The organism is Cutibacterium sp. KB22876 (assembly GCF_059728865.1).
In genome coordinates, this window is record NZ_AP040858.1 from 1320739 (window position 1) to 1376744 (window position 56006).

At 63.9% G+C, this 56006-nt stretch carries 54 protein-coding genes, 1 other RNA gene, 1 pseudogene and 1 riboswitch (2 of these 57 only partly in view); of the genes and pseudogenes, 32 read left to right on the forward strand and 24 right to left on the reverse strand.

Translation table 11 applies throughout. The features are described 5' to 3' along the window. From mutA to AC6I1W_RS05940, 4 genes are all read left to right on the forward strand, one after another. Positions 1-625, forward strand: partial view of a methylmalonyl-CoA mutase small subunit gene (gene mutA, locus AC6I1W_RS05925; RefSeq protein WP_004811956.1) — the 3' end only. Its footprint begins 1286 nt before the window's first position; the window shows 625 of its 1911 coding nt (coding positions 1287-1911); the start codon falls outside the window, past its left edge; its stop codon occupies positions 623-625. After that, positions 622-2811 carry a methylmalonyl-CoA mutase gene (scpA, locus tag AC6I1W_RS05930; protein ID WP_015583100.1) on the forward strand — a complete coding sequence of 730 codons (2190 nt, stop codon included), beginning with the start codon at positions 622-624 and terminating at the stop codon, positions 2809-2811. Before mutA ends, scpA begins: the two co-directional genes overlap by 4 nt. A gap of 148 nt (positions 2812-2959) precedes the next feature. Beyond that, complete coding sequence (meaB, locus tag AC6I1W_RS05935) at positions 2960-4006, forward strand: methylmalonyl Co-A mutase-associated GTPase MeaB (protein ID WP_065674173.1); 1047 nt, start codon at positions 2960-2962, stop codon at positions 4004-4006. Positions 4007-4220: 214 nt separating this feature from the next. Further along, positions 4221-5702 carry a S8 family peptidase gene (locus AC6I1W_RS05940; protein WP_270235639.1) on the forward strand — a complete coding sequence of 494 codons (1482 nt, stop codon included), beginning with the start codon at positions 4221-4223 and terminating at the stop codon, positions 5700-5702. A gap of 74 nt (positions 5703-5776) precedes the next feature. On the opposite strand, the gene AC6I1W_RS05945 is transcribed toward AC6I1W_RS05940, so the two are convergent. The 10 genes and pseudogenes from AC6I1W_RS05945 to AC6I1W_RS05990 form a co-directional block, all read right to left on the reverse strand. Further along, on the reverse strand, positions 5777-5992 hold the full coding sequence (locus AC6I1W_RS05945) for an RNA-binding S4 domain-containing protein (protein WP_023033342.1): 216 nt from the start codon (positions 5990-5992) through the stop codon (positions 5777-5779). 45 nt (positions 5993-6037) lie between these two features. Then, complete coding sequence (locus tag AC6I1W_RS05950; RefSeq protein ID WP_065674171.1) at positions 6038-6799, reverse strand: amino acid ABC transporter ATP-binding protein; 762 nt, start codon at positions 6797-6799, stop codon at positions 6038-6040. A gap of 35 nt (positions 6800-6834) precedes the next feature. Beyond that, entirely contained in the window at positions 6835-7557 is a 723-nt protein-coding gene (locus AC6I1W_RS05955; protein WP_196768493.1) for an amino acid ABC transporter permease, read from the reverse strand. Positions 7558-7805: 248 nt separating this feature from the next. Then, positions 7806-8732 (reverse strand): ABC transporter substrate-binding protein, encoded by a 927-nt coding sequence (locus tag AC6I1W_RS05960; protein WP_065674148.1) that lies wholly within the window; start codon positions 8730-8732, stop codon positions 7806-7808. Between the two features lie 686 nt (positions 8733-9418). After that, positions 9419-10669, reverse strand: a pseudogene (locus tag AC6I1W_RS05965) (esterase-like activity of phytase family protein); the annotation flags it as partial. 129 nt (positions 10670-10798) lie between these two features. Beyond that, positions 10799-11653: a metal ABC transporter permease gene (locus AC6I1W_RS05970; RefSeq protein ID WP_270235641.1), complete on the reverse strand. Its 855-nt coding sequence runs from the start codon at positions 11651-11653 to the stop codon at positions 10799-10801. A 1-nt stretch (position 11654) separates the two neighbouring features. Beyond that, positions 11655-12509: a metal ABC transporter ATP-binding protein gene (locus AC6I1W_RS05975; protein WP_065674146.1), complete on the reverse strand. Its 855-nt coding sequence runs from the start codon at positions 12507-12509 to the stop codon at positions 11655-11657. Between the two features lie 5 nt (positions 12510-12514). Beyond that, on the reverse strand, positions 12515-13450 hold the full coding sequence (locus AC6I1W_RS05980; RefSeq protein ID WP_270235643.1) for a metal ABC transporter solute-binding protein, Zn/Mn family: 936 nt from the start codon (positions 13448-13450) through the stop codon (positions 12515-12517). A 98-nt stretch (positions 13451-13548) separates the two neighbouring features. Beyond that, on the reverse strand, positions 13549-14100 hold the full coding sequence (locus AC6I1W_RS05985; protein WP_065674144.1) for a cysteine hydrolase family protein: 552 nt from the start codon (positions 14098-14100) through the stop codon (positions 13549-13551). Next, a complete protein-coding gene (locus tag AC6I1W_RS05990) occupies positions 14097-15560 on the reverse strand; it encodes a purine-cytosine permease family protein (protein ID WP_065674143.1) in 1464 nt (487 codons plus the stop codon). Before AC6I1W_RS05990 ends, AC6I1W_RS05985 begins: the two co-directional genes overlap by 4 nt. 112 nt (positions 15561-15672) lie before the next feature. Between AC6I1W_RS05990 and AC6I1W_RS05995 the strand changes: the two genes are divergently transcribed. Further along, positions 15673-19131 carry a bifunctional proline dehydrogenase/L-glutamate gamma-semialdehyde dehydrogenase gene (locus tag AC6I1W_RS05995; RefSeq protein ID WP_270235647.1) on the forward strand — a complete coding sequence of 1153 codons (3459 nt, stop codon included), beginning with the start codon at positions 15673-15675 and terminating at the stop codon, positions 19129-19131. An 11-nt stretch (positions 19132-19142) separates the two neighbouring features. Here the strand turns inward: AC6I1W_RS05995 and AC6I1W_RS06000 are convergent, their stop codons facing one another. Then, on the reverse strand, positions 19143-20192 hold the full coding sequence (locus AC6I1W_RS06000) for an alcohol dehydrogenase catalytic domain-containing protein (RefSeq protein WP_270235650.1): 1050 nt from the start codon (positions 20190-20192) through the stop codon (positions 19143-19145). Positions 20193-20320: 128 nt separating this feature from the next. Here AC6I1W_RS06000 and AC6I1W_RS06005 point away from each other — a divergent pair, with 128 nt between their 5' ends. After that, entirely contained in the window at positions 20321-22015 is a 1695-nt protein-coding gene (locus tag AC6I1W_RS06005) for a dihydroxyacetone kinase family protein (RefSeq protein ID WP_270235652.1), read from the forward strand. 30 nt (positions 22016-22045) lie between these two features. Here the strand turns inward: AC6I1W_RS06005 and AC6I1W_RS06010 are convergent, their stop codons facing one another. Then, positions 22046-22549: a phosphoribosyltransferase gene (locus AC6I1W_RS06010; protein ID WP_063279569.1), complete on the reverse strand. Its 504-nt coding sequence runs from the start codon at positions 22547-22549 to the stop codon at positions 22046-22048. An 85-nt stretch (positions 22550-22634) separates the two neighbouring features. On the opposite strand from AC6I1W_RS06010, the gene AC6I1W_RS06015 reads away from it, so the two are divergent. Beyond that, entirely contained in the window at positions 22635-23093 is a 459-nt protein-coding gene (locus AC6I1W_RS06015) for a hypothetical protein (protein ID WP_221268873.1), read from the forward strand. A 13-nt stretch (positions 23094-23106) separates the two neighbouring features. Here the strand turns inward: AC6I1W_RS06015 and AC6I1W_RS06020 are convergent, their stop codons facing one another. After that, positions 23107-23604 (reverse strand): GNAT family N-acetyltransferase, encoded by a 498-nt coding sequence (locus AC6I1W_RS06020; protein WP_016667202.1) that lies wholly within the window; start codon positions 23602-23604, stop codon positions 23107-23109. Here AC6I1W_RS06020 and AC6I1W_RS06025 point away from each other — a divergent pair. The 5 genes from AC6I1W_RS06025 to dapC all read left to right on the forward strand — a co-directional run bounded on the left by AC6I1W_RS06025 (position 23603) and on the right by dapC (position 28451). Next, positions 23603-23728 carry a hypothetical protein gene (locus AC6I1W_RS06025; RefSeq protein WP_256998432.1) on the forward strand — a complete coding sequence of 42 codons (126 nt, stop codon included), beginning with the start codon at positions 23603-23605 and terminating at the stop codon, positions 23726-23728. The two genes, AC6I1W_RS06020 and AC6I1W_RS06025, sit on opposite strands and share 2 nt — an antisense overlap. Before the next feature lie 178 nt (positions 23729-23906). Then, entirely contained in the window at positions 23907-25451 is a 1545-nt protein-coding gene (locus AC6I1W_RS06030) for a Re/Si-specific NAD(P)(+) transhydrogenase subunit alpha (protein WP_063279575.1), read from the forward strand. A gap of 3 nt (positions 25452-25454) precedes the next feature. Further along, a complete protein-coding gene (locus AC6I1W_RS06035; RefSeq protein WP_063279571.1) occupies positions 25455-26876 on the forward strand; it encodes an NAD(P)(+) transhydrogenase (Re/Si-specific) subunit beta in 1422 nt (473 codons plus the stop codon). Between the two features lie 148 nt (positions 26877-27024). After that, a complete protein-coding gene (gene fdxA, locus AC6I1W_RS06040; protein ID WP_016667205.1) occupies positions 27025-27345 on the forward strand; it encodes a ferredoxin in 321 nt (106 codons plus the stop codon). Continuing rightward, positions 27342-28451 (forward strand): succinyldiaminopimelate transaminase, encoded by a 1110-nt coding sequence (dapC, locus tag AC6I1W_RS06045; RefSeq protein WP_284950404.1) that lies wholly within the window; start codon positions 27342-27344, stop codon positions 28449-28451. Before fdxA ends, dapC begins: the two co-directional genes overlap by 4 nt. 3 nt (positions 28452-28454) lie before the next feature. On the opposite strand, the gene AC6I1W_RS06050 is transcribed toward dapC, so the two are convergent. Further along, positions 28455-29402, reverse strand: a complete 948-nt coding sequence (locus tag AC6I1W_RS06050; protein WP_231128518.1) for a hypothetical protein — start codon at positions 29400-29402, stop codon at positions 28455-28457. A gap of 1 nt (position 29403) precedes the next feature. Further along, the gene (dapD, locus tag AC6I1W_RS06055; protein WP_063279572.1) at positions 29404-30366 is read right to left on the reverse strand and encodes a 2,3,4,5-tetrahydropyridine-2,6-dicarboxylate N-succinyltransferase; all 963 of its coding nucleotides are present in this window, start codon (positions 30364-30366) and stop codon (positions 29404-29406) included. Positions 30367-30451: 85 nt separating this feature from the next. Between dapD and AC6I1W_RS06060 the strand changes: the two genes are divergently transcribed. Genes AC6I1W_RS06060 through AC6I1W_RS06080 form a run of 5 tightly spaced genes read left to right on the forward strand, consistent with a single transcriptional unit; the run spans position 30452 to position 33981 of the window. Next, positions 30452-31552: an FtsX-like permease family protein gene (locus AC6I1W_RS06060; RefSeq protein WP_117189336.1), complete on the forward strand. Its 1101-nt coding sequence runs from the start codon at positions 30452-30454 to the stop codon at positions 31550-31552. Continuing rightward, positions 31549-32325 carry an ABC transporter ATP-binding protein gene (locus tag AC6I1W_RS06065; protein WP_284950405.1) on the forward strand — a complete coding sequence of 259 codons (777 nt, stop codon included), beginning with the start codon at positions 31549-31551 and terminating at the stop codon, positions 32323-32325. The genes AC6I1W_RS06060 and AC6I1W_RS06065 overlap by 4 nt, the downstream gene beginning before the upstream one ends. A 45-nt stretch (positions 32326-32370) precedes the next feature. Continuing rightward, on the forward strand, positions 32371-33468 hold the full coding sequence (dapE, locus tag AC6I1W_RS06070; protein WP_117189369.1) for a succinyl-diaminopimelate desuccinylase: 1098 nt from the start codon (positions 32371-32373) through the stop codon (positions 33466-33468). Next, a complete protein-coding gene (locus tag AC6I1W_RS06075; protein WP_021108724.1) occupies positions 33468-33773 on the forward strand; it encodes a DivIVA domain-containing protein in 306 nt (101 codons plus the stop codon). The genes dapE and AC6I1W_RS06075 overlap by 1 nt, the downstream gene beginning before the upstream one ends. A 40-nt stretch (positions 33774-33813) precedes the next feature. Continuing rightward, the gene (locus AC6I1W_RS06080) at positions 33814-33981 is read left to right on the forward strand and encodes a DUF3117 domain-containing protein (protein WP_004811928.1); all 168 of its coding nucleotides are present in this window, start codon (positions 33814-33816) and stop codon (positions 33979-33981) included. 69 nt (positions 33982-34050) lie between these two features. Here AC6I1W_RS06080 and glgA read toward each other — a convergent pair whose 3' ends face one another. Next, positions 34051-35238 carry a glycogen synthase gene (gene glgA, locus AC6I1W_RS06085; RefSeq protein ID WP_117189334.1) on the reverse strand — a complete coding sequence of 396 codons (1188 nt, stop codon included), beginning with the start codon at positions 35236-35238 and terminating at the stop codon, positions 34051-34053. Between the two features lie 142 nt (positions 35239-35380). Between glgA and glgC the strand changes: the two genes are divergently transcribed. After that, positions 35381-36607, forward strand: coding sequence for a glucose-1-phosphate adenylyltransferase (gene glgC, locus AC6I1W_RS06090; RefSeq protein WP_016667216.1), 1227 nt, complete (start codon positions 35381-35383; stop codon positions 36605-36607). A 73-nt stretch (positions 36608-36680) separates the two neighbouring features. On the opposite strand, the gene AC6I1W_RS06095 is transcribed toward glgC, so the two are convergent. Beyond that, positions 36681-37334: an O-methyltransferase gene (locus AC6I1W_RS06095; protein WP_004811925.1), complete on the reverse strand. Its 654-nt coding sequence runs from the start codon at positions 37332-37334 to the stop codon at positions 36681-36683. 69 nt (positions 37335-37403) lie between these two features. Between AC6I1W_RS06095 and dapA the strand changes: the two genes are divergently transcribed. After that, complete coding sequence (gene dapA, locus AC6I1W_RS06100; RefSeq protein ID WP_270235670.1) at positions 37404-38285, forward strand: 4-hydroxy-tetrahydrodipicolinate synthase; 882 nt, start codon at positions 37404-37406, stop codon at positions 38283-38285. A gap of 50 nt (positions 38286-38335) precedes the next feature. Next, positions 38336-38749: a sec-independent translocase gene (locus tag AC6I1W_RS06105; protein ID WP_016667219.1), complete on the forward strand. Its 414-nt coding sequence runs from the start codon at positions 38336-38338 to the stop codon at positions 38747-38749. A 77-nt stretch (positions 38750-38826) separates the two neighbouring features. Here the strand turns inward: AC6I1W_RS06105 and AC6I1W_RS06110 are convergent, their stop codons facing one another. From AC6I1W_RS06110 to AC6I1W_RS06120, 3 genes are all read right to left on the reverse strand, one after another. Then, positions 38827-39981 carry an Mrp/NBP35 family ATP-binding protein gene (locus tag AC6I1W_RS06110; protein ID WP_036975823.1) on the reverse strand — a complete coding sequence of 385 codons (1155 nt, stop codon included), beginning with the start codon at positions 39979-39981 and terminating at the stop codon, positions 38827-38829. 62 nt (positions 39982-40043) lie between these two features. Continuing rightward, positions 40044-40568, reverse strand: coding sequence for a DUF1003 domain-containing protein (locus AC6I1W_RS06115; protein ID WP_004811921.1), 525 nt, complete (start codon positions 40566-40568; stop codon positions 40044-40046). Beyond that, positions 40561-41826 carry a magnesium transporter MgtE N-terminal domain-containing protein gene (locus AC6I1W_RS06120; protein ID WP_416241587.1) on the reverse strand — a complete coding sequence of 422 codons (1266 nt, stop codon included), beginning with the start codon at positions 41824-41826 and terminating at the stop codon, positions 40561-40563. The genes AC6I1W_RS06115 and AC6I1W_RS06120 overlap by 8 nt, the downstream gene beginning before the upstream one ends. Positions 41827-41933: 107 nt before the next feature. Here AC6I1W_RS06120 and AC6I1W_RS06125 point away from each other — a divergent pair, with 107 nt between their 5' ends. Beyond that, positions 41934-42440 carry a YflT domain-containing protein gene (locus tag AC6I1W_RS06125; RefSeq protein WP_171048598.1) on the forward strand — a complete coding sequence of 169 codons (507 nt, stop codon included), beginning with the start codon at positions 41934-41936 and terminating at the stop codon, positions 42438-42440. Between the two features lie 109 nt (positions 42441-42549). Next, a complete protein-coding gene (locus tag AC6I1W_RS06130; protein ID WP_117189332.1) occupies positions 42550-43422 on the forward strand; it encodes a COX15/CtaA family protein in 873 nt (290 codons plus the stop codon). A 51-nt stretch (positions 43423-43473) separates the two neighbouring features. Here AC6I1W_RS06130 and AC6I1W_RS06135 read toward each other — a convergent pair whose 3' ends face one another. Both AC6I1W_RS06135 and AC6I1W_RS06140 read right to left on the reverse strand, forming a co-directional pair. Beyond that, positions 43474-44970 (reverse strand): aminopeptidase P family protein, encoded by a 1497-nt coding sequence (locus tag AC6I1W_RS06135; RefSeq protein WP_065674126.1) that lies wholly within the window; start codon positions 44968-44970, stop codon positions 43474-43476. Then, positions 44967-45164: an ASCH domain-containing protein gene (locus AC6I1W_RS06140; RefSeq protein WP_270235679.1), complete on the reverse strand. Its 198-nt coding sequence runs from the start codon at positions 45162-45164 to the stop codon at positions 44967-44969. The genes AC6I1W_RS06135 and AC6I1W_RS06140 overlap by 4 nt, the downstream gene beginning before the upstream one ends. 215 nt (positions 45165-45379) lie before the next feature. On the opposite strand from AC6I1W_RS06140, the gene AC6I1W_RS06145 reads away from it, so the two are divergent. From AC6I1W_RS06145 to AC6I1W_RS06175, 7 genes are all read left to right on the forward strand, one after another. Next, complete coding sequence (locus AC6I1W_RS06145) at positions 45380-46117, forward strand: zinc ribbon domain-containing protein (RefSeq protein WP_016667227.1); 738 nt, start codon at positions 45380-45382, stop codon at positions 46115-46117. Between the two features lie 59 nt (positions 46118-46176). Continuing rightward, an RNA gene (gene rnpB / locus AC6I1W_RS06150) (RNase P RNA component class A) lies at positions 46177-46558 on the forward strand. Positions 46559-46574: 16 nt separating this feature from the next. Then, on the forward strand, positions 46575-46775 hold the full coding sequence (locus AC6I1W_RS06155) for a hypothetical protein (RefSeq protein WP_004811914.1): 201 nt from the start codon (positions 46575-46577) through the stop codon (positions 46773-46775). A 34-nt stretch (positions 46776-46809) separates the two neighbouring features. Further along, positions 46810-46995: riboswitch (cobalamin riboswitch) on the forward strand. Positions 46996-47036: 41 nt separating this feature from the next. After that, on the forward strand, positions 47037-48050 hold the full coding sequence (locus tag AC6I1W_RS06160) for an ABC transporter substrate-binding protein (RefSeq protein ID WP_117189331.1): 1014 nt from the start codon (positions 47037-47039) through the stop codon (positions 48048-48050). Beyond that, positions 48047-49081, forward strand: a complete 1035-nt coding sequence (locus AC6I1W_RS06165) for a FecCD family ABC transporter permease (RefSeq protein WP_065674123.1) — start codon at positions 48047-48049, stop codon at positions 49079-49081. The genes AC6I1W_RS06160 and AC6I1W_RS06165 overlap by 4 nt, the downstream gene beginning before the upstream one ends. Beyond that, positions 49078-49872 carry an ABC transporter ATP-binding protein gene (locus AC6I1W_RS06170; protein ID WP_016667231.1) on the forward strand — a complete coding sequence of 265 codons (795 nt, stop codon included), beginning with the start codon at positions 49078-49080 and terminating at the stop codon, positions 49870-49872. The genes AC6I1W_RS06165 and AC6I1W_RS06170 overlap by 4 nt, the downstream gene beginning before the upstream one ends. Beyond that, positions 49869-50501, forward strand: coding sequence for a (2Fe-2S) ferredoxin domain-containing protein (locus tag AC6I1W_RS06175; protein ID WP_065674121.1), 633 nt, complete (start codon positions 49869-49871; stop codon positions 50499-50501). The genes AC6I1W_RS06170 and AC6I1W_RS06175 overlap by 4 nt, the downstream gene beginning before the upstream one ends. A gap of 22 nt (positions 50502-50523) precedes the next feature. Here AC6I1W_RS06175 and AC6I1W_RS06180 read toward each other — a convergent pair whose 3' ends face one another. Both AC6I1W_RS06180 and AC6I1W_RS06185 read right to left on the reverse strand, forming a co-directional pair. Then, positions 50524-50739, reverse strand: coding sequence for a YbdD/YjiX family protein (locus tag AC6I1W_RS06180; protein ID WP_021104499.1), 216 nt, complete (start codon positions 50737-50739; stop codon positions 50524-50526). Beyond that, entirely contained in the window at positions 50736-53009 is a 2274-nt protein-coding gene (locus AC6I1W_RS06185; protein ID WP_212750684.1) for a carbon starvation CstA family protein, read from the reverse strand. Before AC6I1W_RS06185 ends, AC6I1W_RS06180 begins: the two co-directional genes overlap by 4 nt. A gap of 429 nt (positions 53010-53438) precedes the next feature. Here AC6I1W_RS06185 and AC6I1W_RS06190 point away from each other — a divergent pair, with 429 nt between their 5' ends. The 3 genes from AC6I1W_RS06190 to AC6I1W_RS06200 form a co-directional block, all read left to right on the forward strand. Then, positions 53439-54458, forward strand: a complete 1020-nt coding sequence (locus tag AC6I1W_RS06190) for an ABC transporter permease (RefSeq protein WP_081302731.1) — start codon at positions 53439-53441, stop codon at positions 54456-54458. Beyond that, a complete protein-coding gene (locus AC6I1W_RS06195) occupies positions 54455-55441 on the forward strand; it encodes an ABC transporter permease (protein ID WP_065674119.1) in 987 nt (328 codons plus the stop codon). Before AC6I1W_RS06190 ends, AC6I1W_RS06195 begins: the two co-directional genes overlap by 4 nt. A 93-nt stretch (positions 55442-55534) precedes the next feature. Beyond that, on the forward strand, positions 55535-56006 hold the beginning of the coding sequence (locus AC6I1W_RS06200) for an ABC transporter substrate-binding protein (protein ID WP_221268885.1). The gene runs 1199 nt beyond the window's last position; 472 of the gene's 1671 nt are visible here — the first part of the coding sequence; its start codon is at positions 55535-55537; its stop codon lies beyond the right edge, outside the window.

Consider the following 56006-nt stretch of genomic DNA (forward strand, 5'->3'; position numbering starts at 1 on the left):
CGCCGTGACCGGCGACCACGTCCGCACCGAGCTCGACAAGCTGAATGCCGAGCGCGCCAAGCGTCTGGCGACCCGCAAGCAGCCGATCACGGCCGTCAGCGAGTTCCCGCTGCTCGACGCCAAGACGGTCGAGACCAAGCCGTACCCCGAAACTGCCGAGCGCAACGGGCTGGAGTGGCGCCGCGACGCCGAGATCTTCGAGGCCCTCGTTGATCGTTCCGCCACCTGCTCCGAGCGTCCGAAGGTTTTCCTGGCTTGCCTGGGAACCCGTCGTGACTTCGGTCCTCGCGAGGGATTCTCCGCCCCGGTGTGGCACATCGCCGGCATGGAGACCCCGGAGTGCGAGGGAGGCACCACTGAAGAGGTCGTCAAGGCCTTCAAGGAGTCCGGTGCCGAGGTCGCTGACCTGTGTTCGAACGCCAAGACCTACGCGGCCCAGGGCCTCGAGGTCGCCAAGGCCCTCAAGGAGGCTGGCGCCAAGCTGGTCTACCTGTCGGGTGCCTTCAAGGAATTTGGTGATGACGCTGCCGAGGCCGAGAAGGTCGTCGACGGGCGCATCTACCTCGGAATGGACGTCGTTGACGTCCTGACCACCACTCTGGACACGTTGGGAGTTGCCAAGTGACCACCCTGCCTCGTTTCGATTCCATCAACCTCGGAGACTCTCCGGTCCCCGCGGACGCACAGGAGCAGTTCGCCAAGTTGGCCGCCGCCGCTGGTGAGCAGGAGCCCTGGACCACTCCGGAGCAGATTCCGGTTGGCCACCTGTACTCCGAGGACGTCTACGCTGACATGGACTGGCTGGACACCTACGCCGGTCTGCCGCCCTTCACCCACGGCCCGTACGCCACCATGTACGCCTTCCGTCCGTGGACGATTCGTCAGTACGCCGGATTCTCCACCGCCAAGGAGTCCAACGCGTTCTACCGCCGTAACCTGGCTGCTGGTCAGAAGGGTCTGTCGGTCGCCTTCGACCTGCCGACCCACCGTGGTTACGACTCCGACAATCCGCGTGTTCCCGGTGACGTCGGCATGGCTGGTGTGGCTGTGGACTCCATCCTGGACATGCGTGAGCTCTTCGCGGGTATTCCGCTGGACCGCATGTCGGTGTCCATGACGATGAACGGCGCCGTGTTGCCGATTCTCGCCCTGTACGTTGTGACCGCCGAGGAGCAGGGCGCCAAGCCCGAGCAGCTCGCCGGAACGATCCAGAACGACATCCTCAAGGAGTTCATGGTTCGTAACACGTACATCTACCCGCCGCTGCCCTCGATGCGGATCATCTCCGACATCTTCGCCTTCACCAGCGCGAACATGCCGAAGTGGAACTCCATCTCCATCTCCGGCTACCACATGCAGGAGGCCGGCGCGACCGCCGACATCGAGATGGCCTACACCCTGGCCGACGGAGTCGACTACATCCGCGCTGGCGAGTCGGTGGGCCTGAAGGTCGACCAGTTCGCACCGCGTCTGTCCTTCTTCTGGGCCATTGGCACCAACTTCTTCATGGAGGTCGCCAAGATGCGCGCGGCTCGCATGCTGTGGGCCAAGCTCGTCAACCAGTTCGGGCCTAAGAACCCGAAGTCCATGAGCTTGCGTACCCACTCGCAGACCTCTGGCTGGTCGCTGACCGCTCAGGACGTGTACAACAACGTCATCCGTACCTGTGTGGAGGCCATGGGAGCCACCCAGGGACACACCCAGTCCCTGCACACCAACTCCCTCGACGAGGCCATCGCCCTGCCGACAGACTTCTCCGCTCGTATCGCTCGAAACACCCAGCTGTTTATCCAGCAGGAGTCGGGCACTTGCCGCGTCATCGATCCCTGGAGCGGTTCCGCCTACGTCGAGAAGCTCACCCTCGAGCTGGCTCGCAAGGCCTGGGCCCACATCCAGGAGGTCGAGAAGGCCGGCGGTATGGCCAAGGCCATCGAGAAGGGCATCCCGAAGATGCGTATCGAGGAGGCCGCTGCCCGTACCCAGGCCCGTATCGACTCCGGTCGTCAGCCCCTCATCGGCGTCAACAAGTACCGTCTCGATGAGGAAGAGGATCTCGAGGTCCTCAAGGTCGACAACACCCAGGTGCTCAAGGAACAGAAGGCCAAGCTCGAGCAGCTTCGCGCCAACCGTGACGAGGAGGCCTGCCAGGCTGCTCTGGAGAAGCTCACCTGGGCTGCTGCCAACCCGGACCCGAGCGATCCCGACCGCAACCTGCTCAAGCTGTGCATCGACGCCGGTCGCGCCAACGCCTCCGTCGGCGAGATGTCCGACGCAATGGAGAAGGTCTTCGGGCGCTACACCGCTCAGATCCGTACCATTGAGGGCGTGTACAGCAAGGCAGCCGGTAGCACCGAGTCGACCAAGAAGGTCCACGACCTCATCAAGAAGTTCGAGGAGAAGGAAGGCCGTCGTCCTCGCATCATGATCGCGAAGATGGGTCAGGATGGTCACGACCGTGGCCAGAAGGTCGTCGCGACCGCCTACGCGGACCTCGGCATGGACGTCGACGTCGGCCCGCTGTTCCAGACCCCTGAGGAGACCGCTCGACAGGCTGTCGAGGGCGACGTCCACGTCGTCGGTGTCTCCTCGTTGGCCGCCGGACACCTCACCCTGGTGCCGGCCCTGCGCAAGGAACTGGACAAGCTTGGCCGCTCCGACATCATGATCGTTGTTGGTGGCGTCATCCCGACCCAGGACTTCCAGGAGCTCAAGGATGACGGCGCAGCCGCCATCTACCCACCTGGCACCGTCATCCCGGACGCTGCCATCGAGCTGATGGAGAAGCTCCTCGCCGCTCACAGCGACGACTGAGACTGGATCGGTCCACGAGACTGAAGGATTGGCCCCTGGAACCCCGCGAGGTTCCAGGGGCCACCGTCATACGGACCTGAAAGCCACTGGGTATGAGCCCTCCGCCATGAACGTTGTCCGTGGGCGGTACGGTAGACGTACCCACCCGATGAAGGAAATGGTGATCATGCCGATCGACGTCCCCGAACTGGTTGAGCAAGTCCTGGCCGGGAGCCGCCAGCACATTGCCAAAGCGCTGACTCTGGTGGAGTCGAGCAAACCGGCACATCGCGAGAAGGCACGCGAGATGTTGCGCCTGCTGGCTCCTCACACTGGTGACGCCATCCGTGTCGGTATCTCGGGTGTTCCCGGCGCCGGTAAGTCGACCTTCATCAATGCCATGGGCACCAAGCTCATCGACGAGTTCAACTACAAGGTTGCCGTCCTGGCCGTCGACCCTTCCTCGACCCGCACCGGCGGTTCGATCCTCGGTGACCGCACCCGCATGGGGGATCTGTGCAACCGTGACGAGGCATTCGTGCGCCCGTCACCCTCCGGCGGTCACCTGGGTGGCGTCGCCCGGGCCACGCGTGAGGCCATGATCGTCATGGAGGCGGCTGGTTACAACGTGGTCCTCGTCGAGACCGTCGGTGTCGGACAGTCCGAGGTCGCCGTGGCAGGCATGGTCGACACTTTCCTCATGCTTTCCGTCGCGGGTACCGGCGACCAGCTGCAGGGCATCAAGAAGGGCATCCTGGAACTGGCGGACGTCGTTGCGGTCAACAAGGCCGATGGCGACAATGCCGGCAATGCGCGTGTCTCCGCTCGTGATCTCTCGATCGCCATGAAGCTCGTGTCCTCCGACGCCGACAAGCGCCGCGTCCCGGTCCTCACCTGCTCCTCGTACACCAAGGAAGGGCTCGACGACGTCTGGCAGGCGATCCTCGATCACCGCGCCTACCTCGAGAAGGACGGGTCCCTGCAAGCCCGTCGTGTCGAGCAGCAGCGTGAGTGGCTGTGGAACATGGTCCGCAACGAGATTCTCGAGTCACTGGACACTGATCCGTCCGTCCAGCAGGTTGCCGAGAAGATCGAGGCCGGGTTGGGCACGGAGGCCACCAACGCCTTGGAGGGGGCCGAGCAGATCCTGCGCGCCTTCGCTCATGCCGTCCCGGGGCTGCCGTGGGCTCAGGGAGAGATGACCAGCGGTTCCTGATCTGACGTCGTCCCAGAAACGACCGGCCGGGGGTGCTTCGCGCTCCCGGCCTTGTCATGCCTGGATGGCCGGCACATATGGAGCTGAAGCTAATCCGGTTTTGTTTCAGAAAGATTTCTCGACCGTCATGTGAGAAGTTTTGACGTCATGACCAGGAGGTGACCCCTTGTCACCTTAGGTTCATTCCACCTTCAACAAACCGAGAGGAATGGACATGGCATCACGTCGTACGTCGACCTTGCTGCTCTGTGCGATCACTGGCGCTTCCCTTGCCGCGACCGCCGTCCCCAGCAACGCCGCTCCCGGCTTCACCACCTCACCGCTGCGCACCTCCGCATCCACGCAGACCACCAGTGGATTCGTTGTCCATCTCAAGGACGACTCGACTTCCGCTCAGGGCATGTCCCGCGCAGCTCGTACCAGCTCCGCCATGCGGGCCAGCTCGACCTCCTTGCGTGGAGCCGTCGATCACGCCGCCAAGGCCCGTGGCGCCCACGTCACGGCATCCCTGGCTCGAGCCAACGACTCGATGTCGGTCCAGGTCTCCAAGGGGCTGGACGAGAAGGCTGCCAAGGCCTTCATGAGTGAGATCGAGCGCAACCCCGAGGTGGAATCCGTCGAACCGGTCATCCACATGTCGATCAACGAGAGGACCGGCAAGACGATCCGCCCTGCCGCGGTGTCGTCTGCCCCGAACGACCAGTACTGGGGTCGTCAGTGGGGACTCCACTCCGACAAGGGTATTGACGCCCCCGGAGCATGGTCGACCAGCACCGGTTCCGGCGTGACGGTGGCCGTCATCGACTCCGGCATCACCCAGCATCCTGACCTGGCTGGCAAGATCCTGCCGGGTTACGACTTCATCTCTGACGGTCGCATTGCGGGTGACGGAGACGGCCGAGACAACGATCCTTCCGACGAAGGCGACTGGACCCTCGCCGGTACCTGCACCCGCCGTGACGTCGATTCCTCCTGGCACGGCAGCCACGTGGCCGGTGTCATTGGAGCCGCGACGAACAACGGCATGGGCATCGCTGGTGCCGCTCCTGACGCCCAGATCCTGCCCGTCCGCGCCCTGGGCCACTGCGGTGGCACTGACGTCGACATCGCCGACGCCATAACCTGGGCCTCCGGCGGTTACGTTCCGGGAGTTCCTACCAACAGCCACCCCGCCCAGGTCATCAACATGAGCCTTGGTGGCCGTTCCAACTACTGCCCGACGAGCTACCAGCGAGCCATTGACAACGCCAGGTCTCGTGGTGCCACGATCGTTGTCGCCGCTGGTAACGAGTCGATGGATGCCAGCCGTTCGACCCCCGGTAACTGCCGTGGCGTCATCGTCGTCGGAGCGACCGGCCAGACCGGCGCTCAGTCTTACTTCTCGAACTACGGTTCGACCGTCGACGTCTCCGCTCCCGGCGGTGACGACCGCACCGGTGACCTGATCCTGTCGACGGTCAACAGTGGTAGGAGGACGCCGCAGTCCCCGGCCTACGGCTACATGGAGGGCACCTCTCAGGCCACCCCGCACGTGGCTGCGATCGCCGCCCTCATGCTGTCCACCAACCCGAACCTCACCCCGTCTCAGGTTGAGTCGATCCTCAAGCAGTCGGTGAAGCCGGCTCGCTGCTATTCAGGATGTGGGACCGGCATCGTCGATGCCCGCAAGGCTGTTCAGACAGCCAGATACGCCTGATCCTCAGCGTCCACTGAGAACAGAACGTGGCCCGGACCATGTGGTCCGGGCCACGTGTCGTGTTGGGGGCGTGATCACCAAGGGACGTCGGGTTCAGTGAGGTCGACGGTCTCGGTGACGGTCTGGCCGCCGCTGGTCACGGTCACCTCGTCGCCGGGGTGAAGCTGGCGTCCGCGTCGAGTCTCGACCTCGCCGTTGACGCTGACCTGCCCCGACGCGATGAGTTCGCGAGCCTGACCGCCAGTGTCGGCGAGGTTGGCGAACTTGAGGTACTGGCCGAGCCTGATCATCTGGTCGTCATGCACACCGTCAGTCTGTCACCCGGACCCGACACCTCACAGCACCGAGTCGATGAATCCCTGCAGCCGCTCCGACTTCGGGTGATTGATGACGTCATCGGGAGAACCGGCCTCGACGACGACGCCGTCGTCCATGAAGACGACGTGGTCGGCGACCTCGCGGGCAAATCCCATCTCGTGGGTGACGACGATCATCGTCATGCCCTCGCGGGCGAGGTCCTTGAGGACACTGAGCACCTCCCCGACGAGCTCGGGGTCAAGGGCTGAGGTTGGCTCGTCGAAGAGCATGAGTTCGGGTTTCATGGCCATCGCACGTGCGATGGCGACGCGCTGTTGCTGGCCGCCGGAAAGTTCGGCGGGGTAGTGGTCGGCGCGGTCAGCCATGCCGACCCGCTCCAACAAGGACATGGCCAGCGGCTTGACTTCTTCCTTGGACAAGCCCGACACCTTGATCGGCGCTTCCATGACGTTGCCCAGGGCGGTCATGTGAGGAAAGAGATTGAACCGTTGGAAGACCATGCCGACTCGTGCCCGCTGGGCGGCGATTTCCTTGTCGGAAAGCCGCTTGAGGCGTCCGTCCGGCAAGGGATCATGCTCGTAGCCCACGCGCTCGCCGCCGACCCAGACCTCTCCGGCCTCGAAGGTCTCCAGCTGGTTGATGCAGCGCAGCAGCGTGGATTTCCCGGAGCCGGAGGGACCGAGGAGGACACACACCTCACCCGGGGCGACGTCGAGGTCGATCCCCTTGAGGATGTGCAGGGGGCCGAACTCCTTGTGCAATCCCGTGATGCGCACCATCGGCTCGATGCGTGCAGACTCTGCTGCGGATGTGGTCACTGCTCGACCTCCAGGGCGATGTTCTTGTGCGTGGTGCCGGCTGCCTGGATGGCGGCCTGGCGTCGCAGTCGCTTCGACGAGGACTTCCCGTTGAAACCACGTCCAAAGTACTGCTCGAGGAAATGCTGCCCGATCATGAGGACACTCGTCATGACGAGGTACCAGAAGGCGGCGACGATGAGTAGCGGGATCGGCGCATAGATACGGTTCGCGATGGCGTTTGTGGCGTACTGCAGGTCGAGGGTGAAGGGCACCGCCAGTACCAGGGAGGTCGTCTTGAGCATGCCGATGGTCTCGTTGCCCAGCGGCGGAATGATCACCCTCATGGCCTGGGGAATGATCACCCGGCGCATGATGAGGGAGGGCTTCATGCCCAGTGCCTTGGCGGCCTCGGTCTGGCCGGCGTCGACGGATTCCAGCCCGGACCGGATGATCTCGGCCAGATAGGCACCCTCGTTGAGACCCAGGCCGATGATGGCGGCGGCCAGCGCGGTGACGACCTTCTCGGTCTCGACGCTGGCCAGCGTCGGTCCGCCGAAAGGCACCCCGATGGACAGGGTGGGGTAGAGCACGGCGAGCAGACCCCAGAACACCAACTGGGTGTACACCGGAACGCCACGGAAGACGAAGATGTAGGCCCAGGAGACGCCGCGCAACACAGGATTGCTCGACTGCCTCATGATGGCCATGAGGAGGGCTACCGCGGTTCCGAGGATCATTGCCGCAAAGGTCAGCAGGATCGTGTAGCCGATACCAGTGATGACTTTGACGTCACGCAGGTACAGCCACACCACCGACCACTGATAGTTCGGGTTCGTGACGAGCCCCTGGACGAAGATCAGTACCAAGAGGGCGACGATGACAGCAGCGATCCAGGTGCCCGGATGTGCGACGTCGCGGGCTCGGATGCGGTTGGGGATGTCGGCGTGGTGGTTGGCCACCGTGAATGCCTTTCAGTTGGGTGTGATCACGACTCGGGATTGACCTTGGAGGTCTCGATGAGACCGTCCTCGGTGCCCCACGAGGTCAGCAGCTTCTTCATGGTCCCGTCGTCGATGAGCTTCTGGGTTGCGGCCTGGATGGCCTTGGACAGTCCGCCGTCATTCTTGGCGGTGGCGACGCCAAACATCGATGCATCGGTGATGTTGCCGAGGGCTTCGAGCTTGGACGTCTGCTTGATGGCGTACCCGGTAATCACTGAGTCGGCGTAGAGGACGTCTGCCTTGCCCCCGGCGACATTCGTGGTGGCGTCTGACTGGGAGGCGTAGGACAGCAGGTCAATCGGCTTCTTGCCGGCCTTGGTGCACGCCTTTGACTTCTGCTGGGCAGCGGTCTCCTGGGCGGTGCCGGTCTGAACGGCCACGGAGTGACCACACAGGTCGTCAGGGGAGATCTTCTTGGGGTTGCCTTTCGGGACGGCCATCGAGAATCCGGCCTTGAAGTAGGAGGTCATGGTGACCTGCTTCTGCCGCTCCGCGGTGATGGTGAAGGAGGAGACGCTGGCGTCGTACTTGGATCCGATGGCAGGGATGAGGCTGGGGAAGGCCGCATTGGCGGTCGTCACCTTGAGTCCCATGAGCTTGCCGACGGCGGTGATGTAGTCGACGTCGTAGCCGACCACCTTCGAGCCGTCCGTGTCGATGAACTCAGCCGGAGCATAGTTGGCTGCTGCGCCGTTGCGAAGGGTGCCGGATTTCTTGATGTCGTCAGGGACCATCGCGGCGATCGTGGGATCAGTCTTGATGGAATCGATGATCTGGGCATTCGACGGAGTGCCAGCCTTGCTGGCCTCTGCCGTGGGAGTCGCGGACTCCTCTGAGGCATGGGTGCAACCGCTGACGGCAAGGGCGACAACGGCCAGAGTGGCACCGGCGGCATGACGCAGAGTTTTCATGTGACGTTCCTTCGCTGTTGCGGCGCCGGGTGACACCGCGAGATACATAATTATGCACTACAGGGCATGAATACAAAATGGCACGCCTTTGGGCACGCAAGAACAAGCGCCCGGACGAATCGTCCGGGCGCTTGGCGTGGGGGGGATCAGAGTCCGGTGTGCGGCAGACCGCGACCGGCGTGGGTAGTCGAGGCTGACGTGCCCGGTGCCGTTGCGTTAGCTGCAGTGGTGTTGGGCATAGTGCTGTTGGGCGCGGTGGGGCTCGACGAGGCGGCGCTCGGGGCGGGCGTGATCGGAGTCGTCGGGGCTGACGGGCCCGCCTTCACCGTGACCGAGGCAACCGTGGACTCGGCCAAGGACAGGGTCACCTCGTGGTCACCAGTATTCAGGGCTGGCAGATCGAGGGATCCCGAACCCTTCGCGTTGGTCGCCAGGGTGCCGACCTTGGTGCCGTCGACAGCCACGACGTAACCGGTGTCAGGCTCGAGGTTCTTGCCGGTCACGGCATTCCCGTCGGTGGTGAACTCAGCCTTACGGTATGCCGGTCCGCGCAGGTTCTCAGTCAGGGAGTTCATGCGCACCTTCAGCGACTCGCCGATGTCCTGGCGGGATTCGTCGGTGCCGAAGTGCTTGGAGACGAGCTGGAAGGGGTTCTTGGACCCCTTGACGATGCCGTTGATACCGAAGTCGGAGTCGTTCGACAGCGTGACGGTGGCCCCACCGTGAGTCACCGCGACCCCCTCGACCTTGTCGTGGGGAAAGGTGTTGCCGGATGGATCAGCGGTCCACACCAGCTTGGTGACGTCGAGGTACAGCTCGCCGATCGCGGGCTCTACGCCGTGGGAGGTGAGGATCTCGGTGGCCTTCTTCTCGTCGTTCTTGGCGGACTTGTCGGCCGAGACGAGACCCTCGAGGGACTTGCCGTCGACGAGCAGGCCACCCTTGGTGGCGTCATAGGTCGCTCCCGGGACCGACTTCGCGTCGTTGACATTGGTCGCCTTCGACAGGTCAATCTTGTACAGGCGCTTGAAGGTGTCCTTGCCCGGGTCGCCGTCACGTTCGTCAACGAGCAGGGTGTGGTTTCCCAGGGCGGTGATCTCTGAGACGGAGGTCTTGGCCTGGCTCAGGTGCAGCTGGTACAGGTACTGCCCAGTGGTCCTGCCGCTCGCGACGTCGATGGTGACGATGCGCACGAAGGGGACCTTCTTGGAGCTGCCGGACAAATCCGGGGTCTCCAGAGCCGACTGCATGGTTCCGACCAGGGTCTTGCCGTCGGGGGTCAGGGTGAGGCCTTCCATGCCACGATTCGGGGTGCGGAAGGCCAGCTCGCGAGGGAGGGTGCCGTCGAAGGGTTTGAGACGGGAGATCTCGCGTCCCTGGGCATCGAAATGAACGACATAGGGGCCGTACTCGTCGGAGACCCAGAAGCTGCCGTCTGGGGCGACGACGAGACCTTCGGAGTCGATGCCGGCCTTCGAAGGGGCGATCGTCCTGCCGTTGATGTCGACGATCGTCTCCCCGGTGGAGGCCTCCGGATTGACGGCACCGTTCATCGGTGTGCCGTCCTTGGTCACCAGACCAATCCTCTTGACGAGGTCCATGTGGCCGTTGACCAGACGGAACTTGGCGATCGAGGGCTGGAACTTGACCGGCTCGATCTTCTCGTTGTCGGCATCGGAGTCAGTGTTCGGGCCGCGGTCGGTCAGGCCGTAGTAGACGTCGTCAGGATCGCCGTTGCGATGGGCAAAGGCTGAACCGAATCCGCTGTCGGTGATCTTGACGCCATTCGGCGCGGTGGACAGGACCGGAGCGCCTCCGGTGTACACCTCGATGGCGTCCGTGGTCGGTTCGGCGGAAGCAACCCCTGGTGCCAGCGGGCAGATCAGGGCAGCGGCACAGGCGGTGGCGGCCAGGCCTCGGGTCAGGTGGCGATGCATGAATCATCCTCTCAACGGCGTACCGCGCCAGTTCACAGTGCCCAGTTGACATCGCGGTGACGTCGAGATGACAGCACAACGTCCTGTCGACAACAGTCGTCGACAGGACGTTGTGCGAGAAATGACGGTTCAGGAGACCCGACGGCTCCAACCGCGGCGCTGACGAATCGCGCCGAGGACAAGGCACACCAGATAGATGAGGAAGCTCACCGTCGTCACGTAGGGGCTGATTGGCAAGCCGGGCCCCAGGGACAGCAGGATGCCGCCCACCGCGGAGACCGTCGCGAAGATGATCGACAGCAGGGACATGGCCAGCGGATGTGCCGTCACCTTGGCGGCGGCGGCCGTCGGAGTGATGAGCAGGCTCAGCACCAGCAGGGCGCCGACGAGCTGCACAGCCATGGCCGTGGCCAGACCGAGCAGTAGCATGAAGACAATTGAGAGGAAGCGCATCGGAACCCCGCGAGCCTTGGCCGCCTCGGGATCCACTGACGCGAAGAACAGCGGTCTCCATATGATGCCCAGACACACCGCGACGAAGATCGAGACGACGACCAGCGTGCTCAGCTCGGTGGTGTCGACGGCGACGATCTGTCCGGTCAACAGGCCGAACTTGTTGGACGATCTTCCCTTGTAGAGGCTCAGGAAGAGCACACCGATGCCCATGCCAAAGGGCAGCATGATGCCGATGGAGGCGTTGCGCTCGGCAGCTTTCACGCCCAACAGACCCAGGATGAGGGCAGCCACCAGAGACCCGACGACGGCCCCTCTGGTGACCGATGCACCGAAGAACAGGGCCACTGCGGCACCCGCGAAGGAGAGCTCCGAGGTGCCGTGAATCGCGAAGGCCAGGTCGCGGGCATGGATCATCGGTCCGATGAGACCTGCCAGAACCCCGAGGATGATTCCGGCGATGATCGAGCCGTGGACCAGGGGAACGAGCTGGCTGAAGCTGTCGAAGTTGATGATGGTGGAGAAATCCATGTCAGACCATCTCCTCGCCCTCGGCGATCTGCGGGCCGTGCAGATGCGACGATCTCTCGTCGTCGGCCAGTACGATGATCCGGTCGTCATGACGGAAGACCTCGACGGGGGACCCGTAGAGATCGGTGAGGACCTCAGAACGCAGCACCTCGTCGGGGGTGCCGACACGAACTTTGCCGCCAGCGACGTACACCACCCGATCGACATAGGGCAGAACCGGGTTGATCTCGTGGGTGACGAAGAGCACCCCGAGATTTCGGGTCCGACGTGCAGTGTCGATGAGCTTGGTGACCTCCTGCTGGTGGCGCAGGTCAAGGCTGGACAACGGCTCATCGCACAGCAACAACTCAGGGTCGGTGACGAGGGCTTGGGCGATGCGCAGACGCTGCTGCTCACCACCGGAGGTCATCGTCAGCGGGGCGTCGGCGAAGGCGGTGGCACCCACAGAGGCGATGGCCTCGTCAATGCGCCGACGTCGGGAGCGGCTGAACAAGCCGAATCCCCACTTGTGACCGTCGATCCCCATGCCCACCAGATCGCGGCCGCGAATCGGGGCCGTCGTCTCCAAGGAGCGTTGCTGCGGGATGTAACCGATGTGGGTCGAGCCACGACGCACCGGACGGCCGGCCACCATGGCGGTGCCGGCCGTCAGCGGAGTCTGCCCGAGCAGGACCCTCAGCAGGGTGGTCTTTCCCACCCCGTTGGGTCCCAGAACGGCGATGAACTCGCCGGGTTCCACGACGAGATCGAGCCCCGACCACAGCACCCGGTCCCCGAAGGCGACCTTGGCGCCGGTGAGTCTGGCAGGCTCGATCCTCGTGGTCGCCCCGGAGATGTCAGAGCGATGTGATGTCACGAGTGTCAGGCCAGGCCATTGTCAATGTCGGTGATGGCCTTGCCGATGAAGTCCTGGTAGGTGTCGACACCCTTCGGGAAGGTCTCCCACACGCCGACCTGCTTGATCCCGGCGCCCTTGGCAGCCTTCTGCAGCTCCTTGGTGACGGCGTCACTGGTCTGGCCGTTGACGAGGAGGATGGAGGCCTTCTTGGCAGCAATCAGCTTGGTGGTCTCGTGGACGACCTTGGTCGACGGGCCGGCCTCGGTCTCGGACTGCTCGACGAACTCCTCAGGGGTGATGTTCTTGACCTTCATGTCGTCGAGCAGGTAGCCAACCACCGGCTCGGTGGCGACGGCGGTGCTACTCGCGTGCTTCTCGCCAACCTTGGCAGCGCGAGCCTTGAGGTCGTCCAGATTGGACTCGAAGTCCTTGAGGTTGGACTCGAAGGTGGCCTTGTTGTCAGGCGAAGCCTTGACCAGGTCGGACTCGACGACCTTGGCAACCTTGCGAGCGCTGTCGATCGAGAAGAAGACATGCTCGTTGAACTCGTCCTGGTCGGGTTTCTTGAGCCCGGAGGTTTCGACGGCGTCGACGACGGTGGCCTTGGAGCCGGTGCTCTTGACGAGCTTGGAGGCCCAGTCGTCATAGCCACCACCATTGGCGATGGCGATCTTGGCCTTGGAGAAAGCGAGCTTGTCCTTGGCGGTGGCCTCGTAGTCGTGCGGGTCCTGATCCGGGCTGTTGATGACGGAGTGGACATTGACCTTGTCTCCGCCGATGGCCTCGGCGACCGAGCCCCAGACGTTGGTCGAGGCGACGACGTCAACCTTGTTCGTCGCAGCGGCGTTGGAGGAAGCGTCTGAAGCCGCGCTCGAGCCCGAATCAGAGTTGCCGGAGCAACCAGCCATGCCCAAGGCGCAGGCGCTGATGGTTGCAATGGCCAGAAGACGACGATGCATGTGGTGTTCCCTTTCCAGTACGCAAGTGAGAACCATTGTCGTCTTCATATGACAGATCAACAAGGCAGGGTGACCAAAGAAATAGCCAATCCACAGCCTCAACGGAGGGCAGAAAGCGCCTCAGAACTGCTAATGACGTCGATCTGCGGAGAGTACAAATCCATGACTGTCAAAGCTGCCTCGTGGTTCTGCGGTGAGGAGCCCGCACAGCCGTCAGAGACGACACTCACCCAAGCTCCGGCGTCTGCTGCGGCCAACGCCGTGGTGATGACGCAGCAGTCGGTGGAGACCCCGGTGAGCAGAAGGTGAGGGTGGGCTCCGGTGATCGCGGAGAGCTGAGAGCCCCACTTGCCGAAGGTCGTGACGTCGACGGTAGGGCGCTCGACCCAAGGGCGCGCTTCCGCGACAAGATCGAACAGCGGGTCGTCTGCGGGACGATCCGCGAAGGTCCAGCGCTCGAAGTAGTCGCGCCAAGACCCCTCATGGTGGTCCGAGGGAATCCACCTCGTCACGATAACGTGTCCGCGGTGGGCCTCGGCCAGCCGGTTGATGGGGTCGATGATGTCGGGGAAGGCGCGTGATCCCCACTGGGAGGTGGGGGAGGCGAAGATCGTCTGCGGGTCGATGATGACCAGCCATGGCTCACTCATCGGGACTCCTGACGACGCACCTTGCCGCGTCGGGCGATGAGGGTCACGACGTACCCGAGGACGAGGGCCCCGAGCACGCCGAGGTTGGCGTAGGCCCAGTCTCCCTCACGACCGCCCAGCCCCAGGGGGCCAAGGAGGAAGCCCTGCCAGTTGTTCCAGTTGACGCCCTCATAGGTGTTGACGACCAACCCCCATCCGATGATCGTCACGACGACGAAGGTGATGATCGAGGTGAGGTCGAAACGGCCGTAGCGTCCCGAACCGTCAAACAGATCGGCCTCGTCGTAGGGACGGCGACGAAGGGTGATGTCAGCCATCATGATCCCGGTCCAGGCCGACAGCGGAACGCCCAGGGTCACCAGGAAGGACTGGAATGGGGAGATGAAGTTCGGAGCCACGAAAACGACGTAGAGGGTGCCGATGGTGAGGATCGTCCCGTCAATGAGGGAGGCAGCCGGACGTGGAACCCGAATGCCCAGGGTGAGCAGGGTCAGCCCGGAGGAGTAGATGCCGTTGATCGCACCGGCCAGCAGGGACAGGATCGCCGCCAGCAGGAAGGGGATGAGGAACCACGTCGGCAGGATGGTCGCCAGGGCGCCAATCGGGTCAGCACCGATGGCGTCGGACAGATCCTTCGAGGAGGCCGCCAGCAGCAGGCCACCGGTGATGAGGATGATCAGAGGCAGGGAGGCCCCGAAGACATTCCAGAAGGCGATGGAGAACCCGGAGGACTTGCGGGACTGATACCGCGACCAGTCAGCAGCGATGTTCGTCCATCCCAGTCCTGTTCCGGTCATGACGAGGGTGAGAGCGCCGATGAAGGCGGGGAAGGACGCCGAGGGCAGCGAGGTCGCAGCGTGCCAGTCGATGTGCCCGACAGCCATGATGAGGTAGATGACGGTGAGGACGCCGGTGATCCACGTCAGGACGGCCTGGAGCTTCATGATGATGTGGTAACCGGCCACTGCGCCACCGACGATGAGCAGGGCCACCACGATGGCGGCGACGATCTTGACGGAGGTTCCGGAACTCCAGCCAAGCCGGTGGAAGATCGTCGTCGTCGCGAGGACGGCCGTGATGGCCAGGGAGGTCTCCCAGCCGATCGAGGTCATCCACGCGATGACGCCGGGAATCTTGTTGCCCTGGGTGCCAAAGGCTGCCCGCGAGAGAACCATCGTCGGAGCCGATCCGCGCTTGCCGGCGATGGCGATGATGCCGCAGAAACCGAAGGAGACGATGACGCCGATGAGGGTGGCCGCCATGGCCTGCCAGAAGGACACCCCAAATCCCAACATGAAGGCGCCGTAGCTCATGCCGAAGACGGAGACGTTGGAGGCGAACCAGGGGAGGAAGAGGTCGCGTGGGCGTGCAGTGCGCTGAGATTCCTCGACGACCTCGATTCCGGTCGTCTCGATGCCCTTGCGCGTCGTCGTGCTGGCCTCGGTGGCAGTTTGCGTCATGAGCTGTCCTCTCGGATATTCGCGGCGACATTCTTGCACCATCAGATACCTGGCGAGGCTGCACGCCCTTGTGAATCGCACGTTGCTGTCCTGACGGGGCTACAGTCTTGCCATGAGTATCGACGCTGATACCTGGGCATCCCCATCCCCACGCCCTGCTGACCTGGTCGACGAAGCTGTTGAGCAGGTCCACACCTGGCTACGCGACACCAATGGAGTGTCGAAACGAACGACAGATCGCGCACAGATCGCTGCGGGACTGCTGTCTGACGTGTTGTCCCACCCCGCCGGCCTGCCCTTCACCCTGGCCTTCATCGACCGGGTCGTGCGTCCCGAGGACGCCCGCACTGCCGCGGCGAACCTGGCTGAGCTGTCCAAGACCGATTGTTCCTTCCTGCCCGCCGCGCTGCAGATGGCGGTGCGAACCGGTGGCCGGATGGCTCCGATCGCTCCTGACATCGTCGTCCCGGCAGCGCGCAATGCCCTGCGTCAGCTGGTGGGTCACCTCGTCGTCGACGCTCGTCCGGGTCCACTGACCCGCACCCTGAAGGCCCTCCGCAGCTCAGGGGTGAGGCTCAACCTCAATCTGCTGGGTGAGGCCGTGCTGGGAGACCGCGAGGCAGAGTCCCGACTCGAAGGGACGATGAACCTGCTTGCCCGTGACGACGTCGACTACGTCTCCATCAAGATCTCGGCCGTGGTCAACCAGCTCGACCTGTGGGCCCATGAGGCGACGGTCGACGAGGTCGTCGAGCAATTGCTGCCGCTGTATCACCTGGCCGCGAACTCCCCGAAGCCGAAGTTCATCAACCTGGACATGGAGGAGTATCACGACCTCGACCTGACGATCGGGGTCTTCCAGAAGCTCCTCGACCGTCCGGAACTGCACAATCTGGAGGCCGGCATCGTCCTGCAGGCCTACCTGCCGGACTCCTTGGCCGCCCTGCAAGGACTCGTCGAGTGGGCTGACCGCCGCACCGCTGCTGGTGGAGCCGGTATCAAGGTGCGTCTGGTCAAGGGAGCCAACCTTGCCATGGAGCGGGTGGACGCCGAGATCCACGGCTGGCAGCAGACCCCGTGGCCCTCCAAGCTCGCCACCGACACCAACTACAAGCGGATCCTCGACTGGGCCCTCACCCCTGAACGCACGCGCTCGGTGCGTTACGGCGTCGCTGGCCACAACCTCTTCGACATCGCCCTGACGAAACTGCTCTCGGAGCGACGCGGAGTCCGCGACCGGGTCGAGTTCGAGATGCTGCTGGGCATGGCCCCCGACCAGGTGGAGCGCATCGGAGCCGACGTCGGCGGGCTGCTGCTCTACACCCCGGTCGTCGACCCCGCTCATTTCGACGTCGCCATCAGCTACCTGGTGCGTCGTCTGGAGGAGAACGCCGCCAGCGAGAACTTCATGTCGGCGGTCTTCCAGCTCGGTCACGACTCTGATCTCTTCGCTCGCGAGGAGGCGAGGTTCCGTACCGCCGTGGCCGGGATCACCCGCGACGTTCCCGAGCCGCGTCGCCATCAGGAGCCCGATCGGGTGCCCGACCTGTCCGACGGATTCGTCCAGTCGACCGACTCCGACCCCTCCCTGCCCAACATCCGTGCTTGGGCCGCCACGGTCGCCGAGGAGATGAAGGGTTGCCAGCTGGGGGAGACCACCCTGGCCGCCAACCACATCGACACCGTCGGCCAGGCTGACGCCGTCATCGCCACTGCCCTCGATGCCCAGCCCGGATGGGCGGCACGCGGAGGTCACGAGCGCGCCGAGATGCTGCGCAAGGTCACCAAGGCATTCGCGGATCGCCGCGGAGACCTGCTTGCGGTGGCCGGTGCCGAGACCGGCAAGATCCTCGCCGAGGGTGACGTCGAGGTCTCCGAGGCCATCGATTTCGCGGCCTGGTACGCCGATCGGGCCGAGGAGCTCGAGACGGTCGACGGAGCCGAGTTCATTCCGCCGCGGGTCACCGTCGTCACCCCGCCGTGGAACTTCGCCCTGTCCATCACCGCCGGATCCACCCTGTCAGCCCTGGCTGCTGGGTCCTCGGTGCTGCTCAAGCCCGCCCCGCAGGCTCGCCACTGCGGCGCCGTCATCGCCGAGTGCTTGTGGGAAGCCGGGATCCCGCGTGACGTCCTGCAGCTCGTCGACGTCGAGGAAAACGAGGCCGGTAAGCACCTGGTGAGCCATCCCGAGGTGGATCGGGTCATCCTCACCGGAGCATGGGAGACCGCCAAACTCTTCCGGTCCTGGCGTCACGACCTGCCGGTGCTGGCCGAGACCAGCGGCAAGAACTCGATCATCGTCACCGAGAACGCCGACTACGACCTGGCCGCCGCCGACATCATCAAGGCGGCCTTCGGCAATGCCGGCCAGAAGTGCTCGGCAGCCTCCCTCATCATCTTGGTGGGGCAGGCCTACCGTTCCGAGCGGCTGCGCAATCAGATCCTCGACGCCGCGTCCTCAATCCGCGTCGGCTCGCCGTCTGACCTGCGCTCCCAGATGGGCCCGCTCGCTGAGCCGGCCAAGGGCAAGCTCCTCGACGGTCTGACAAAGCTTGACCCGGGCCAGGTGTGGGCCCTCAAGCCGGTGCGCATCGACAAGGAGGGACGGTACTGGTCTCCCGGAGTGCGCGGTGGCATCAAGCCCGGGGATCCCTACCACATCACCGAGTACTTCGGCCCGATCACCGGCATCATGTACGCCCCCGACCTGGCCACCGCCATCGAGTATCAGAACGGCACTGCCTTCGGTCTGACTGCCGGTCTGCACTCCCTGGATCCTTCTGAGATCGAGTACTGGGCCGAACGGGTCAAGGCCGGAAACCTTTACGTCAACCGCGGTATCACCGGTGCGATCGTCGGTCGTCAGCCCTTTGGTGGCTGGAAGCGTTCAGCGGTGGGCCCAGGTGCCAAGGCAGGCGGCTACCACTACCTGCAGGTGCTGGGTTCCTGGAAGCGTTCCGATGTGACGACCCCGACCCCCGCGGATCGTCCGTGTGCATTGGTCGAGCAGTTCGTCGGTCACGTGGAGGGAATCATCACCCGCGAGGAGCGGGCCTGGCTGCTCGACGCCGTCGCCCGCGACGCCCACGAGTGGGGCGAATGGTTCGGACGCTCCACCGACATCGGTGGACTGGAACGCGAGCGCAACGTGCTGCGCTACCGTCCGGCTCCCACCCAGGTGCGCGGCTGCGCCGACGCCAAGCCGGTTGACGTCGCCCGTGTCATCGCCGTCGGTCTGCTGGCCGCTGGCCATGAGATGTCGGTGAGCCTCGACCCCAGCCTCGACGAAGGCCTGGGACGAGCCCTGCGCTCGGTCGGAGTGGCCGTCACCACTGCCAGCGACGACGACTGGTACGCCAGCCTCGGTGCCGGCCGGGTGCGGCTGGTCGGAGGAGACCCGTCACGTGCCGCCGACGAGGCCGACGGTGACCCCGATCTGGCTGTGTGGGCCAACGAGGTTACCAGCGCGCCGCAGATCGAACTGTTGCCCTTCCTGCGGGAGCAGTCGGTCTCGGTGACGGCTCACCGATTCGGCAACCCTGACACCGGGGCCCTCTCTGTGAAACTGTGAGGTGATGCGGCTCAGCGCCGGGGGTCGATAGCGATCTTCACCCCGGCGTGACCGCGCACCGCGTCGACGGCGTCGGTCCACTGGGACAGCCCGAAGGTGTGGGTGACGATCGGGGCCTCGTCGATGTCCCCGCGACCCAACATCTCGACGGCGCGGTGGACGTCGGCGCGACGAGCATTCGATCCTCCCGAGACCGTGAGCTCCTGGTAGTGCACGGTGTTGGGGGTGATCGTCGCCGTTGATCCCTTGGGGAAGCCGGCGAACCAGCTCACCCGCCCGCCCGGGGCGGCAAGGTCAAGGGACTGCTCGGCCAGTTCATTGCGTCCGATGGCGACGATGACGAGGTCGGCACCGAAACCATCAGTGCGCTCGGCAACGACCTCGACGAGGTGATCGGGTGAGGTGGTGACGGCCCCCATGGCCGCCGCACGGTCGCGTCGGTCAGCGTGCTTCTCGCACAGGATGACCTGTCCCGCTCCGCATGCCAGGTTGAGCTGGGTGTGAAGCAGACCAATCGCCCCGCCGCCGATGATGACGACCGTCTCCCCAGGGTTGACCCCACCATGTCGACGGTGCCCGTTGAGAACACAAGAGAGGGGTTCGGCCAGAGCCAGCCGGTTGGCCGGCATCTCGGAGGCGACCGGGATGACGTTGCCGCGAGCGACTGCTCGGGCCGGCACACACAGCCAGGGAGCCAGCCCGCCGTCGATCCCGTAGCCGATGAGTTCGCAGTGACTGCACAGGTGCTCGCGTCCGGCCAGGCAGGCCCGACAGGTGCCACAGGAGACGACGATGGAGACGGTGGCCTGCTGTCCGACGGTCAGCCCCTCGACCCCCTCGCCGAGGGAGGCGATCCGTCCGGCGATCTCGTGTCCGAGAGTGACCCCAGGGCGCACCCCGGTGGTTTTTTCACCGGAGATGATGCGGAGGTCGGTGCCGCAAATCGTCGTCGCCTCGACGGCCAGGACGACCTCGCCGCGGCCCGGCGTGGGAATGGGTTTTTCGGCAAGGTGAACGTCTCCGGGGCTATTGAGGACCAAGGCCGGCATGGTGTGCGTCATGTGATCTCCTTCGACGTCTCCAGTGTCCCATTTTTTCGGCACGCTGGGCACGCTGGGAACACACCAATTATCATGGAGCGTGGGAAAACCACCATCAACGATGATGAAATGACAGGAGAGTCCCAGCCATGACCCGACTCGTGAACAACCCCGATGATTTTCCGTCCCAGGCCGTCGCCGGGCTCGCCAGCGCCTTCCCGAACCACCTGAGGCCGGTGTTCGGTGGCGTGGTTCGTGCTGCCCGCACCGATCGCAAGGTCGCCCTCGTCGTCGGTGGCGGCTCAGGTCACTACCCGGCCTTCGCTGGCTGGGTCGGCCCGGGATTTGCCGACGGTGCCGTCTGCGGCAACATCTTCTCCTCTCCCTCAGCCTCCCAGGCCTACTCGGTCTGCAAGGCGGCGGATCGGGGAGCGGGAGTCCTCATCGGTTTTGGCAACTACGCCGGTGACGTCCTGCACTTCGGGCAGGCGGCGGAACGGTTGCGCAGCGAAGGCATCGACACCCGTTGCCTGCTCGTCACCGACGACATCGCCTCGGCAGGCCCCGAGGATCACCTCAAGCGTCGTGGCATCGCCGGCGACCTCCCGGTCTTCAAGGTGACAGCGGCTGCCTGTGAGGAAGGTCGTGACATCGACGAGGTCGTCAAGGTCTTCGATCGTGTCAACGATCGCGCCCGGTCCTTCGGGGTGGCCTTCGCCGGGTGCACCCTGCCGGGAGCTGACGAGCCGCTGTTCCGTGTCGCGCCTGGTCAGATGGGTGTCGGCATGGGTATCCACGGGGAGCCAGGTATCCATGACGAGGCTCTCGGTACGGCCGACGAGGTCGCCGCCATGCTCGTCGACGGGCTGCTGGCCGACCGCCCGGACAATCCGGGGACCCGGGTCGTCCCGATCGTCAACGGACTTGGCTCCACCAAGTACGAGGAACTCTTCGTGCTGTGGAACGACATCAGTCGTCGTCTCGAGGAGGCGGGGCTGACGATCGTCGACCCGCAGGTGGGGGAGTTCGTCACCAGCCTCGACATGGCAGGTGTTTCTCTGACTCTGGTGTGGCTCGACGAGGTCATTGAACCGCTGTGGTTGGCGGCCTGCGACACCCCTGCTTACCGTCGTGGCGCGGTTGGTCAGGTCGACCTCGACACCACACCGTTGTCCCAGGAGGCTGAGCACGTCTCGGTCGCGGCCCCGGGGTCGCAAGCCTCCCAGGAGCTTGCCGACGTCGTCATCAAGGGATTGGAAGCAGTGGCGACCACCCTGTCGGAGCGGGCCAATGAGCTGGGCCGGCTCGACTCGGTGGCCGGTGACGGTGACCACGGCATCGGCATGACGCGTGGATCCCAGGCCGCTCTCGCCGAGGCCAAGCGGGTCAGGGGAGATGGGGCCGGCGCGGCAACCACCCTCAACGCCGCTGGCTCGGCCTGGTCCGAGCATGCCGGTGGCACCTCGGGTGCGCTGTGGGGAGCGGTGCTGACCGCCTTCGGTGCGGTGCTGGGTGACGAGGACCCGGCCAGTGACGAGGCCATTCGTCAGGCTGCTCGTGCTGCCCTCGACGCCGTCACCAGGTTGGGCGGGGCGAAGCTCGGGGACAAGACCATGGTCGATGCGATGGATCCCTTCGTGACGACGTTGGAGTCGTCACCGGATCCACTGTCGCAGGCGTGGACGTCAGCGTGTGATGCCGCTGACAAGGGGGCTCAGGCGACCTCCGAGGTGACTGCCAAGGTCGGTCGGGCGCGCCCGCTTGGTGAGAAGTCCTTGGGCACGCCCGACCCCGGAGCGGTGTCCTTCCACGACGTGGTCGTCGCGGTGGGGTCGGTGCTGTGACTCAGCGCTGACCGACGGGAGGCTTCGCACTCAGCGTTGACCAACGGGAGGCTTCGCGCTCCACGGGAACACGATCCACTTGTCAGTGGCCTTCCAGACGAAGTCCGGACTGATGACAGTGGTGGGCTTGGCGTAGAGCACCGCCGAGCGAACGTCGGCACCGAATCCGCGCAGCAGCTTGAGCACGAGTGCCAGAGTGCGGCCGGAATCGGCGACGTCGTCGACGACGAGGATTCGCTTGCCACGGATGGAATCAGTGTCGAGCATCGGGGCCAGCAGCACCGGATCAGGCAGGGTCTCCTCGACATCGGTGTAGAACTCGACGTTGATGGCATCGGTGAGCTTGACGCCAAGGGAGTAGGTGAGGGCTCCGCCCGGGATCATGCCTCCGCGAGCTACCGCGATCACGATCTCGGGATCGAAGTCCGAATTGTGGATCTGGGTGGCGAGTTCGTCGGTGGCGTCACCGAAGGTTTTCCAGGTGAGGATTTCCTTGCTCTCAAGGTCACTGGCGTCAGCATGGTAGGCGGTCATGGGGCAACACTACCGACCCCATGAACCGCATATAGGGTATGTTCAAGGACAGGCTGAAGGTACGGGCGCGACCGGAGGAGTCGTCATGACTGAGCTCAACGCACAGGAACACGATGAGAGGCCGAGCTGGACGGGGCGAGCGGTCCTGACAGGAATCGGATTCTTCGTGGCCGCCTGTCTGGTGGCCTGGCTTCGGATTGAGCAGTACTCCCAGGCGATGGCCATCATCGGATCGGCTCTCTACACCCTCCTGATGTGGTTCTCGGCGGGCTCGTTCGTCCTTGCCATCTATGAGGCGCGACGGCCGCGGCTGGCCCTGGGGGGCCGATCGCTGCGGGTCCCGATCATCGTTGGTCTGACCTGTCTTGTCGGCGGTTTCATCGCCCAGACCATCAAGGTTCAGTTGGTCGAGCACAGTGAGGCGACTCAGGTGACGGTGGCCTCCGAGATCCTCGCCAACGTCATCCTTCTTCTTCAGGAGTTCGGAGTCATCTGCCTGGCGGTGAGCCTGGTGGTGGCATGCATCCGCTCCCGTGACCGTTGACGGATGGTTCTGATCACCCCAACACGAATTGCATGATGATCGCCGTGCGCCAACTGTCCATCTTGTGCGCGATGTGAGGCAGTCGACCCACCTCGGTGAATCCCATGGCAGAGTGAAAGCCGATGCTGCCGACGTTGTCAGAGTCGATGACCGACACCAGGCTGTGCAGACCGTCGCGGCGAGCCTGCCGCATGAGTTCGGTCATGAGTTTGCGTCCGACCCCTCGACCGCGAGCAGGGGCGTCCAACCAGATGGATACCTCCGCGGTGACGTCGTATCCCTCACCGTCTCGGAAGTGATGATAGGTCGCGTATCCGCCGAAGAGCCCGTCGACCTCTGCCACCAGGACCGGTCTGCCATCGTCGACCAGGTCGCGCCACCAGGTGCGTCGGTCGGATACCTGTGAGTGGCTCACGGTGTACGAGGACGGGGTGCCCACTGCGTGGTCATTGTGGACACGCGTTGCTGCCGGCAGATCCTGTTCTTGCATCGCTCGGATGATGACGTCCATGACCGGAACAGTAACGAGCCTTGAGCGGGATTCCCGTTGGCTGTTTGCCCAGTGGGACGCCGCCATGAAGGTCACCGGCGTGTCCGCGCTCTCGGTGATTGATGACAACCAGGAACGAGGTTGAAGGATGGCTGAGAAAACACCGCCGCAAGGCCCGCGGCAAGGGAACTGGGGCCAGTTTCACGACGGGGTGGGATGTTACCGCGGGTAGCGTCCCGTTTTTCTCATGGATGTGGGTAGATGTGAGGAAACGTGCAACCCCGGTGTCGTGGTCAGGGACGTTTGGCCGTAAAGTCACCATCATGATCATCGGAATCCCACGGGAGTCACTCCCGGGTGAGAATCGGGTCGCCGCGACTCCGACGACTGTTCCCGCCCTACTCAAACTCGGCTACGAGGTGGTCGTCGAGTCCGGAGCTGGCGATCACGCCGCTCTGCCTGACCACGCGTACGAAGAGGCCGGAGCCAGGATCGTCGGACCGGGGGAGGCGTGGAAGGCCGACCTCGTGCTGGCCGTCAATGAACCCACCGACGACCAGATCGCCCTCATGTGCTCCGGCACTGTCCTCGTCACTTTCCTTCATCCGCGTCAGGATCTTGCCCTTACCGAGAAGCTGGCTGCCGCCGGCATCACCGGCCTGAGTATGGACATGGTTCCGCGTATCTCGCGTGCTCAGTCCATGGATGCTCTGTCCTCGATGGCCAACATCTCGGGTTACCGGGCTGTCGTGGAGGCTGCATTCGCGTACGGTCGAACCTTTGGCGGCCAGGTCACGGCTGCTGGCAAGGTTGCGCCGGCCAAGGTCTTCGTCATCGGTACCGGTGTCGCCGGCCTGGCCGCGCTGGGTGCCGCCAACTCGATGGGGGCCGAGGTCTACGCCACCGACGTCCGTCCGGAGACCGCCGAGCAGGTGCAGTCGATGGGTGCCACCTTCCTGCACGTGCGCACCGGTGACTCCGATCAGGGCGTCAGCTCCGATGGCTACGCCAAGGAGGCCAGCGACGATTACAACGCCCGCGCTGCTGAGCTCTACATGGAGCAGGCGGGTAAGGATGACGTCATCATCACCACGGCTGCCATCCCGGGCAAGCCGTCCCCGAAGCTCATCACCGCCGAGATGGTCGCTGCCATGAAGCCCGGCAGCGTCATCGTCGACCTCGCTGCCCTGGGTGGTGGCAACTGTGAGCTCACCCGTCCAGGTGAGTCCTACGTCACCGACAACGGCGTGACGATCATCGGCTACACCGACCTGCCATCCCGTCTGCCGGGTCAGGCCAGTCAGCTCTACGGCACCAACCTCGTCAACCTGCTGAAGTTGGCGACCCCCGAGAAGAACGGAGAGCTCGTCCTCAACTTCGACGACGAGGTTATCCGCACCATGACGGTGTGCCACGAGAGCCAGGTGGCGTTCCCGCCGCCACCGGTCCAGGTCGCTGCTGCTCCCCAGCCGGTCGCCAAGGCCGAAACCGAGACCCCGGTTGTCCCCGAGAAGAATCCGCGTCCGTGGCCCCAGACCTTCGGCATCGTCGCTGTGCTGTCGATCGCGCTCATCACCCTGCTGACCTTCTCCCCGACGGAGTTCGTCGCCCTCTTCGGCACCTTCGCGATCGCTGTGGTCGTCGGCTACTACGTGGTGTGGAACGTCACCCACGCCCTCCACACCCCGCTGATGAGTGTCACCAACGCCATCAGCGGCATCATCATCGTCGGTGCCATCACCCAGCTCGGCAGTGAATCGTGGGGTATCCGGATCGTCGCCGCGTTGACTGTGCTCATCGCCAGTATCAACATCTTCGGCGGTTTCACGGTCACCCAGCGCATGCTCAAGATGTTCAGGAAGGCCTGATCCATGACGTCAACACTTCTCATTGCCCCGATGGCCGGGTCGTTGGTGAACTTCGTCAACGCCTCCTTCATCATCTCGGGCCTGCTGTTCATCTTCGCCCTCGCTGGTCTGTCCAAGTTCGAGACCTCGAAGAAGGGCAACGCATACGGCATCCTCGGCATGGTCATCGCGATCATCGCGACGATCGTCGCCCTGGTGAAGCTGCCGGGATACTCCCCGGTGTCCATGGTCCTCCTCTTCATCCCGATGCTCATCGGTGGTGCCTTCGGTGTGTGGAAGGCCCTCAAGGTCGAGATGACGGGAATGCCTGAGCTTATCGCTCAGCTGCACTCCTTCGTCGGTCTTGCTGCCGTCCTCATCGGTTTCAACGCCTTCGCCGAGGAGGGGACCGGTGCCAGCACCTTCCAGCTCTCCGAGATCTGGATTGGCATCTTCATCGGTGCCCTGACCTTCACCGGGTCCCTGGTGGCCTGGGGCAAGCTGTCGGGCAAGGTTCCCTCGAAGCCGCTGACCCTGCCCGGGCGCAACTGGATCAACCTCGGCCTGCTGGTCGTCATCATCGGCTGCGGCATCTGGTTCTCCAACGTTTCCGGAGGCATCGCCTGGCTGCCGCTGGTCCTCCTGACGCTGGCCTCCCTGTTCCTCGGTTTCCACCTGGTTGCCGCCATCGGTGGCGCTGACATGCCGGTCGTCATCTCGATGCTGAACAGCTACTCCGGTTGGGCGGCTGCCTTCTCCGGATTCAGCCTCCACATCCCGGTGCTCATCGTCACGGGTGCCCTGGTGGGCTTCTCTGGCGCCATCCTGTCCTACATCATGTGCCAGGCCATGAACCGCTCCTTCGTGTCGGTCATCCTGGGCGGCTTCGGCGATGCCCCGGCCGTTGAGGGTGACGGCCCGGACGGTGAGATCACCGAGATCAAGGCTGATGAGCTGGCCTCCCAGCTGTCCGACGCTTCCTCGGTCATCATCGCTCCCGGATACGGCATGGCGGTGGCCCAGGCCCAGTACCCGGTGGCCGAGCTGGCCAAGAAGCTGCGCGACAAGGGAGTGGACGTCAGGTTCGCGATCCACCCGGTCGCCGGTCGTCTGCCCGGCCACATGAACGTGCTGCTCGCCGAGGCCCATGTGCCTTACGACATCGTCATGGAGATGGACGAGATCAACGACGACTTCGCTGACGCCGACATCGTCCTGGTCATCGGAGCCAACGACACCGTCAACCCGTCCGCCATGGATCCCGGTACCCCGATCTCGGGCATGCCGGTTCTCCATGTGTGGGAGGGCCATGAGGTCGTCGTCTTCAAGCGGTCCATGAAGCCCGGTTACGCCGGCGTCGAGAACCCGCTGTTCTTCGCCGACAACACCCGGATGCTCTTCGGTGATGCCAAGGCCAGTGTTGACGCCCTGGTCACCGCTCTCTGAGGCACGCTGACAACCTGATTCCGACGCCCATGATCGTCCGACGGTCATGGGCGTCGGTGCATCCCCGAAGACGGATGTCATGGCGCGGCACTATGATGACGGTGAATGTCTATCAGGCCCCTTGTCAGGGCCGGAACAAGGAGAAGACGTGACCTACGTCATCGGTCTGCCCTGCGTGGACGTCAAGGATCGTGCCTGCGTCGAGGAGTGCCCCGTCGACTGCATCTACGAGGGTGAGCGCAGCCTCTACATCCATCCTGAGGAGTGCGTCGACTGCGGTGCATGTGAGCCCGTCTGCCCCGTCGAGGCCATCTACTACGAGGATGACCTGCCCGGCGATCAGGAGAAGTTCCTCGACATCAACGCCGAGTTCTTCGACGAGCTGGGTTCCCCGGGTGGTGCTGCCCGCCTCGGCCCGACCCACAAGGACCACCCGGCCGTCGAGGCCCTGCCCCCGCAGGGCGAATGAGTCGCCGTATCGTCTCAGCCAGTCTGCCCATCTTCCCGTGGGACACCATCGCTGACGCCAAGGCCAAGGCACAGGCCCACCCAGGTGGCATCGTCGACCTGTCGGTGGGCACCCCGGTTGACCCGACTCCCCAGGTCGTCACCGAGGCCCTGACAGCGTTCAGCGACGCCCACGGTTACCCGCAGGTGTGGGGGACCCCTGCCCTGCGAGCCGGCATCCTGGACCATATGAAGCAGGTCTGGGGCGCACCGGCGCATCTCGACGAGAACAGTGTCCTGCCGGTCATCGGGACTAAGGAATTGGTGGCGTCGTTGCCAAGCCAGCTTGGCCTGGGCCCGGACTCGATGATCGTCATTCCGGCCTGCGCCTACCCGACCTACCGGGTTGGTGCCCAGCTTGCCAGAGCCACCGTGCAGGCCGTCGATGAGCCCGATGAGGTCGGGGGCACCCCCGATCTCATCTGGATCAATTCGCCGGCCAACCCGTCGGGTCGCATCCTCGACCTCGACGAGATGAAGGCTTGGGTTGAACTGGCTCGCAGCACCGGAGCCGTGCTGGCCTCCGATGAGTGCTACGGCGAGTTCGTCTGGGAGGGGAAGTCCATCTCCGTCCTCGACGAAAGGGTCAACGGTGGTGATGTCACCGGTCTGCTTGCCTGTCTGTCGATGTCCAAGCGCTCGAACATGGCTGGATATCGTGCGGGCTTCGTCGTCGGTGACGCCGACCTCACCCGTGAGTTGCTCACCTTGCGCAAGCACTCGGGTCTCATGATTCCGGCCCCGGTCGCCGAGGCCATGCAGGCTGCTCTGTCGGACCGATCCCATGTGTTGGAACAGGCAAAGCGCTACCAGCTGCGCCGTGACGTCCTCAAGCCTGCCCTCGAACAGGCTGGTTTCCGGATCGACCACTCCGAGGGATCTCTCTACTTGTGGGCGACTCATGAGGAGGACTGCCGAGCAACCCTGGACAGGTTGGCTGATCTGGGCATTCTCTGTTCACCAGGGGACTTCTACGTCGACGGTGGCTCCGACCACGTCCGCATTGGGCTGACGGCCACTGACGAGAGGGTCAACACCGCGGCCGAGAGGCTGTCCGAGTCTCACTGAGAGTCAGCTGCGGGCGGTGACGGTGCCGGTGACTCGGCCCGTCCCGCTGACAGCAGGGCTCGCTGACGGGCCGGATGCTGCACTCCATGAGGCGTGGTGATCGGGGTCAGCACTCCAACTCGTCGTCGCGACGGTGGCGCGATCGATCGGCCCCAGATTCGTGCTCGCCATCGTCAAGGCCACCGCTGCCCGGGTTGAGACCAGGTCCCTGGCGGCGAAGGTCGCCGTCGCCCCCGTGGTCTGGATGGCGATCTTGTCGGCCATCCCCTTGCGCACCGTCTGAATGAGCTTGTCAATCGTGGTCGTCTCGGAGGACCTGTTGACACAGGACAAGGCCGAGGGGGAGTGGCCAGTCAGCGCTGATGCCCATGCCTTGGCTAGCGGCTCGTGCTTGCGGTAGGCCTCCGGGTATCCGGAGCGCTGCACCTGCTGGGCGGCGTCATTGATGCTGATGTCCTTCCAATTTCCGAACTTCACCAGCTCCTCATAGAACTTCCCGGAGGAGTACCACGGGTCCATGATCTGCTTGGAAGTTCCCCATCCCTGGGAGGGACGCTGCTGGAAGAGTCCCAAGGAGTCACGATCGCCATAGTCGATGTTGCGCAGCTTCGACTCCTGCATGGCGGTCGCCAGGGCGACGGTGGCTGCATGGGCCGACAGGCCGCGTCGAATCGACTCGGCAGTGATGATGGCGGCGTTCTGGGACTGTTCCAGGTCAAGGTCGTAGGACTGGCCGGACGCTGTCACCCGGCAGCCCTCCGGCTCGACGGTGTCGAACGGGTCGACGGTCTTCCACACCTTGTAGCCTCCCCAGCCCAGCCCCGCCAAGATCGCCAACACCACGACGAGGGCAGCTATCGACCTGGCGGGATTGGTGGAACGGCGCCTGCGTCGACCCTGGGGTCGTCGCGTGGTGGCAGGGCGGGCCCGGCGGGATGAGGACTTTGTCATGTCAATTCTGGTGCAAATCCGTGTTGAGCTCGATCTTGTGGTGGCCACGTCCGAGAGCCTTGACGACACCGGTCGTCGAGTCGCGGATGTAGAGGATGTCGTCGGCGCCGGACAGCTCCGAGGCCTTGACGACCTTGCCGTCGGGCAGGGTCACCTTGGTGCCGGCAGTGACATAGAGGCCCGCCTCGACGACGCAGTTGTCGCCCAGGGAGATCCCAATTCCGGCCTCGGCGCCCAGCAAGCAGCCCTCTCCGATCGTCACCTGCTCCTTGCCGCCTCCTGACAGGGTCCCCATGATGGAGGCGCCGCCGCCGATGTCGGTGCCGTCGCCGACGACGACACCCTGGCTGATGCGTCCCTCGACCATGGAGTGCCCCAAGGTGCCAGCATTGAAGTTGACGAACCCCTCGTGCATGACGGTGGTTCCCTCGGCCAGATGGGCTCCCAGACGGACGCGATCGGCGTCACCGATGCGCACCCCGGTGGGAATGACGAAGTCGACCATGCGCGGGAACTTGTCGACGAGCAGGACGGTGAAGGGGGCATGGGCGATGCGCGCCTCCATTCGTGCCTTCTCCAGATCGGCCATCCGGATCGGGCCGATGGTCGTCCACGCGTTGTTGGGCAGCACACCGAAGATGCCGTCGAGGTTGATGGTGCGGGGCTGAGCCATGCGCGATGACAGCAGGTGCAGACGCAGGTAGGCGTCGGGGACGTCACCTGGTGCCTCGTCGAGATTGATGACGGTGCGCACCACCTCGGTGTGCACGTTGCGAATGGCGTCACGACCGGCTTCGGTGACTCGGTACAGGTCGTCAGGGACCTCGGATTCACCAGGGGCGCCCAGTTTGGGCTCGGGGTACCAGGTGTCCAGGACATCGCCGTCCTCATGGACGGTGGCCAATCCCCAACCCCAGGCCTGACGGTCGGTCGGGGCGGTTTGTGAAGTCGTCGTCTGCGTCATGACCACGAGTCTAGTTGCAGGTTGGCACGACCTAACGGTGTCGGTGCCGTCCACTAGATTGAAGGGTCGTGGAAAGGTGCCGCCCATGTTTCTGGCCCTCCGAGAGATTCGTCACCAGCGTGGACGATTCGCCCTCATCGTTGCCGTCATCGCGCTGATTGCGTACCTGGCTTTCTTCCTGGCATCTCTGGCGACCGGACTCGCCCACTCCTACCGCTCAGCCATCGACGACTGGGACGCCACGTCGGTGGCTCTCACGGACGATTCCAATGAGTCGGTGACGGCCTCGCGCCTGTCGAAGGACCAGGTCGAGGTGGCGACCACGGACAATGATGCTGAGCCCCTGGTCGTCTCGGGGGTGGTGCTCAAGGCTGCCGATTCATCCCAGTCGGGTCGGGCGAAGGTGAGTGCTTTCGCCTTCGGTATTGATCGATTCGGGTTCCTGGCCCCTGAAAAGGTCGGCGGTGGTATCACCGAGGGACGCAGCATTGAGCACCCGGACTCCGAGATCGTCGTGGATGACACCGTCGCCCGTGAAGGCTGGCAGGTGGGGGACAAGCTGCAACTCAACTCCAATTCCCACACCTGGACGATCGTCGGCTTCACCCACGATCAGACCTTCCAGGCCACCCCGGTGATCTTTGTCGACGAGAAGGCTCTTGCGAAGGAACCACCGACGGATGCGCCGGTGGCCGTCAATGCCGTCGTGAGCCGGATCGGCTGGAGCCCGTCACAGGCTCGCGACCTCGGCAAGGCCGAATTGACGACGCTGTCGAGTGACGACTTCGTCAAGACCCTCGCCGGGTACGACGCCCAAGTCCTCACCTTCGGCCTCATGATCGGCGCACTTGTCATCATTGCCTCTTTCGCACTCGGGATCTTCGTCTACGTCCTCACCTTGCAGAAGAGAGCGGCCCTCGGGATCCTCAAGGCCCGCGGGGTGCCGACGAGCTACCTCGTCCGTTCCGGGGCGATCCAGACCCTGCTCCTGGCCCTCGTCGGATTGGCGGTCGGCCTGGCCCTGACCCTCCTGACGGGTACTGTCCTGCCGGACAAGGTGCCCTTCCAGTTCACCTGGTGGCTTTACGGAATAACCACGGCAGTATTCGCCCTGTTCTCCGTGATCGGTGGTTTGTTGTCGGTCAAGGTCATCTCCGGCATCGATCCCGTGGAGGCGATTTCATGACAAGTCCAGTACTGCGTCTCGACGGGGTCTCCAAACAGTTCAACGACGGGGACGAGACGATCCAGGCCCTTGCCGAGACCGACCTCTCGCTCAACCGAGGCGAATTCGTCGGAATCCTTGGGCCTTCCGGGTCCGGGAAATCCACCCTGCTGACGATTATGGGTGGCCTGCGTACGCCAAGCACCGGAGAGGTGATCATTGACGACCAACCCTTCTCCGCCCTGCCCGAGAAGAAACGGGCCCGGATGAGGTTCGCCAAGCTGGGTTTCGTCCTGCAGGCCTCCGGACTGGTGCCCTTCCTCACCGTCGGTGACCAGTTCGTGCTCCATGGCAAGGTGGACCATGCCCCGCTGGACCGCGCGCGTCGGGACGAGTTGCTGGAGTCCCTCAAGATCCCCCATTACGTCGACGCCTATCCCGGTGACCTGTCGGGAGGTGAACGTCAGCGGGTGGCCATTGCCACGGCCCTGTATCACGACCCGGAGATCGTGCTGGCCGATGAACCGACGGCGTCCCGGGACACCGAAAAGGCCTTCGACGTGGCCGAGATCCTTGCTGATCAGACTCATTCCCGCGGTAAATGCACCGTCATGGTGACCCATGACGAGCGTCTCGTCGATCACTGCGACCGGGTACTGAAGATGGCCGACGGGGTGCTGACCGAGATCACAAACCACGAGCCGAAGAGAGATGTCTCCGGTCCGGTCCTGTCCGAGGTGGGGACAGGACCCTTGCTGCGGGCAGCTGCCAAGTCCCTGTGGAACCGGCATTGAGGTGGTCGAGAGCCTGGTGCCAGACGGTTCAGTACAGTGAAGATCATGCAACTCGACCTCGCTGGTGACCTCCATGACCTGTTTCGCGACATCGTGGACATTCGCTCCGAAAGTCTCCATGAGGATCAGCTCGCCGACACCGTCGAGGAATCCCTGCGAGGTTGTGACCATCTGACGGTCACGAGGATCGGAAACTCGATCGTGGCGGCCACCAACCTGGGCCGGGATTCCCGTGTCCTCGTCGCTGGTCACCTGGACACCGTTCCGGTGGCTGACAATCTCCCCAGCCACGTCGAGACCCGCGACGACGGTGACTACCTGGTCGGCAGGGGAACTTGCGACATGAAGGGAGGAGTGGCCGTCGCACTGCATCTGGCAGCGACCCTGGCCGCGCCCAGTCGCGACGTCACCTGGGTGTTCTACGAAGCGGAGGAGATCGCCGCCGAACACAACGGGCTGCTCAAGGTGCGATCTCACGAAGAGAGCTTGCTCGACTGCGACCTGGCCATCCTCATGGAGCCCACCGATGCCATCATCGAGGGAGGCTGTCAGGGGACGATGAGGTTCACCCTGACGACCGAGGGGCAGGCCGCCCATTCCGCCCGATCCTGGGCTGGTCACAATGCCATTCATGACCTATTGCCGATCCTCCAGATCCTGCAGGACTGGCAGGCTGACGGCGACCACCTCGTCGAGGTCGATGGGCTGACTTATCATGAAGGACTCAACGCGACGATGGTGCAGGGTGGACTGGCCGGCAACGTCGTCCCCCCAACTGCCACGGTCCAGATCAACTACCGGTTCGCCCCTGACAAGACCGCTCAGCAGGCCGAACAGATGATGCGCACCATGTTCGCCGACTGGACGATGGAGATCCTCGATCTGTCCTCCCCGGCGCGGCCGGGCCTCGACAAGCCGCTGGCTCGGTCCTTCGCCCGATCGGTCGGAACGACCCCGATGCCGAAATACGGCTGGACGGATGTGGCTCGGTTCTTCGAGATGGGACGTCCAGCCCTCAATTTCGGGCCTGGCGACGCGATCTATGCCCACAAGGCCGATGAGTGTTGCAAGTTGTCCAGCCTCGACGATTGCGCCCGAGCGCTGGAGTCGTGGCTTCGTGAGCGTTCGGAAGGAGATCACTGATGGTGTGGGCGTTGTGTGGGCTTGTCATTGTCATCATCGGACTGGCGGTGCTGGCAGCTTCTGGCAAGTTTGGGCAGGTGCCGGCGGTCGTCGATGATCGTCCGGTCCCTGACCTGCCCGAGGGCGATCTGAGCGCCGATGACCTGCGTTCGGCCCACTTCGCGGTGGTGCCGAGAGGCTATTCCATGCGCCAGGTGGATCAGCTGCTCGACCGTATGGCAGCCCAGTTGGAGGCAGCCCCAAAGGAGGGTTTCGCGGACACTGCGGAGCACGCCCCTAACGGAAAGGGCCTGGATACGGAATAATGGGGGTTGCACCACTGCCCAGTGATTGAGGAAGAGTGACATGGCAGCTATGAAGCCCCGTACCGGAGACGGTCCCATGGAGGTCACGAAGGAGGGCCGTGGCATCATCATGCGCGTTCCAGTCGAAGGTGGCGGTCGGCTAGTTGTTGAACTCAACGCTGACGAAGCCCAGGAACTGCTCGAGTGCCTCCAGGGTGTCGTTGGCTGACGCAGACGGCTGAGAGACGGTCGTGCCCGGCTCCGAGGAGCTGGGCACGACTGCATTCATACGGATCTCTCAGGCGTTGTGACGATTGATGGCAGTCTTGTAGACCTCAATGGTCTGCTCGGCGATCCGTGCCCAGGAGAACTCATCGATGCAGCGTTGACGACCAGCGGTTCCGAAAGCCTTGGCGCGCTCCGGATCGCGGGTGAGGTTGTTGATCGCTGCGGCGAAGGCCGACTCGAAGCCGACCACCTGCTCGGGGGTCGAAGAGTCGGTCGGGACCCCACTGACCAGATGGCCAGTCGTCCCGTCGACGACGACCTCCGGAATGCCACCGGCTCGGGAGGCGACCACCGGGGTGGCGCAGGCCATGGCCTCGAGATTGACGATGCCCAGCGGCTCGTAGACCGAGGGACACGCGAAGACCGTGGCGGCCGAGAGCACCTGACGGACCGACGGACGCGGCAGCATCTCCTGAACCCAGATGACCGGGGCCTTGCGGGAAGCCCGCACCTCGTCGAAAGCTGTCTTGAACTCCTCACCGATCTCGGGGGTGTCCGGCGCTCCTGCCAGCAGGACGAGCTGAGTGTCGGGATCGAGTTCGGCAGCGGCGCGCACCAGATGAATCAGACCCTTCTGACGGGTGATGCGTCCCACGAAGACCACCGATGGACGCTCCGGATCCATGCCGATCTCGCGGCAGACGTCGGTCTCGGTGACGGGGTGGAACTCTTCGGTGTCCACACCGTTGCGCACCACGTGTACCTTGTCCGGGTCGAGTTCCGGGTAGGCGCGCAGCACGTCCTTCCGCATACCATCTGAGACCGCGATGATGGCGTCGGCGGCGTCGTAGGCCGTCTTCTCGGCCCACGAGGACAGCCGGTATCCGCCACCGAGCTGCTCGGCCTTCCACGGCCTGTCGGGTTCCAGGGAATGGGCGCTGATGACGTGCGGGACGTCATGGAAGACGCCGGCCAGTAGACCAGCGAGATTGGCGTACCAGGTGTGGGAATGGACGAGATCGATCCCGTCAGGGATCGCATTGACCATGGACAGGTCAGCTCCGAAGGCCCGCAGCGCGCCGTTGGCGCCCTCCGGGTAGTTCTCGGCATGGGCGGTGGCTCCCTCGCGTGGCTCTCCCATGCACTGCACATCGACGTCGATGAGGTTGCGGAGATGGGGGACGAGTTGCGCGACGTGGACGCCGGCTCCTCCGTAGATGGTAGGAGGGTACTCGCGGGTCATGACGGACACGTACATGGCTTGATCGTCCCACAAAGACGGCGCCGACAGGTCAATAGGGTGGCCTTGTTGTCAACGAATCACAAACTCTCCACGACAGTGCCCGTTTGGGGTCGTAATCATCGCCCCTCAGGAACTCGGTGGCGGTAGATTGAGGGCCATGGCAAAGACGCGTCCCAAGGTTCTGTCCATCGTCCTCGCTGGCGGCGAGGGCAAACGCCTCATGCCCCTCACGATGGACCGTGCCAAACCAGCCGTTCCGTTCGGCGGTACCTATCGGCTCATCGACTTCGTGCTGTCGAACTTGGCGAACTCGGGCCTCACCCAGATCGCGGTGCTGACCCAGTACAAGTCGCACTCCCTCGACCGTCACATCTCCATCACATGGAGGATGTCGACGATGCTGGGGTCGTACGTGACCCCGGTCCCGGCCCAGCAGCGTCTCGGGCCCCGTTGGTACCAGGGCAGCGCCGACGCCATCTATCAGTCCCTCAACCTCATCAACGACCAGAACCCCGATTACGTCGTGGTGTTTGGTGCCGACAACATCTACCGGATGGACGTCGACGCCATGCTGCAGTACCACATCGATTCCGGTCTGGGATGCACCGTCGCCGGGATCCGGGTGCCTCGCAAGGAGGCCTCTGCCTTCGGAATCATCGATGCCGACGAGAACCACAGGATCACCGAGTTCCTCGAGAAGCCCGCTGATCCGCCTGGCCTGCCGGATTCCCCAGACGAGTCCTTCGCCTCCATGGGTAATTACATCTTCAGCCGCGAGGCTCTGGTACAGGCCTTGCACGACGACTCTCATACTGCCGATTCGCGCCATGACATGGGCGGCGACATCATCCCCAGGTTCGTCAACGCCTCCGATGCCCAGGTCTACGACTTCCGTGACAACGAGGTTCCGGGCAACACCGACAAGGACGCTGACTACTGGCGAGACGTGGGCACCATTGATGCCTACCACGACGCGCACATGGACCTGGTGTCGGTCGAGCCGGAGTTCAACCTGTACAACCCTGACTGGCCCATCTGGACCATGCAGGAACAGGCTCCTGGCGCCAAGTTCGTGATGCGTGGCTCCTGCGATGACACCCTGGTCTCGGCCGGGTGCATCATCTCCGGAACTGACATTTACCGCACGGTGCTGGGTCCGCGCGCCCGCATCGAGAGGTGGGCTCGTGTCGACGAGTCGATCGTCATGAACAACGTGACAATCGGGTCCAACGCCACCGTCCACCGCGCCATCCTTGACAAGAACGTCGTCGTTCCCGACGGGGCCCAGGTGGGCGTCGACCACGACCACGACCGCGCTCGCGGATTCACCGTCTCTCCAGGCGGTGTGACGGTGGTCGGCAAGGGCATCACCGTCCCCTACTGATCGGACGATTCACAGGACGCACGAAGCGGCTCCCCGGATCATCGGGGAGCCGCTTCGTCGTGGCTGATCGGGATCAGCCCTTCGTCGCCAGCAGCAGACCGTCGCCCACCGGCAGTAGGACGGGGGTGAACTCCTCGGTCTCCAGCACCGAGTCGAGGGTCTCGCGGATGATGAGGGTGTCGTCGTCTTCGTTGTCAGGGTCCGCGACGTGGTTGTTGGCCAGTGCAGCATTGGCGATGACGACTCCGCCCCGGCGCAGCAGACGCAGTGCTTGGGAGACGTACTCGACGTACTCCAGCCGGTCACCGTTGATGAGGACCATGTCGTAGGCGTCGTCGCGCAGCTTGGGCAGCACGTCCAGTGGGGTGCCGGTGATGAGGCGCACCCGGTTGGAGCGGATTCGTGCCAGGGAGAGGACCTTGCGGGCGGCAGCCTGACGCTCGGCATCGGGATCGATGCTGGTCAGCACGCCTTTGTCGGTCATGCCCTCCAACAGGGCCAGGGCTGAGACGCCCGCGTCAGTACCGACGGTGACGACGTTGCTGGCCTGCATGGTGCGTGCCAGGAAGGTCAGCAGGGCAGTGGTGCCGTTGCCGAGCACCTCCCACTGATCGGCACGTGCGGCCTCGCGGGCCTCCTGCAGGGCCGGCGAGGGGGCGACGAAGCCGTCGGCGTACTCCCACGACCGGGCGTCTGGGGCTTGATGTCTGGGCTGTGCTGGACTCACACGGACAGCCTAGCCCGCCGAGGGCATCTCGTGGCTACCATGGGCACCAGGTATACAAGGAGGTCTCGCATGTCTGCTCCCGTTTTTGGCCGTTTGCTCACGGCCATGGTGACTCCGATGGCGTCCGAAGGGGTGGTCGACCTGCGTCGGGCCGGCGAATTGGCGCACAGACTCGTCGATGAGCAGCGCAATGACGGCATCGTCGTCAATGGCACGACCGGCGAGTCCCCGACGACTACTGATGCCGAGAAGGTTGACATGGTCAGGGCCGCCGTCGATGCCGTCGGGTCGGACGCTGTGATCGTTGCCGGTGTCGGGACCAATGACACCGCCCACACCGTTGAGCTGGCCCGTCAGGCTGCCGATGCCGGCGCGGACGGACTGTTGGTCGTCACCCCGTACTACTCCAAGCCCTCTCAAGCTGGCTTGATCGAGCACTTCACCACCGTCGCCGACGCCACCGATCTGCCGATCATGCTCTACGACATTCCCGGTCGAAGCGGAACCCCGATCGAGACGAAGACCCTCATCGAGCTGGCCGACCATCCCAACATCGTGGCCGTCAAGGACGCCAAGGGGCAGGTCGTCGAGTCGGCAACGGTGATGGCCAACACCACCCTGGCCTATTACTCCGGCGATGACGCCATCACACCGGCCCTGTTGTCGGTCGGTGGGGTCGGACTCATCGGGACGTCGACCCACTTCACCGGCAGGCGAATGCATGAGGTCATCGACGCTTACGTCGAAGGGCGGATTGACGAGGCCCTGGCGATCTACCGCGAAATCCTGCCGGTTCTCACCGGAGTCTTTGCCGCCCAGGGTGTCACCATGGTCAAGGCCGGGCTGGCGCACCAAGGATTTGACGTCGGCGGGGTTCGTCTTCCCCAGACCATGCCGACGCCCGAGCACACCGAGCCCTTCTTCGATCTACTGGATCGTACTCAGCTGTGACAACCCTGCAGTGACATGGGGAGGCCGAATTCCGGGGTAGCATATGGGGCATGTCCACAGCAGGTCCAGCGGAAATCGCGGTACTCATCATCATTGCTGTGCTCATGTTTGGGCCTGACAAGTTGCCCGAGATGGCCCGCAAGGCGGCGCGCGTCTATCACTACCTCAAGAACATCGCGAACAACACGAGGGACCAGCTCCGCAGCGAGCTGGGACCGCAGTTCGCTGATCTCGACTACCAGGACCTCAAGCCGCAGAACTTCGTGCGGAAGTACGTTCTCGATGGTCTGCAGGATGATATTGACGAGATCAAGTCTGACCTGTCCGACGTTCGATCCGACCTCGACCTGGGCCTGGCAGACATCCGCAACTCGGAAGGGTTGCCGGAGGCGCCGTCGGAATCGGGCCCGGAGTCAGTGCACGACTCCAGCCAGCCGGTGCCCTTCGACACCGAGGCGACCTGATTCGCCTCGCAAATGATCCAGAGAAGAACTGGTCCCCGGTCAGTACTGACCGGGGACCAGTTCTTCGTAATGGTTGATCAGACTGGGGAGACTCCCAGGTTCATCCCGGCCAGTCCGCGCGGGCGGGAGTCGATGGTGCTCGCCAGTGCGTGGATGGCCTTGGCAGCCGGGGACTCCGGGTGGGCGAGGACGATGGGGTCCCCCTCGTCGCCGCCGCTGCGCAGATCGGCGTCCAGCGGAATCTGGCCCAGCAGCGGGATCTCGGTGCCCAGACGCTCCGACAGGGCATCAGCAGCCTTCTGGCCACCGCCAGTGCCGAAGAGGTCGACGCGGAAGGTCTCGCCCGACTTCGGGGCGGTGACCTCCAGCCACGACATGTTCTCGACGACGCCCATGACACGCTGCTGCATGATCCCGGCCATCGTTCCGGCACGCTCGGCGACCTCGGAGGCAGCCTGCTGCGGGGTGGTGACGACGAGGACCTCGGCGTTGGGCAGCTTCTGGCCCAGGCTCATGGCGATGTCGCCGGTGCCGGGCGGAAGGTCGATGAGGAGGTAGTCGAGGTCGCCCCAGTGGACGTCAGCCAGCAGCTGGGTGAGAGCACGGTCGAGGATCGGGCCGCGCCAGGCGATGACGTCGGACTTGTTGGGCTTCATCATGCCGATGCTGATCGACTTGATTCCCAGACCAGGGACCGGCAACAGCATGTCATCGAGGGGAGTGGGGTGGGCGTCACCCAGGCCGAGCATGTCAGGTACTGAGTGGCCATAGATGTCAGCGTCCAGCAGGCCGACCTCGCGACCCAGCTGAGCCAGGGCCAGAGCCAGGTTGACGGTCACCGAGGACTTGCCGACGCCACCCTTGCCGGAGGACACCGCGATGACCTTGGTGGTGTTTCCGGGCTGGGCGAAGGGGATGACGCGTTCGGGGACGCCGCCGCGCAGCTGCACCTTGAGGGCATCACGCTGCTCGTCAGTCATGGTGCCGAGCTCGACGGAAACGCTGGTGACCCCATCGACACCGCGGACGGCCTCGGTCACCTGCTCGCGCAACTCAGTCTTGAGGGGGCATCCGGACACGGTCAGCAGGACGCGGACGAAGGCGCGTCCCTGATCATCAACGGTGATCTCATCAACCATGTTGAGATCGGTGATGGGGCGTTTGATCTCGGGGTCATTGACGTGCGTGAGAGCTTCGGCAACGGCCTCGACCAACGGGTTATCGGTGCTCATGCTGACTTGTCTACACACCGTTGGGCCCCTCGGACAACTCGCCGATCGCGAACCGACTCCGATCAGCGCGATCCGGAGGGCGCCGGAGAGGCCTCAATCTCCTCCAGAAGGGAGCGCAATTCGTCCCGCAGCTCGGAGCGCAGGTAGTCACGGGTCGCCAGTTCACCCATCTGCATCCGGATGGAGGCGACCTCCCTGGCCAGGAACTCCATGTCAGCACGGGACTGGGCAGCCACTCGGCGGTCCTCGGCCATCGACACCCGGTCACGGTCCTCCTGGCGGTTCTGGGCCAGCAGGATGAGGGGAGCCGAGTAGGAGGCCTGGGTGGAGAAGAACAGGTTGAGCAGGATGAACGGGTACGGGTCGAAGCGCAGCTTGTAGATCGCGACGAGGTTCCAGATGATCCAGGCGAGAACGACGACCGTCATGTACGCGAGGAATTTCGCGGTTCCCATGAACCTGGCGGTGGCCTCGGCGAACTGGCCGAACTTCTCGGAGTCCAGCTGCACCTTGGGGCGTCTGGCCTTGCGCGGTCCCGGGATGTCGAGACGATCGGCGTCGTGGATCCTCTGATCGCCGTCAGCCATGGTTCACCTCCAGAAGCTCGCCGTCCATCTGGTCGCCCCGCCAGTCGGCGGGCAGCAGGTGGTCGAGTAGGTCGTCAACGGCCACTGCCCCGACGAGCTGGCTCGTCTCATTGACGACCGGGACCACGACGAGGTTGTAGGTGGCGAAATAGCGGCTCACCGCACCCACCGGGGCGTCCGTGCGCATGGGTTCGAGATCAGTGTCGATGATGGCCGAGACCATCGTCGAGGGCGGTTCGCGCAGCAGACGCTGGACGTGCACCGCTCCCAGATATCGGCCGGTCGGGGTCTCGGTGGGAGGACGACACACGAAGACCATGGAGGCCTCGGCAGGGGTGATGTCCTCGTTGCGGACCAGGGCCAGCGCGTCGGCGACGGTGGCATCGGGGGCGACGATGACGGGCTCCGGGGTCATCATGGCGCCGGCAGTGAACTCGGTATAGGCCATCAGGGAGCGGACGTCCGCGGCGTCGTCAGGCTCCATGCGGGCCAGCAACTGATGGGCGGTGGTGTCCGGCAACTCCTTGATGAGGTCCGCGGCGTCGTCGGGGTCCATCTCCTCGAGGATGTCGGCGGCGCGGTCAGGATCGAGGACGGTGATGAGGGAGACCTGCTCGCCCTCCGGCAGCTCCTCGATGGCGTTGGCGAGTTGGTCGTCGTCAAGGGCCATGGCCACCTCGGCGCGACGATGGGGATTCATGTCGTGCAACTCGCGGGCCATGTCGGCCGGTTTCATCTCGTGCATCTCGGCGATGGTGCGCTCGGTGGACTGTCGGGAGGCCAGCACCAGGGAGGGTACTTCGCGCCAGTCGACGATGGTCGGGTTGCCGGGGGTCTTGCGGATGAATCGGCCCCGTCCGGACTCGGCCAGGGCCACCTCGTTGATCTCCCACTCGCGGCTGCGCACCGGGGCCATCGAGACGTCCATCACCCACACCTGCTTGCCGTCGCGGGTGAAGGTACGGTCGAAGAGGTCCTCGACGACGAGGGTCTCGGAGACGCGGCGGGAGAACACCTGGGTGTTGACGGTTCCCGAGATCATGATCTGCACCGCGTCGATGGCGTGCACCCGGACCATGGGCACGAATATCCGCCGACGTGCGAAGAGCTCGACGACGAGGCCGCGCACGAGCGGGGCGCGGCCAGGGGTACGCATCTGGACGACGACGTCCCTGACCTTGCCGACCTGATCGCCGTTGGCATCCATGACGGGAAGGCCACGAATCCGGGAGATGAATACCGACTGGGACCTGTTCACCTCGCACAATCTACCCGGAGGGCCAGTGACGATGCCGTGACCGATGACGGAGGACTGTCGGTGGCTGTCCGTACACTGTGGTCCAGACTAAGGAGGTAGCCGTGACGATGAGTGTGATGCCGGGCAGGGCAGATGCCATGATCAATCTTGAATACCCGCAGTCGGTCGTTGTGGTCGACGATTACGAGACGGCCCAGAAAATTGTCGACGAGCTGTCCGACAAGGAGTTCCCGGTCGAGAACCTGTGCATCGTCGGAACTGACCTTAAGACGATGGAGCGAGTCACCGGTCGTCGTACCTGGGGCTCGGTGCTCGGCCAGGGGGCCGTCTCCGGACTCGGTATGGGTCTGCTGGTCGGCCTCATGATGATGTTCTTCACCACCGGCGAGGCCATTTTCGTGGTGTTGCTGACAGGTCTGCTCGTGGGCGTCATCATCGGCATGATCACGGCTGCCATCACGTATGCGATGTCGGGTGGGGAGCGTGACTTCAACTCTGTCCAGCAGGTTGTTGCCACCCATTACGAGGTGCTGGCCGAGCACAAGGTGGCTGCCAAGGCCCGTGAGATGGTTGCCGAGATGCCCTTCATGAGGGCCAAGGCTTTCCAGGGCTGATCCTCTCCGGGTAGACCCGCCGACAAGTCCGGGCGGTGGTGGTGGCAGGATCGTGGCCGTTCGAGCCTAGGTCCATGACTGACGGCAATCACCACCAGCGAGGATTTTCATGACCAACACCGTCGCCACCAGAAACGCCGTGCCGAAAGGGGTGACGATTCTCTTCGGGATCACCGCCGTCGTCATCACTGTCACTCTGGCTCTGGGATCAACGGTGTGTGCCACCGATGCGTCGGCATCCTGCCCGAACTGGCCCGGCTGTTATGTCGGACGCCTGACTCCGATGGATGCGACCCAGCCATGGGTGGAGTTCATCCACCGCGTCATCTCGGCCTCGGTCGGCATCTTCGCGGTCGCGAGCGTCATTGTCGGAATCGTGTATCGGCGGGTCGACAGGTTGCTCGTCGCCCTGCCGATCGTCGCCCTGCTGGGCGCACTGACCTCCGGGATCTTCGGCATGATGACGATCAAGTGGGGGATCAACGCCGTCGAGGCGTCCTTCGACCTGCTGGCCGCCATCATCTCGATGGGTGCGATGTGGCGGGCCTTCTTCGTCTCCCGCAGGCCGCGCTCCCCGTGGATCTGGAATGGGCGAACCAAGCTCGGCGTCGGTGCCGTGGTCTTCCTCGTCGTCGGTCACTTCTTCGCCGTCCAGGTTGCTGGCCCCGGGTCGCTCACCCGTTGCATGGGCTGGGCCATGTTCGTGCGCGGCGCCGGCGATGGACCGTTGGCCGGTTGGGTGGCTCAGCAGGCCATTGCGGGCATCGGGATGATCCTGGCGATCGTCTTCCTGCTGGTTCGCTGGGGGCGTCGCAATGGTTGGGACATCCTGTGCGCCGTGCTCATCGTCATCGAGATCGTCGCCGGGATCCTCATCGCCGTCAATGGGTCGAACCACGGTCTGGGAACCCTGCACGCCATCCCGGCCGTCCTCATCCTGTGCCTCACCATGACGGCGACGATGCGCAGCGCTAGGGGTTGAAAACCCCGGCGCTGCGCATCGGCAGTGCTTGTGGCCAGCGGGTGCTGATGATCAGTGGGAGGTGCGTCCCCAGATGTCGGCCATCCAGGCCTCGACCTCGTCGATCTGACGTGGGCAGTCCTTGGACAGCCACTCGGGTTCACCGTCAGTGATGTACAGGTCGTCCTCGATGCGGACACCGATGCCACGGAACTCCTCGGGGACCAAGAGGTCTGTCTCCTTGAAGTAGATGCCCGGCTCGTCGGAGACGCACATGCCCTTCTTGAGCGGTCCGGAGTAGTCCTGACGACGTGCCTGGTTACAGTCGTGGACATCCATGCCGAGGTGGTGGGAGGTGCCGTGGACCATCCAACGACGGTGCTGGCCGCCCTCCGGGGAGAGGCACTCCTCGACGCTGACTGGCAGGATGCCCCACTCGTGGAGGTACTCGCAGATGACGCGGATGGCCGCCTGGTGGATCTCCGCGTGGTCGTGTCCGACCTTGGCGACGGCAGCGGCGGCGTCCTGGGCCTCCAGGACGGCCTGGTAGACCCGACGTTGGGCCGGGGAGAACGTGCCCGAGATCGGCAGGGTACGCGTGATGTCGGCGGTGTAGAGGGAATCGACCTCGACACCGGCATCGATGAGGATGAGCTCTCCGGGACGCAGGTCCCCGTCGTTGCGCACCCAGTGCAGGGTGTTGGCGTGGTCACCGGCGGCACAAATCGAGCCATAGCCGACCTCATTACCGAGGTGACGGGCGACCCGTCCGAAGGTGCCCTCCATCCAGCGCTCACCGCGTCCCTTGCGCACGGCCTCCGGGATTTCGGCGATCATGGACTCGAAGCCGACCTTGGACTTGAGGCAGGCGTCGCGCAGCTGCTCGACCTCCCAGTCGTCCTTGCAGAAACGCGCGGCTGAGGAAAACTCGTAGAGCTCCTCGTCGGCCTCCTCGGAGCCCTTGGGGCGTAGGGAGTCGACGGTCGCGGTGACGTTCTCATCGGCGTCACGGATGACACGAACCGTCACGTCGCCGGCTGCCAAGGCGCTGTTGAGCTGAGAGATGTCGCGGCAGGTGAGCCCCGTCATGGCCGACATCTCCTCCAAGGACTCACGCTTGCCGACCCACATCTCGCCGTAGGTCGGATCGGCGTAGAACTCTCGGTCCGTGCGCGGGGCACGCGGCTTGAAGTACAGCACGTCTCGGGTCTCGGCGGTGGTGTCTACGACGAGCACCGCATTGGGTTCCCGGTCGGTGCCTAGGCCCGAGTAGTAGGCGAAGGCGGTATTGGGACGGAAGGGGTAGTCGCAGTCGTTGTTGCGGCGCATGAGATGCCCAGCCGGAATGACGAGTCGGTCCCCGTCGAAGCGGGCGGCCAGGGCGTCACGGTGAGCAGTCGCCGAGGGCACGGAGCCGAGCGGCTCCGGAAGCTCGTCGGGGTAGGGGGCCCAGTCCGTGGGGATGAACTCGACGAAGGCCTTGGAGAACGGGGTCTGACGCTTGGGGACCTTCTGCTCCTCGGCCTGCTTCATCTGTTCGTTCAGATCTGACGACCTCGTCTCGGTCATATGTGTCGGGACCTCCGTTGGTTGATGGTGTGACTCCCAGTGTAGGTGCCGATGACATGGAAGTACTGGCAGACGACGACTGGCTCGTCAGTGATGTCCTTGAGGGGAACGAGGTCGATGTCGGTGTGTTCGATGACGCACACCCGTCTGCCGTCAGAGTCGACAACCACCTGCCGGTCGCCGACGGACGGCATCCCCCCCGAAGCGGTCGCATTCCTCCCTGAGACATGAGGTGGTGATCCCACCGGAAAGGATGGCCGCCACGAGACGGTCCCGCATCGGACCGGGGAAACCAATTCGCCGTCAGGCAGGGTGCCGTCCCCGCGCATCCCCCTACCTACGGGAGGTAGGCTGAACACCACATGTCAACAGGGCCTGCTCAACGGGGCCAGAAACGCAGGAGGTCAGCGTGAAAGCCGCGGCACAGGATCAGTGGAAGCTTCTCGATCTTGCACGAACTGACCGTCTGATCGCCCGTGCCCAGCACCGTCGTCAGACCCTGCCCGAGCTGGCCGAGCTCAAGGACCTCGCGGTCCAGCGCAGGACCCTTGCCGAGGAGGTCGTCGCCAAGTCGACCGCGCTGTCGGACGCCAAGATGGAACAGGAGCGCATCGAGGGCGACCTCGAGCCGGCCCGTGCTCGCATGGAGCGCAATCAGAAGACCGTCGATTCCGGTTCCGTCACCGACCACAAGGCCTTGAAGGGTCTGACCGAGGAGATCGAGCATCTCGGGCGACGCATCAGCCTGCTGGAGGACGCCGAGCTCGATGCCATGCAGGCCGTCGAGGACGCCGAAGCCGCTCACTCCGACGCGGATCGTCGTCGTATCGAGCTGGATGGCCACATCCGCACCGTCCTCGCGTCTCGCGATGCCGGTCTCAAGGGGATCGACGACGAGCTGGTCGAGTTATGCCGGTCTCGCGAGACCCAGGCGGGTGGTGTCCCGGTGGATCTCCTCAAGCTCTACGAGATGCTGCGCGAGCGCACCGGGATGGGGTGTGCCAAGCTCGTCCACGGGGTGTGTGAGGGATGTGGCATTGCTGCGAATCCGGCTGACCTGCGCACCTATGTCGCAGCCGCCGAGGACGACGTCGTGCGTTGCGAGGAGTGCGACCGGATTCTGGTGCGCACCGAGGAGTCTCTTTGAGAATTGCGCCGTTGCCCGTGTGGCGACGATGCGGCAATGACCGTAGAATCGACGGCGGACGAGCCATCCGGGTGATCGCGGCAGTCTTGAGCTGTCGAGGAAAGTCCGGGCTCCACAGAGCAGGGTGGTGGGTAACGCCCACCCGGGGTGACCCGCGGGACAGTGCCACAGAAAACAAACTGCCGGCTTTCGGGCCGGTGAGGGTGAAACGGCGGGGTAAGGGCCCACCGCGTCATCGGTGACGGTGACGGCACGGCAAACCCCACTCGGAGCAAGGCCAAGAAGACCACGAGGTCGCGGACGTGTTCGAGGGCTGCTCGCCTGAGCGTCCGGGTAGGCTGCGCAGCCGAAAGGCTGGAGGATGCCAGTAATGGCGTTCACAGATGGATGATCACCGGCCCTGAGGGGCCACAGAACCCGGCTTACAGGATGGCTCGTCCCTTCTATCATCGGGTCCATGAAGTTCGGAATTCGTACTCCCAGCCTGTCCAGAACCATCTCGGCCAGGACGCGTGGTCGAGTCACGAGGACTGTCAAGCGCACCCTCATTCCCGGTTATGGCCGTAAGGGAATGGGTTGGCTGCGAGATCCACGTCGAGCCGCCTACAACAAGGTTTACCGGAAGACGACGATGCGTTTCGGTGACCTGTTCAAGTGAGGTAACCCCTTGGAGGAGGGCATACGAAGGGGATGCTAACATGCTCACGTCAGGTTGCTGGTGGCCCCACCAGCGCTGGAATCCGGTGAGAAGCCGGAGCTGACGCGCAGCGGTATGACTGATCTGCCCCGGCGAACGCCACTGGTGCCATGAGCACTGGGAAGGAGCCGGGAACGGAGACGAGGTCGAGCCCGAAGACCACCTGACGCCGTCCTGTCGGTACCCGGTCGCGCACGCCGAACACAGAAAGCTGGCTTACTCATGCCCGTCACCCCGTCATCCCTTCGCCGCGTCCTCGTGGCATCAATGCTTCCCGCCGTCCTGCTCGCCGGCTGTGCCGGTGCCCCCAAGGACTCCGCGTCATCGTCGTCTTCCTCGGTCTCAGCGTCGGCTTCTGGTCCGATCACCATCACCAACTGCGGACAGCAGGTCACCCTCGACAAGCCCGCCACGAGGGCAGTGACCCTCAATCAGGGAGCCACTGAGGACGTGCTGGCCATCGGCGGGGAGTCCAAACTCGTCGGCACCGCCTACCTTGACAGTGAGATCCCGGCGAAGTGGAAGAAGGCCTATGACTCGGTCAAGGTGCTCTCCAAGGAGTACCCGTCCAAGGAGACCTTCCTGGCCGCCAAGCCTGATCTGGCGCTGTCCTCGTATTCCAGCGCTTTTACGGACAAGGCCATCGGCACGCGTGATGAGCTGAAGAAACAGGGAATTGCCACCTACATCAGCCCCTTCGGCTGCCCCAAGGGCACGCCCTCGGCCGAAACCACCTGGGAAAACGTCTGGAAGGAAATGACCGAGGTGGGGACTCTCATCGGCGTCAAGGATGCGGCTGACAAGGCCATTTCCAAGCAGCGAGATGCCCTCAAGGAGGTCACCGGGAACAAGCACGGCACCGGGACGTCGATCGTCTGGTTCGACTCGGGAGACAAGACTCCGTTCATTGGCGCCGGACATGGCGGACCCCAGCTCCTCATGGACGCTGTCGGTGCCAAGAACCTCTTTGCCCATCTCGACGGCGGTTGGGCAGACGGCTCCTGGGAGAAGATTGTCGCATCCAACCCTGAGGTCATCGTGGTCGCCGATGCCAGTTGGTCCACGGCGACGTCGAAGATCGACTATATGAGGAAGGACCCCGTCCTCAGCCAGATGAAGGCCGTCAAGGAGAACAAATTCGTCACCGTGCCGTTCTCCCAGAGCACCCCTGGTGCCGAACTCGTGGACGGTGCGAAGACCCTCAATGACGGTCTGGCGAAGATCACCGGCAAGTGAGTCGTCAGCGTAGTTGGCTGATCACCGGCATCCTCGCGATGGCCTTGGTCGGCAGTGTCCTCGTGGTGCTCGGGACCGGGGCGGTACACGTTCCTGTCCATGATGTCGCGAGGGTGGTGGCCCGGCGATTCCGTCTCATCGAGGGCGCCGACGTCACCGTTCTCGATGATCAGATCGTGTGGCAGCTGCGGGCTCCGCGCGTCATCGGATCGATGGCCGTCGGCGCTTTGCTGGCGATGTGCGGCGCGGTACTGCAGACCCTGACCGGTAATGACCTGGCCGACCCCTATCTGCTCGGCATCTCCAGTGGAGCCTCGGTAGGTGCGGTCTTCATCCTCATCATCGGAATCTCCAGCACTCTGGGGCAGTCCGTCCTCATGACACTGGCCTCCTTCGGCGGGGCGGTCGGGGCCCTGGTCATGGTGCTGGCCATGGCCACTGGCAAGTCCGGGGAGTTACCCGCCAGCCGGACCATCCTGGCCGGGGTGGCCGTCGGACAGTTGTGCGGCGCGGCGGTGTCCATGATGATCATGGTGTGTGGTGAGTCGAACGCAGCTCGATCAGCCCTGTCGTGGACCCTCGGGTCGTTCACCGGTGTGAGATGGGGATCGACGATCACCCTGGCCGTCGCCACCGTTCCGGCCCTCATCGCCGGGATGGCATTGTGCCACACCCTTGACGCCTTCGCCTTCGGTGACGTCAGCGCGATGTCCCTGGGAGTACCGGTCAACACTGTGCGCTGGATGATCATGGTTGGCACCGCCCTGCTGACCGCTCTCAGCGTGGCCTTCGTCGGCCCCATCGGATTCGTCGGGCTGACGGTCCCACACATCGTGAGGTTCTGGACCGGGCCGCGACACGCCCGGCTGCTACCGGTGTCGGCCCTCGTCGGGGCCCTGCTCATGGTGTGGTCCGACACCGCAGCGAGGTGCTTGCGCCCTGACACCGAGATTCCCGTCGGGGTCATCACTGCGGCCGTCGGAGCCCCGGTGCTGGTCGTCCTGCTGCGTCGACAGGCGTCTCGATCATGAGTGCCGGGACAGCAGCAACGTTGCGAGCTGAGGATCTTGGTTGGACGGTCGACGGGACGACGATCTTGTCCGGGGTCGACGTGGAGATTCGGCCAAAGGTAATGACGATGGTCATCGGGCTGAACGGATCCGGGAAGACGACCCTGTTGCACCTGCTGGCCGGGTTGCGGAAGCCCAGCGCGGGGCGGGTGTGGTTGGGGGAGCGTGATCTCTCCGGGATCGGGGCCAAGGAGCGCTCCCGGGTGATGGCCCTTCTCGAGCAGAGTCCTTCGGCTCACGTGGAACTGACGGTGCGTGACGTCGTCCAGCTCGGACGCATTCCCCATCTGGGAGGCTGGGGGATCGGCAATCTCAGTCGCCGAAGAGGGCGTGACGGAGATGCCGTCGAGAACGCGATGGCGTCAACCGGAGTTGCTGATCTTGCTGACCGGGCATGGTCGTCCCTCTCGGGAGGGGAGAGGCAGCGTGTTCAGTTGGCCCGAGCTCTCGCCCAGGATCCTGAGATCCTGCTCCTGGACGAACCCACGAATCATCTCGACCTGCGTCACCAGATTGACCTGTTGGAGAGAGTGCGTGGTCTTGGTCTGACAACGGTGACCGTCATCCATGATCTTGACCTGGCCGCCGCCTACGCGGATGACCTCGTCGTGCTGGACTCGGGCCGGATGGTCGCAGCAGGGTCGGCCTCCGAGGTACTGACTCCTGACCTCGTCCGTGAACATTTCGGAGTCGACGGCGAGGTTTGGTCAGATTTCAGACGTGGATTCACCTGGCGGGGATTGCAGCCATGACGACGCGCATCGCGGTCTCGCTGCGCTGGGAGGATTCCTCTGACGCGGTCAGCGCAGAAGCAGTGGCCCGTCACGTGGATGCCGACCGGAACGCATGTCTGCAGGGTCCTGGACCGGCGCTCGTAGATGTCCTCGACGCCGCTGACGACGACCGGGTCGAGCTCGTCGGATGGAGTTGCGATGACGGACCGGTGCCGCTGTCCTGGCTTCGTCGCGTCGCCGGCCAGTGGGTCCGTGTCCATGAGAACGGACCCACCGTCGTCGTGCATGTCGGGGTTGTACGTCCCGACCAGGAGTTTGCCGGCGAGTGGCGAACCGTGACCGGAGCCGAAGCGCCGTTGCACAACCCTGCCTGGCGGGAATTCCCCTCCTTCCGACACCATCTGCTCACCTGTCGAGGACCTCGCTGCAGCGCAGCCGGCGCCGCCGACCTGCATGCACGCCTGCAGGAGAAGCTGGCCCAGTCACACGCTTTGGACACAGAGGTTCTCGTCACGGTGACGGGGTGCATGTATCCGTGCAACCACGCCCCACTCATCGTGGTCTGGCCGGACGGCAAGTGCATTCAGTTGACCGAGGACAACCTTGACCGCATCGTGTCAGAACTGACCGGGCCATCCCGTCAGTGACGGGAAGGCCCGGTGGTAAGGATCAGCAGCATCGTGCCTGGGGGTTGCGGTCCTGACGGTCGCACTGGTCGCGCCAGAACGCCTTCTCCGGCATCGGCTCATGACCCGTGTGTCGACACCACTCGAGGTAGTTGTCGTAGGCGTCAGCTCCCGTGACCCCGCGCACCCACCACCGCAGTGACGACCACCATCGTCGCCACAGTGGATCGGTGGGCAGATGCCGTGGTGCGGCGCTCACGCGTGTTCCTTGTGAACGTGCTCCAGGTCAAGCTCGCGATGGGTCTGGTAGAACTCGTCCCACTCGGCCTGAAGATCTTTCTCGGCCTTGCTGGCGATGAGGCCACTGGGGGCGAAGAGGTGCGACGGCTTGGCCGGATCCTCGGTGTTGATGATGTTGTGGCCTCGCAGCGCCTGAACGGTGCGGATGCAGGCCGCGATCATGACGATGAGGGCACAGACGACGAAGATGATCGACATCGTCCCCTGAATAGCGGTGTTGCCGACGACGGTGCGCATCTCGTCGATGTCCTTGGCCTGGCCCAGCGAGGTCTTGCCAGCGGCGATGGCCCGCTTGTACGTCATGTGGTTGGCCCAGTAACCGATCTTCGGGTCGGGGGAGAAGATCTTCAGCCAGGATCCGTACACCGTGATGACGGCGGTGAAGAGCATCGGCACGAAGATGATGAGCAACCGCCATTTGTGACCAGCTCGGGCGAAGACCACCAGGCAGATCGACAGGGCGACGGCCGCCAACAACTGGTTCGCGATGCCGAACAGCGGGAAGAGGGTGTTGATGCCGCCCAGCGGGTCATTGACACCCATGAGCAGAATCGATCCCCAACCGGCAACCATGATCGCGGTGGTGAGCCAGGATCCGACCTTCCAGGAGTGGTCCGTGAGGCGGGGCCAGAAGTTGCCCAGGGCGTCCGAGAGCATGAACCGGGCGACGCGAGTTCCCGCGTCGACCGAGGTGAGGATGAACAGCGCCTCGAACATGATCGCGAAGTGGTACCAGAAGCTCATCATGGCCTGACCACCGAAGAGCTGATGCATGATCGTCGCGAGGCCTACGGCGAGGGTTGGTGCGCCACCGGTACGGCTGATGATTGACGTCTCGCCGACAAGTTTGGCCGTCGTCGTCAGGGCGTTGGCGTCGGTGTGCACACCGGACAAACCGAGTGAGTTGACGTAGGCCACTGCGCTCTGGACGGTGCTGCCCGTCGCCCCGGCGGGGGAGTTCATGGCGAAGTAGATGCCACGGTCCACTGACAGGGCAGCAACCAGAGCCATGATCGCGACGAAGGATTCCATGAGCATGCCGCCGTAACCGATGAGGCGGGCCTGGGACTCCTTCTCGATGAGTTTCGGGGTGGTGCCCGAGGAGATTGTCGCGTGGAATCCCGACAAGGCGCCACATGCGATCGTCACGAAGAGGAAGGGGAACAACTTTCCGGAGAAGACTGGACCAGTACCGGTGTGTGCGTAGACCGTCATGGCCGGGACGGTGATGACCGGACGGACGATGACGATAGAGACAGCCAGCATCGCGATGACGCCAACCTTCATGAAGGTTGACAGGTAATCACGGGGAGCCAGCAGCATCCAGACGGGAAGCACTGCGGCGATGAATCCGTAAAGGATGATGGCCCAGGCCAGGAACGGCTTGCTCAGATGGAGTGCGCTGGAGATGGCGGTGTTCTCGATCCAGGCTCCCGAGGCGATGGCCAGCACCAGCAGAACGATGCCGATGAGGGAGACCTCGAGCACCTTGCCAGGGCGCAGGTAACGCAGGTAGAAGCCCATGAGAAGCGCGATCGGAATCGTCAGACCGACGCTCCACACTCCCCAGGACGAGGCAGCCAGGGAGTTGACGACCACCATGGCCAGGATGGCCACGATGATGAGCATGATCGTCAGGGTGGCGACGAGGGCGGCGATGCCACCGAAACGTCCCAGTTCGTCCTTGGCCATCTGACCGAGGGATCGTCCGCCCCGTCGCATGGAGATGACGAGGACGAGGTAGTCCTGCACAGCCCCAGCAAGGATGACGCCCACGATGATCCAGATCGTGCTCGGCAGGTAACCCATTTGGGCCGACAACACCGGCCCGACGAGAGGGCCGGCGCCCGCGATGGCGGCGAAGTGATGGCCGTAGAGGATGCGGCGATCCGTGGGCACGAAGTCACGGCCGTTGTAGTCATACTCGGCCGGGGTGGCCCGGTCGTCGTCGGGATGGACGAGTTTGTCCTGGATGTAGGTGGCGTAGAACCGGTAACCGATGAAGTACGAGCCGACGGCGGCGAAGACGAACCAGATGCCGTTGACGGTTTCACCCCGTCGCACGGCTAGCATCCACCAACCGAGGCCGGCAATCGCAGAGATGAATATCCAGACGACCATACGCAGTGGCGTCCATTGCTGCTGGCGTGACCGCTCTTCGGCAGACAGACTGACGGCTGGCATACCTTCGGGAATATCTGATTGATGATGAGGTGGGGCGGTTCCCATGGTGACCTCCAGTTGTCATTCAGTCCGATCGCGCGGCGCGACAATGCGGTGAAACCGTGCGACGAGGCCGCGGGATGGTGAGGACAATGCCGCCTATCCCTTGGCTCGGCGCATCCGTTGGCGTGGCTACGCCCACCATCTTCTGCTACCGCGGGGTCACTCCGGGACTGGAAACGACAACTAGCTGGTGGCGTCGTCCTGTGTCATGGCCGAGAGCGCCTTCAGACAAGGTGGCATTTGAGACCCAATCTCACAGTGTGGTACCTTCTGTAAAGGCTCGCAGGTGCGGGCTGCATCAAACCTTGGAGAAGAGGGCTCATGCGCATGCGAATGTGTTGTTGTCGCTGAGACGCGACTCCAGCCCACGCATGTCTTATCCACGCATGTCTGTTCCTGTCCCTTCCTAACCACCAAGGAGTATCCGTGAGCATGTCCGAAACGGACGCCGCGCCTGATGTCCCTGTCGCCGGTGATCTTCTGCCGGGCGATAGGCTCTCCCCGATCGGCGACGAGACCACTTCGGCCCCGGTGGCTGCCATCGATCCCGATAGCGGACGGGTCGTTCCCGGAGGAGTGTGGAGCCGTCTGCGGCACAATGGGTCAGCGATGTTCGGAGCAGTCGTCGTTGTGCTGACTACCCTCGTAGCCATCCTGGCTACGCCCATCACTCGGGCCATGGACCTTGACCCCTATAGCTACGACTTGTCTGCCCTGAACGCGAGCGGGTTGCCCTCCGGCGCAATGGGAGGGATCAGCGCTGTCCATCCCTTCGGCGTCGAGCCTCAGACCGGTCGCGATCTCTTCGCCATCGTCGTCGAAGGCACCCGGACCTCATTCCTCATTGGCATGGGGGCGACCATCCTTTCGATGACCATTGCCATCATCGTGGGGGTGACGGCTGGGTACTTCGGTGGCTGGTGGGACGGATTGGCGTCTCGTGGCACTGACGTCATCCTGGGATTCCCACAGCTGGTGTTCATGATCGCGATTTCGGCGGTCATTCCGGCCACCGCTCCACGAGCGACCGTCATGGTCCTCATTATTGGTCTGTTGGGGTGGCCCTCAACGGCGCGGGTGTTACGTAGTCAAGCGATGTCGTTGCGATCGCGTACTTTCATTCGTGCGTCACAGGCAATGGGTGCGGGCCACCTGCACATCTTGGTGCGGCAGATGCTGCCCAACCTGGTAGCCACGATTATCGTCTTCACCACCATCTCCATTCCTGGGAAGATTGGCGCGGAAGCGGCGCTGTCTTTCCTGGGAGTGGGCGTCACCCCGCCAACGCCGTCGTGGGGTCGATCCATAGGTTCGGCGGTAACCTGGGTGAGCACGGATCCCTGGTACTTGCTGTTTCCCGGTGGCGCGTTATTCCTCGTCACCCTGGCTTTCAACCTCTTTGGCGACGGACTTCGTGACGCCATTGACCCGAGGCTAGGTGAGTCTCGATGAACCGTCTACGTTTCCTTGTCTCTCGCCTGGTTCAGACGCTTGCCGTGCTCGTGGTCATTACCTTCATCACCTTTGCCATCTTTGAGTTCTTCCCCGCTGATCCAGCCCAATTAGCTTGTGGTAAGCCATGTACTCCGGAGAATCTCGCCCTTGCGCGTTCTTACATGGGTTTGAACGATCCGTGGTACCAGCAATTCTGGAACTATCTTTCTGGGATTGTTGCAGGCACTACATATGGGTCCGGGGCTGATGCCATTCACTGTTCTGCCCCCTGCCTGGGATACTCGTTCCGCCTGTCGACCCCGGTCACTGAACTCATTGCAAACCGGCTGCCAGTCACTATGTCGGTGGCTTTGGGGGCAGCCGTGTTGTGGATGATTATTGGTGTGAGCACCGGCATCATTTCGGCCCTTCATCGAGGTGGTGCCGTGGACCGTGCGATCATGACCGGAACAGTTTTGGGAATTTCCTCACCGGCCTATCTGGTAGGTCTGCTCGGCATCCTGCTGCTGGGATTCAAGGCTGACATTGTTCCGGTGTCCGGATATGTGCCATTCTCTGTGAGTCCTGTCGACTGGCTCTGGCATCTGGCCTTGCCATGGACCGTGCTCGCCGTCCTCTCAGCAGCGGTCTATACGCGGATGGTCCGCAGTGAGATGCTGGAGACCCTTGACGAGGATTATGTGCGCACTGCTCGTGCCGCGGGTCTGTCGGAACGACGCGTCCTGGCTAACCATGTCCTGCGCAGCATCTCCGTGCCGATACTCACCTATTTCGCTCTCGACCTGGGGGGATTACTGGGCGGAGCCGTCATCACCGAGAAAGTGTTCTCCATCCAGGGTCTCGGAGCTCTACTCATGGACGCCGTGGGAGCTACTGATGTCCAACTCGTGATGGGCGTCACATTGGTGGCCGCAGTCGCGATCATCGGAATGAATCTGTTGGCCGACATCGTCGTAGCAGCCATCGATCCTCGGGTTTGACGCTGATACGCCGCTGCGCAGCGCACCAGCACATATTCACACCACAGTCACATCACACACCACTGAAAACGGCTCACAAGAAAGATGAAAATCATGGGTCCTAGCACATACTCCATTTCGTCGTTGTCCCGCCGTGGCTTCCTGCTCGGCGCAGGGGCCACCGCTGCAGTTGCGGCATTGAGCGCATGCGGTGCCAATGAGCGTTCCGCGCAGACAGCTGGGTCAGCCACGCCTACCAGGGGCGGGACGCTGACGATCCTCGCGTCAGACACTGACATCAACTGGGATCCGGGCCGCAGCCAGGGCATGGCCGTCACCTCGTTGGCCCTCGTTCACCGCCGTCTCACCAGCTGGCAGATCATCAAGGGTAAGGAGGCCAGGGTCGTCCCCGACCTCGCTACCGATACCGGAAAAGCCTCGGATGGTGGCCGGACCTGGACCTTCACCCTCAAAGACGGTTTGGTGGCTGAGGATGGGTCGCCGATCACATCTACGCAAATTCGCCATGGGGTCGAACGCACCTTCACGGCCTCCTTGGCCGGCGGACTCGGATACCACAAGACGC

Bases quoted from the DNA above. Each gene is read 5' to 3' on its own strand.
- meaB (WP_065674173.1), top strand. From the start codon at position 2,960: ATGAAGGAAATGGTGATCATGCCGATCGACGTCCCCGAACTGGTTGAG.
- AC6I1W_RS05940 (WP_270235639.1), top strand. From the start codon at position 4,221: ATGGCATCACGTCGTACGTCGACCTTGCTGCTCTGTGCGATCACTGGC.
- AC6I1W_RS05945 (WP_023033342.1), bottom strand. From the start codon at position 5,992: ATGATCAGGCTCGGCCAGTACCTCAAGTTCGCCAACCTCGCCGACACT.
- AC6I1W_RS05950 (WP_065674171.1), bottom strand. From the start codon at position 6,799: ATGGTGCGCATCACGGGATTGCACAAGGAGTTCGGCCCCCTGCACATC.
- AC6I1W_RS05955 (WP_196768493.1), bottom strand. From the start codon at position 7,557: ATGATCCTCGGAACCGCGGTAGCCCTCCTCATGGCCATCATGAGGCAG.
- AC6I1W_RS05960 (WP_065674148.1), bottom strand. From the start codon at position 8,732: ATGAAAACTCTGCGTCATGCCGCCGGTGCCACTCTGGCCGTTGTCGCC.
- AC6I1W_RS05970 (WP_270235641.1), bottom strand. From the start codon at position 11,653: ATGGATTTCTCCACCATCATCAACTTCGACAGCTTCAGCCAGCTCGTT.
- AC6I1W_RS05980 (WP_270235643.1), bottom strand. From the start codon at position 13,450: ATGCATCGTCGTCTTCTGGCCATTGCAACCATCAGCGCCTGCGCCTTG.
- AC6I1W_RS05985 (WP_065674144.1), bottom strand. From the start codon at position 14,100: ATGAGTGAGCCATGGCTGGTCATCATCGACCCGCAGACGATCTTCGCC.
- AC6I1W_RS05990 (WP_065674143.1), bottom strand. From the start codon at position 15,560: ATGACGCAAACTGCCACCGAGGCCAGCACGACGACGCGCAAGGGCATC.
- AC6I1W_RS05995 (WP_270235647.1), top strand. From the start codon at position 15,673: ATGAGTATCGACGCTGATACCTGGGCATCCCCATCCCCACGCCCTGCT.
- AC6I1W_RS06000 (WP_270235650.1), bottom strand. From the start codon at position 20,192: ATGACGCACACCATGCCGGCCTTGGTCCTCAATAGCCCCGGAGACGTT.
- AC6I1W_RS06005 (WP_270235652.1), top strand. From the start codon at position 20,321: ATGACCCGACTCGTGAACAACCCCGATGATTTTCCGTCCCAGGCCGTC.
- AC6I1W_RS06010 (WP_063279569.1), bottom strand. From the start codon at position 22,549: ATGACCGCCTACCATGCTGACGCCAGTGACCTTGAGAGCAAGGAAATC.
- AC6I1W_RS06015 (WP_221268873.1), top strand. From the start codon at position 22,635: ATGACTGAGCTCAACGCACAGGAACACGATGAGAGGCCGAGCTGGACG.
- AC6I1W_RS06025 (WP_256998432.1), top strand. From the start codon at position 23,603: ATGACCGGAACAGTAACGAGCCTTGAGCGGGATTCCCGTTGGCTGTTT.
- AC6I1W_RS06020 (WP_016667202.1), bottom strand. From the start codon at position 23,604: ATGGACGTCATCATCCGAGCGATGCAAGAACAGGATCTGCCGGCAGCA.
- AC6I1W_RS06030 (WP_063279575.1), top strand. From the start codon at position 23,907: ATGATCATCGGAATCCCACGGGAGTCACTCCCGGGTGAGAATCGGGTC.
- AC6I1W_RS06035 (WP_063279571.1), top strand. From the start codon at position 25,455: ATGACGTCAACACTTCTCATTGCCCCGATGGCCGGGTCGTTGGTGAAC.
- dapC (WP_284950404.1), top strand. From the start codon at position 27,342: ATGAGTCGCCGTATCGTCTCAGCCAGTCTGCCCATCTTCCCGTGGGAC.
- AC6I1W_RS06050 (WP_231128518.1), bottom strand. From the start codon at position 29,402: ATGACAAAGTCCTCATCCCGCCGGGCCCGCCCTGCCACCACGCGACGA.
- dapD (WP_063279572.1), bottom strand. From the start codon at position 30,366: ATGACGCAGACGACGACTTCACAAACCGCCCCGACCGACCGTCAGGCC.
- AC6I1W_RS06060 (WP_117189336.1), top strand. From the start codon at position 30,452: ATGTTTCTGGCCCTCCGAGAGATTCGTCACCAGCGTGGACGATTCGCC.
- AC6I1W_RS06065 (WP_284950405.1), top strand. From the start codon at position 31,549: ATGACAAGTCCAGTACTGCGTCTCGACGGGGTCTCCAAACAGTTCAAC.
- dapE (WP_117189369.1), top strand. From the start codon at position 32,371: ATGCAACTCGACCTCGCTGGTGACCTCCATGACCTGTTTCGCGACATC.
- AC6I1W_RS06075 (WP_021108724.1), top strand. From the start codon at position 33,468: ATGGTGTGGGCGTTGTGTGGGCTTGTCATTGTCATCATCGGACTGGCG.
- AC6I1W_RS06080 (WP_004811928.1), top strand. From the start codon at position 33,814: ATGGCAGCTATGAAGCCCCGTACCGGAGACGGTCCCATGGAGGTCACG.
- glgA (WP_117189334.1), bottom strand. From the start codon at position 35,238: ATGTACGTGTCCGTCATGACCCGCGAGTACCCTCCTACCATCTACGGA.
- glgC (WP_016667216.1), top strand. From the start codon at position 35,381: ATGGCAAAGACGCGTCCCAAGGTTCTGTCCATCGTCCTCGCTGGCGGC.
- dapA (WP_270235670.1), top strand. From the start codon at position 37,404: ATGTCTGCTCCCGTTTTTGGCCGTTTGCTCACGGCCATGGTGACTCCG.
- AC6I1W_RS06105 (WP_016667219.1), top strand. From the start codon at position 38,336: ATGTCCACAGCAGGTCCAGCGGAAATCGCGGTACTCATCATCATTGCT.
- AC6I1W_RS06110 (WP_036975823.1), bottom strand. From the start codon at position 39,981: ATGAGCACCGATAACCCGTTGGTCGAGGCCGTTGCCGAAGCTCTCACG.
- AC6I1W_RS06115 (WP_004811921.1), bottom strand. From the start codon at position 40,568: ATGGCTGACGGCGATCAGAGGATCCACGACGCCGATCGTCTCGACATC.
- AC6I1W_RS06125 (WP_171048598.1), top strand. From the start codon at position 41,934: ATGAGTGTGATGCCGGGCAGGGCAGATGCCATGATCAATCTTGAATAC.
- AC6I1W_RS06130 (WP_117189332.1), top strand. From the start codon at position 42,550: ATGACCAACACCGTCGCCACCAGAAACGCCGTGCCGAAAGGGGTGACG.
- AC6I1W_RS06135 (WP_065674126.1), bottom strand. From the start codon at position 44,970: ATGACCGAGACGAGGTCGTCAGATCTGAACGAACAGATGAAGCAGGCC.
- AC6I1W_RS06140 (WP_270235679.1), bottom strand. From the start codon at position 45,164: ATGCCGTCCGTCGGCGACCGGCAGGTGGTTGTCGACTCTGACGGCAGA.
- AC6I1W_RS06155 (WP_004811914.1), top strand. From the start codon at position 46,575: ATGAAGTTCGGAATTCGTACTCCCAGCCTGTCCAGAACCATCTCGGCC.
- AC6I1W_RS06160 (WP_117189331.1), top strand. From the start codon at position 47,037: ATGCCCGTCACCCCGTCATCCCTTCGCCGCGTCCTCGTGGCATCAATG.
- AC6I1W_RS06170 (WP_016667231.1), top strand. From the start codon at position 49,078: ATGAGTGCCGGGACAGCAGCAACGTTGCGAGCTGAGGATCTTGGTTGG.
- AC6I1W_RS06175 (WP_065674121.1), top strand. From the start codon at position 49,869: ATGACGACGCGCATCGCGGTCTCGCTGCGCTGGGAGGATTCCTCTGAC.
- AC6I1W_RS06185 (WP_212750684.1), bottom strand. From the start codon at position 53,009: ATGGGAACCGCCCCACCTCATCATCAATCAGATATTCCCGAAGGTATG.
- AC6I1W_RS06190 (WP_081302731.1), top strand. From the start codon at position 53,439: ATGTCCGAAACGGACGCCGCGCCTGATGTCCCTGTCGCCGGTGATCTT.
- AC6I1W_RS06195 (WP_065674119.1), top strand. From the start codon at position 54,455: ATGAACCGTCTACGTTTCCTTGTCTCTCGCCTGGTTCAGACGCTTGCC.